Source organism: Ruegeria sp. AF1, assembly GCF_056542125.1.
The window spans coordinates 1-57671 of the sequence record NZ_JBQFZG010000008.1 but is presented as its reverse complement, the minus strand read 5'-3'; the positions used below and the strand labels follow the sequence as shown (position 1 = coordinate 57671).

The window sequence follows — 57671 nt, the reverse complement described above, 5'->3', positions numbered from 1 at the left end:
GCTTCGACCTGATCATGGGTTACGTAAATCATAGTCGCACCGATTTCCTGATGAAGGCGCGCAATCTCAACACGCATTTCCACGCGCAACTCGGCGTCCAGATTGGACAAGGGTTCGTCAAACAGGAAAACGTCGGGGCCCCGAACGATGGCACGGCCAATCGCAACCCGCTGCCGCTGACCACCCGAAAGGGCCTTGGGTTTGCGTTTGAGGTACTGGTCAAGTTTCAGAATGTTCGAGGCTTCCTGCACTTTTCTGGTGATCTCGGCCTTTGGGACACCGTTCATGCGCAGCCCAAAGCCCATATTTTCCGCCACGGTCATATGCGGATAAAGCGCATAAGTCTGGAAGACCATCGCCACACCGCGTTTGGCCGGGTCCATATGGGTTACGTCCCGCGCTCCTATGTGGATCTTGCCTTCCGACGTTTCTTCCAAACCTGCGATCATCCGTAGCAATGTGGATTTGCCACATCCCGAAGGGCCAACGAAAACACAGAACTCACCATCTTCGATCTGCAAGTCGATGCCGTGAATAACTTGCGTCTGGCCGTACCGCTTTATTGCTTGGTTCAGGGTTACACCTGTCATGTCGCTTGCATCCTGTCATTGCCGAGGTCTGGTCGCGTTTCAGGGAAACGCCATGCCTGTGCCTCGGTGCTGATTTGTTCAGCCACCCGCCGCACACGAGGCACCCATGCCTCGAGTTGTTCAAAATCCATTCGTTGAGTCGAGCCAGTTACTGAGATTGCGCCCAGGACACGGCCGTTTGTTGTAAGAACAGGGCAGGCGACGCAAATAATTCCGGGTTCATGTTCTTCGTCATCAACGGCAAAACCCTTGCTGCGAACTCGATCAAGATCCGTGCGCAGGTCATTGTCGGACGTCAGGGTCTTGTCGGTAAAGCGATGAAAACTCTGCTGCGAAATTGCCCGGTTAAGGTCACTTTCATTCAGAAAGGCAAGCATCGCCTTGCCGACACCCGTGCAGTAGGCCGGGCCCACCTTACCCGCCTGAGAATACATCTCAATCGGTTGCGCTGCGTTGCGTTTGTCTACGTATAGAACCTGACCAGCATCTAGCTGCGCCAAATGCACAGTCTCTCCAGTTTCCTGGCTTAGAATATCGAGGAACGGACGTGCGATAGGGGCCAGTGAGCTTTGGGTCCAAGCTGCATGCGCAAGCCGTACCAAACGCATACCCGGCGCGTAGGTTTGGCGCTCGGGGTCGTAACATAGCATTCCTTGATTGGTTAATGATTGCAAAAACCGATACAATGTTGCTTTCGGAAAATCGCTGCCGTCCAGCAACTCCGAAAATCGCACAGGGCGCTGAAATGCGGCGACCTGATCCAGCACGTCACATGCTTTGCCAATAGTTCCGTCACCTGACACGGGCGTCCGTTCTCCTCCGCTTGCCCATCGCAGTTCGCACGAGGGTCTTGACAAGACTAACCGAGTCGATGTGTAGTTTTCAATATATAAAACATAGTTTCATTATTTGGAACTTTTGTGGAAACAACAGGGAGGAAACCATGTATTCCACTTTCAAGCGCACAACCGCTGCGCTGGCACTTGGCGTTGCTATGGCGGCACCGGTGGCTGCTGACCTAACTGGAGAGCTTCGGATATTCCTGGACACGTCAAACCCGGCCCCGCGCGCAACGATGGAAGCGATGATCGAGCGGTTTGCAGCGCAGCACCCCGGCCTAGAGATCGAAACCACGGTTATCGACCGCGAAGCGTATAAGACCCAGATCCGCAACTTTCTGACGGCTGACACACCTGACGTGGCCACTTGGTACGCCGCCAACCGTATGAAACCATATGTCGAGGCCGGTCTGTTCGAAGACGTCTCGGATCTTTGGGCGGAACCTGAAATTGCTGAAAACCTGGCATCAACCAAAGGCGCGATGACCATCGATGGCAAACAATGGGGCGTCCCCTACACTTACTACCAGTGGGGCGTTTACTATCGTAAAGATATCTTTGACGAATTGGGCCTCAGCGAACCGACTACCTGGGAAGAAGAGCTGGCAAATTGCCAGAAGATCGTCGATTCAGGCCGTGCTTGCTATACCATCGGGACCAAGTTCCTGTGGACCGCTGGCGGTTGGTTTGACTACCTGAACATGCGCACCAACGGGTTCGACTTCCACAATCAACTGGCCAACGGCGAAATCAGCTGGGAAGATGACCGGGTCAAGCAGACCTTTGCAAACTGGAAGCAGTTGATCGACATGGGGGCTTTCATTGACAACCATCAGACCTATAGCTGGCAGGAGGCTTTGCCGTTCATGGTTAACGGAGAAGCCGCTGCGTATCTGATGGGAAATTTTGCAGTCGCGCCTTTGCGTGAAGCAGGGCTTACCGATGATCAGCTGGATTTCTACCAATTCGTTTCAATCAACCCTGATGTCGAATTGGCTGAAGACGCGCCGACCGATACGTTCCACATCCCGGCGAATGCATCGAACAAAGAAGCCGCACGAGAGTTCCTGCGCTTTGTTGTCTCGTCGGATGAACAGACCGAGATCAACAACGGATCGAACCTCGGTCAGTTGCCGGTGAACGCGCAATCCTCAGTAGACGATGACAAATTCCTGCAGCAGGGCTTTTCGATGCTCTCGACCAACAGCCCCGGCGGAGTGGCTCAGTTCTGGGACCGCGACGCACCGGCTGAAATGGCCAAAGTGTCAATGGAAGGTTTCCAGGAATTCATGGTTAAACCAGACAATGCTGACCGTATTCTGGCCAAGCTGGAACGCGCGCGAGAGCGTATCTACGACAACTAATCAGGCTTGGGCCGGGCTCGAGCCCGGCCTACCTCGCCACAGAATGTAAGGTGGTTTCAACCCGCCTTACCCAAACAAACCCAGGACACCCATGACCACTGCCGCCGACGCCCCTGATCAGGAGAACTGGTTCCACAGAAACCAACAACGCATCGCCCCGTGGCTATTCCTTGCTCCGGGCCTGCTGTTCTTCATGGTCTATGTGATCATTCCGGTCTTCCAGTCCTTCAACCTTTCACTGTACGAGTGGGATGGGTTGGGTGCCGCCGAATATGTCGGCATGCGCAATTATGAAGATTTGTATTGGGAATGGGTTGACCGGGACGCATTCTATATCTCGCTCAAGAACAACCTGATCTGGCTGATCCTGTATCTTCTGGCCATTCCGGCGGGCCTTTTCATTGCTTTGTTTCTGAACCAGACGGTCTGGGGTATCCGCCTTTACAAATCGCTGTTTTTCTTTCCATTTGTCATCTCTCAGGTTGTTGTTGGCCTTGTATTCACGTGGTTTTATGACCCGACATTTGGTCTTCTGAATGAGTTTCTCGGCTTTTTCGGAATGGGTCCATTGAACGTGCTGGGCGACGAGCGTTTGGTCACCTACGGCATCATCGTCGCAGGCCTTTGGCCACAAACCGCCTATTGCATGATCCTCTACCTCACCGGTCTGAATGCCGTCGACCCCGAACAGATCGAAGCCGGACGCCTGGACGGTGCCAAAGGCTTGAGAATGCTGTGGCACATCATTCTGCCACAGTTGCGCCCGGCCACTTTCATTGCATTCGTCGTGACAATCATCGGGGCGCTGCGCAGTTTCGACCTGATTTCGATCATGACACAGGGCGGGCCATTCGGATCTTCCCGAGTGCTGGCCTATTACATGTTCGAGGTCGCACTATCTGAGTACGGTTTCCGCATGGGGTATGGCGCGGCTATCGCTGTGGTGCTGTTCCTGATCATGCTCGGCTTCATCGCCTATTTCCTCTGGTCGATGTATCGCGAAGAACGGGGGCACTGAGATGTTTCCCAAACCCATCGAAAAACAATCTCGCGCCGCGCAGATCACCTATCAGGCGATGCTGCCACTTGCCTTGTTGCTGTGGCTGGGCCCCCTACTCGCGGTGGCTCTGTTTTCGGTCAAACCAGCGGCGGATTTCACCAACGCCAACTATTGGGGCCTGCCATCCAGTTTCGAGGGCGCGGTCAACTACGGGCTGGTATTCTTCAACTCTGACATGCCGCGATACTTGCTGAACTCTTTCATGATCACCATTCCTACGGTGATCGGTGCCGTTGCCCTCAGTTCCATGACCGGCTTTGCTTTGGGCATCTACAAATTCAAATCGAACCTGTGGATCTTCTTCATGTTCGTTGCCGGCAACTTCGTGCCATTCCAGATCCTGATGGTGCCTGTGCGCGACCTGACACTTGATATGGGCCTCTACAACACAAAAACCGGCCTCGTCTTGTTCCACATCGCCTTCCAGACCGGCTTTTGCACATTGTTCATGCGCAACTTTATCCGGGCCCTGCCCTTTGAATTAATCGAGGCCGCGCGGGTCGAGGGTATCAGCGAATGGCGCATCTTCTGGTATGTGGTCTTGCCGTTGATGAAACCCGCAATTGCCGCACTCAGCGTGCTGATCTTCACTTTCATCTGGAACGACTATTTCTGGGCGGTCGTCCTGACTCAGGGCGCGGAAAGCCAGCCTGTCACAGCAGGCATAACCAGTTTCAACGCCCAGTTCCGCGCCGCCTACCAACTGATGAGCGCGGGCTCGATCGTAGCAGCGCTGCCGCCGGTTGCCATGTTCTTCCTGATGCAAAAGCACTTTATCGCGGGCCTGACCCTCGGAGCTGTAAAATGACAAAGATAACTTTCATCGGAGCAGGTTCGACAATTTTCATGAAGAACATTGTGGGGGATGCTCTGCTGACCCCCGCTTTGGCGGACAGTCACTTTGCGCTGATGGATATCGACCCCGTACGCCTGACAGAAAGCGAAGCTGTAGCCCGCGCCATGATCCGTTCGGTCCGGTCAAACGCGACAATATCCACACATACAGACCGACGCGCCGCACTCGATGGTGCCGATTTCGTTATTACCGCCTTTCAGATTGGCGGGTACCAGCCCTGTACCGTCACAGATTTTGAAATCCCCAAGCAATACGGGCTGCGCCAGACCATCGCGGATACGCTGGGCGTCGGCGGCATCATGCGGGGGTTACGCACTGTGCCGGTCTTGTGGGACGTGGCGCATGACATGATGCAGCTATGCCCTGATGCGACATTGCTACAATACGTCAATCCGATGGCCATCAACACCTGGGCACTGGCCGAGAAATATCCATCATTGAAGCAGGTCGGCCTGTGCCACTCGGTTCAGAACACGGTGGCGGAACTGGCACATGATTTGGACCTGTCAAAAGACGACATTCGCTACAAGGTCGCGGGCGTCAATCACGTCGCCTTCTTCCTGCGGCTTGAGCATCAGGGCCATGATCTTTACCCCGCCCTTCGGCAAGGTTATGTCAGCGGCAGAATGCCCAAGGCCCCGCTGCTGATGCCGCGTTGCCCCAACAAGGTGCGCTACGAAGTGATGGACCACCTTGGCTATTTCTGCACCGAAAGTTCTGAGCATTTGGCAGAATACGTGCCATGGTTCATCAAAGACGGGCGGGCGGACCTGATCGAGAAGTTCTCAATCCCACTCGATGAATACCCGACCCGCTGTGTGGAACAGATGAGCAACTGGAAAGAGCAGGCCAAAACCCTGACCGACGGGCGCGACATTGCCGTCACTCGCAGCCATGAGTTTGCGGCAGACATAATGAACGCAATCATCTCTGACACCCCCTACGTGGCATATGGCAATCTGCCAAACACCGGCCAGATACCTCAGCTGCCGATGGGGGCTGCTGTCGAAACACCGTGTCTGGTTGATGCAAATGGCATTCAACCTTCTGTCATCGCAGACATCCCACCGCAGCTGATCGCCCTGATGCGTAGCCAGATCAACGTTCAGGAACTCACAGTCAGGGCATTGGTCGACCAGAACCCCGAGCATATCTTTCATGCAGCCATGATGGACCCGCACACCGCCGCCGAGCTGGACCTGCGCCAAATTCGAAATCTGGTGAACGACCTTCTGTCTGCCCATGCCGACTGGCTGCCAGATTGGTGCCGCCCATCTCGCGCTGCTTGAATTTCACCTTTTTACAAATACTCAAATCCACCCAGACCTAAAAAAGCATCACAGAACAATGTCAAAACGCCGCTCACAGCACTGGTACGGGAAACTCGACAAGGATGGGTTCATCCATCGATCCTGGATGAAAAATCAGGGTTTTCCTGATCACGCCTTCGATGGGCGGCCAATTATCGGAATTTGCAACACGTGGTCGGAGCTAACCCCTTGCAATTCCGGCCTCCGCGATCTGGCCGAAGGGGTAAAGCGCGGTGTGTGGGAGGCCGGGGGCTTTCCCGTCGAATTCCCGGTCATGTCGCTGGGCGAGACCCAGATGAAACCCACAGCCATGCTGTTTCGCAACCTTCTGGCCATGGATGTCGAAGAGTCGATCCGCGCATATGGCATTGACGGTGTGGTTCTGCTGGGCGGGTGCGACAAGACCACGCCGGGCCAACTCATGGGCGCGGCCTCGGTCGACCTGCCGTCGATCGTTGTCAGCTCCGGCCCTATGCTGAATGGAAAATATCGCGGTCAGGATATTGGCTCAGGAACCGATGTGTGGAAGTTCTCCGAGGCCGTGCGTGCCGGAGAGATGACCCTTCAGGATTTTATGAACGCGGAATCCGGGATGTCCCGCAGTGCCGGGGTTTGCATGACCATGGGGACGGCCAGCACCATGGCGTCTCTGGTCGAAGCGATGGGCATGAGCCTGCCCACCAATGCCGCCCTGCCCGCCGTTGACGCCCGCCGCATGGCCCTCGCCCATTTGACAGGCAAGCGGATTGTCGAAATGGTCGACGAAGACCTGAAACCATCCGACATTCTGACCAGAGAAGCCTTCGAGAATGCAATCCTCGCCAATGCGGCCGTTGGGGGATCGACCAATGCCGTTGTTCATCTACTGGCGCTCGCAGGTCGCGTGGGCGTTGACCTGACGCTCAAGGACTTTGAAATCGGATCAGAGATTCCCCTTCTGGTGAACTGCATGCCCTCAGGCAAATACCTGATGGAAGATTTCTGTTACGCGGGCGGTGTGCCGGCTGTGCTGAGCGAACTCAAACCTTTCCTGCGCCCGGCCAGAACGGTTCTGAACAAGGACATCTCGGCCCACTACGAAGGTGCTGAATGTTTCAACCGCGACGTCATTCGCCCTTTCAACGATCCGGTGAAGCCCGCTGCTGGCCTTCGTGTTTTACGCGGCAATCTTGCGCCCAACGGGGCCATCGTCAAACCTTCTGCCGCAACAGATGCCCTTCTTGAAACCGAGGGTGAGGCGTTTGTTTTCGAAAATATCGAAGACCTGAAAGCCAATATCGACCGGGTTGATCTGCCCGTCACATCCAAGAGCATTCTGGTGCTCAAGGGATGTGGACCCAAGGGTTATCCCGGGATGCCCGAGGTGGGAAACATGCCGATTCCGGCGAGATTGGTGAAGGAAGGCGTTCGCGACATGATCCGTATCTCGGATGCCCGCATGTCCGGTACAGCCTATGGCACCGTCATCCTGCATGTCAGCCCCGAGGCACAGGCGGGCGGCACACTGGCGCTGGTGAAAACCGGCGACCGCATCCGCGTCTCGGCCAGCGCTGGAAAGCTTGAGCTGTTGGTGGACGAAAAAGAACTGGACGCGCGCCGAGCCCAATGGAAACCAGATAAGCCACATTATTCCCGCGGGTATGCCAAACTTTATGTCGATCACGTGTTGCAGGCCGATCAGGGGGCCGACCTGGATTTCCTCGTCGGCAAAGACACCCGCCTTGTGACCAGAGAGAGCCACTGATGACCCAACCAGCGACATTTCATGACCTGAACGGGTCATCCGTCTATATTACCGGCGGAGGCTCGGGCGTGGGCGCAGCATTAACGGATGGGTTTTTGGCTCAGGGGGCCAATGTGGCTTTTATCGGCAGATCGGACGCCAGCGGTTTTGTCGAAGAGATGCGCGACAAACACGGCCGCGCACCTCTGTTCATGCAGGGCGATATGACCGACACTCAGCTTCTTCACACGACAATGGCCAAAGCCGCCGAAGCCCACGGCCCCCTAGACGTTTTGGTTAACAACGCGGCCAATGACCAGCGCCATACACTTGAGGAAACCACGACCGAGTTCTGGGACTGGATGATCGACGTAAACCTGAAAGCCTACTATTTCGCCTGTCAGGAAGCGGCCCGGCAAATGAAGGAAGGCGGCGTTATCATTAACTTCAGCTCGATCAGCTACATGATGGGCAATGCAGGCTATCCGATCTATACGACGTCAAATGCGGGCATTACAGGGATGACGCGGTCTTTGGCCCGCGAACTGGGGCCAAAGAACATACGTGTGAATGCGCTGGCTCCCGGTTGGGTTTTGACGCAAAAACAGCTGGATAAGTGGGCCACGCCCGAAGATTTGGCCGCGCATTTGGATCGACAATGCCTGAAAGAACATTTGACGCCCGAAGACATGGTTGCACCGACATTGTTCCTGGCATCCAACGCCAGCCGGGCGATGACCGGTCAGTGTATGGCGGTTGATGGCGGCGTCGTAGTTTCAGGGTGAAGCAATGAATACCGACTGGATCGCCGTTGATTGGGGCACATCTCACCTGCGGGTCTGGGCCATGCAGGGGGCAACGGTGCTGGACTGCGCGCAGTCCGACAAAGGTATGGCACGTATCGGAGCCGACGGGTTCCAGACCGCCCTGTTGGAACTTGTTGAAAACTGGCTGAAGGATGGCCCCATAGATGTGATCGCCTGCGGTATGGTCGGTGCACGCCAAGGCTGGGTCGAAGCACCTTATTCTACCGTTCCGTCGCAACCCTTGCCGCAAGTACCGGTCCGTGTTCCCAGCACAGACTCGCGCATCCGGGCCTTCGTCATACCCGGATTAAAGCAACTGAGCCCACCAGATGTGATGCGGGGCGAAGAAACACAGATCGCAGGGTTTTTGGGTGCTCGCCAGAACTGGGATGGTGTCCTCTGTCTTCCAGGAACCCATACGAAATGGGTTCAGGTCAGCGCAGGTGAAATCGTGAGCTTTCGGACGCTCATGACCGGAGAGCTTTTTGATTTGTTAAGTGCGCAATCTGTTCTGCGGCATTCTATAGGTGAAGGATGGGATGAAGATGCCTTTGCCGAGGCTGTGGCGGATACATTGTCCAAGCCCGAACAATTGGCTGCACGCCTGTTCGGCTTGCGGGCTGCGGACCTGCTGCACAATCAGGACACAGACATCGCGCGCGCGCGGCTGTCGGGACTGCTTATCGGTGCTGAATTGGCCGCCACCCGTCCATATTGGCTGGGTCAACAACTGGCTATCATTGGTGCAGATGCCGTATCGCGGGTCTATGCGGCAGCGCTAAGACAACAGGGCGCTTTCTTTGAGACTGCAAACGCCACCGAAGCAACGCTGGCCGGGCTGGCGCTGGCGCGCAATATGACAAGGCAAATCGCATGAGCCGCCCCATCATCGCCATTCTGCGCGGTCTGCAACCACAGGAAGCCGAGGCCGTTGGCAGAGTTATCATCGATGCAGGGATCGACCGGATCGAAGTTCCACTCAATTCGCCTGACCCGCTCGACAGCATTTCCATTCTGGCCGAAGCTTTCAAAGATCACGCCCTGATAGGCGCTGGTACTGTATTGACGGTTGATCAGGTGGACGCAGTTCGGAATGCCGGCGGCAGGCTGATTGTGTCACCCAACTATGATGCTGACGTGATCAAACGGTCTGTAGCGTTGGGGATGCAAAGCTGGCCGGGCGTTTACACGCCGACCGAAGCCTTTGCCGCTCTCGAAGCCGGGGCCACAGGATTAAAGCTGTTTCCTGGCGTCATGGCAGGCCCTGTTGGGCTCGCAGCACTTCGACCCGTTTTACCCAAGGAAACACGTATCTTCGCTGTCGGTGGTGCCGGGCCTGAAAACTTCGAGCAATGGATCAAAGCCGGTGCGGATGGATTCGGGATTGGATCAGCGCTGTACAAACCCGGCATGGACGCAGTCGAAATCGCAGCACGCGCGAAGCAGATCGTAACAGCCTTTGACAAGGCGGCAAGATGAGCACGATTTTTGACGACCGCCCCTGCGCGTTGGGCGAAGGTCCGCTTTGGCACCCTGCTCGGCAACAGCTATTCTGGTTCGACATTCTCAACAAACGACTGATGACGCGCGAAAGTGAAAATCAGATAAGCTGGGAATTCGATGAACATGTCTCCGCCGCAGGCTGGGTGGATCGCGACACACTGCTTTTGGCTTCGGAAACGGGTCTTTGGCAGTTTGAATTGACGTCCGGGCATCGAGCGCTGGTTACGCCGCTCGAGGCAGACAACCCAATCACCCGCTCGAATGACGGTCGCGCTGATCCTTGGGGTGGTTTCTGGATCGGTACGATGGGCAAACAGGCTGAAGCCGGGGCCGGATCAATCTATCGGTTCTGGAAAGGCACGCTCCGGTGTCTCGTGTCGGATGTGACGATTTCCAATGCAATCTGTTTTGCCCCGGATCGGTCCGTGGCCTATTTCTGTGACACGAAAACGAGGCAGGTCAGGCGCTGGAGCTTGAATGCAGAAAGCGGATGGCCCGAAGGGGAAAGCACGGTATTTCTGGACTTTCGTAAAGAAGGCCTGAACCCGGATGGTGCGGTGGTTGATGCTGACGGGAACATCTGGATCGCGCAATGGGGGATTGGACGTGTTGCGGCCTACACGCCCGAAGGTCATTTCCTGAAGGCCATTTCTTTCGAAGCGTCACATACGTCCTGCCCGGCCTTTGGTGGCGACAGCTTAGGCACGCTGTTCTGCACCTCAGCACGGCAGGGGTTGAGCAACGCAGATTTTGAATCCCAACCCACCAATGGCATGACATTTGCAATGCCAAACGCGGGACGAGGGCAGGCAGAACACAGGATCATTTTATGAAGCCGGAACTTGGTGTGTGTTACTACCCTGAACACTGGCCCGAAGCGACGTGGGCGGAAGACGCCGCGCGCATGGTGGACACCGGCATCTCGTGGGTACGCATTGGAGAGTTCGCGTGGAACCGGCTGGAGCCTTACCCCGGAACCCTGCAATTTGAATGGCTGGATCGCGCGGTTAAAACACTTGGCGAGGCGGGAGTGAAAGTCGTGCTTGGCACACCGACAGCAACGCCACCGCGTTGGATGCTGGACAAACATCCGGACATGCTGGCTGTGGATACGTATGGAAACACGCGCAAATTCGGATCACGGCGGCATTACTGCTTTAGCCACCAGGGCTATGTCGATGAATGTGGCCGCATCGCACGGGTCTTGGGAGAGCGCTATGGTCATAACCCGTATGTGGCGGCTTGGCAGATCGACAATGAGTATGGGTGTCACGACACAACAGTCAGCTACAGCACCCCGGCACTGAATGCATTCAGGCGCTGGCTGGCTGTTCGATACGGCTCAATTGAACAACTGAACAAGGCCTGGGGAAACGTGTTCTGGTCGATGGAGTACCGCAACTTCGATGAGATTGAACTACCCAATCAAACTGTGACCGAGCCAAACCCCGCTCATGTACTGGCATTCCGTCGGTTCAGCTCAGATCAGGTTGTGGCATTCAACAAAGCTCAGGTCGATGTATTGCGAGCTTTGACCGATGCGCCGCTGTTGCATAACTACATGGGTCGTATTCTGGATTTCGACCATTTCGAGGTTGGCGCAGATCTGGATATTGCGACTTGGGACAGTTATCCGATCGGATTTCTATCGGACCGATTGGAAGATGACGAAGCCCACAAGACCGCCTTTCTTCAGCAAGGCGATCCGGACATGCAGGCGTTTCACCATGATCTTTACCGGGCAGTGGGCCGTGGCCGATGGTGGGTGATGGAACAACAACCCGGTCCGGTGAATTGGGCACCCTATAACCCGGCACCCATGCCCGGAATGGTGCGGTTGTGGTCGCTTGAGGCTGTCGCCCACGGTGCTGAGGTTGTGAGCTATTTTCGATGGCGGCAAGCCCCCTTTGCGCAGGAACAGATGCACGCAGGTTTGCTGACACCGGACAATCGCCCCGCCCCTGCATTACACGAGGCCCGTCAGACAGCGGAAGAGCTATCCACATTGGGCGAGGTGCATCAGGTGCAATCCAAGGTTGCGATACTGTTTGATTACCCCTCGGACTGGGCCTGGACATCGCTACCGCAAGGAGCAGGCTTTGACTATTTCCGGTTGGTCTTCTCAGCTTATCGTGCATTGCGCCGCGTGGGGCTGTCGATTGATTTTGTTTCGCCCAATGACCTGTCCACGCACTATGCGCTGATCCTTGCCCCCGGACTGGCAACGATTGACCCGGATTTGGAGCGTAGGTTAGCGGACAACTCGGATCTTGCAATCCTCGGCCCACGCAGCGGCGCAATTACCCGTGATTTCCAGATCGCCGCCGCCGGTCGACCTGGCCTGAAAGGGTTGGACTGCAACGTCGATTTGGTCGAAACACTGCCCCCTGCTGTCAACCGGGCTGTCCGTGGCGGCGGCGCGGCACAGCATTGGATCGATCGCCTTTCAGGATCTGCTGAAGAAATTCTGAGTTTTGAAGATGGAGCGCCTGCGCTAATGGCAAGGGACGGGTTCTGGTATCTTGCCGGCTTCCCAAACGAAGCATTATGGGATCGCGTCATCGGCTTGGCTGCGGAAGAAAGCGGTTTGGGCCTGAAACCGATGCCGCCAGGACTTCGACTGCGTGAGACAGCCGACCACATGTTCCTGATCAACTATAACGCTGAACCGGTGGTCTGGAACGGATCGACCATCGGCGGCTGTGACGTGAAGATCCTGAAGCGCAATCTGCCCGGACAGACTTGAATCCTATCCGGGCAGATGCGTTGGTTGCCGCTTGGCACAGCGATTAGTCGCTTTTTAGGCTGTTGGGGTCAAACACCCCTCCGAAACCGCCGTTGTTGGATGGCTCACCCTCGGTTTGAGAAGCACCTTCGTTGCTTTCATTCTCGCTGCCATCCAGCGAGTTCGGAGCGAAGACATTACCAAAACCGCTGTTATTTGACGGCTTTGGCGCGGTTTGGGCATCACCCTGCCCGGCTTTTTCCGCTTCTTGCTGTTTGCGGCGCTCCTCACGCTGCTGACGCAGTTCCTGAATGCGTTGTTCCGCTTCCAACTGCTTTTGCTCGCGAACGTCGGCAATGCACTGCGCCGGACTGTAGGTCGCCGCTGTGCCTATAACGGTGATCGTTACAACCGCAAATGCGACCAGCAACACGGCGGCCATATTACCGGCAAAGAAACTCGGCAGCTTGATCTTGCCAGCCAGTTCCTCGACCGTTGCGTTTTTACGCGCCGCGGCTACCAGTTCCTGACGTTTCAGCTTGGCTTCGTTCAGCAGAGCGAAGAAAACCGTCAGCGCAACGATGATAAACGCCAGCGCCGAGATCGCGGGCGTGATGCCGTAGCGAACCTTCTGAGCCAGCTCAATCGTCAGCGTCGGGTATTCGCCAAAAGTGAAAGTGGTGGTGTTGTAGTTCTCGAAAGAAGCGAGGAATGCCAAAACCGCCGCCGAGGCAATCGCCGGGCGCATGAACGGCAGCAGGATTTTGCGGAAAGCCTGAGCGTGGCTGGCCCCAAGGTCCAGTGCCGCCTCAGTCAGGGCGACATCATAACGCTGCAACCGCGCCACCAGCACCAGCATACAGTAACTGGCAATAAAGGTGGACTGGCCGATCACTGTCAGGAAGATGCCGTTTGACAGGAAACTGTCGGCCCCCAGCCCCAGCATCCGGTTGATCCGGTCCCAGAAGACCAGCGTCGAGATACCAAGAACCACACCGGGGATCAGGATCGGTGCGATAATGACCGTATAGTAGGTCGCGCGAAGCTTCGGCCAGATCTGGGTCAGCATCAGCGCGCCTGCCAAACCCATCGCCACGGACAGGATGACCGTGCCGATTCCGATGATCAGCGAGTTCTTGATCCCGTTCAGGATACGCTGATCCTGAAACAGCTCGCCAAACCATTGGAATGTCAGACATTCCCATGGGCTCATTCGGGGGAACCCGGACGAGTTGAACGCGGTGACGGACATGATCACCAGCGGGCCCAGCAGATACAGGAAGAAGATCGCCAGATAGACCCAGATGCTTATGCGGAGGAAGGAATTGTTCATTTCCCTATATCCCCCATGTTCACTTTGAACAGGCGCATCATGGCCAGCACGAACAGAATACAAGTGACCAGCAGAACGATTGCGTAGGCGGCGCCCTGTGGCCAGTCGTTGTTGTCATTGAACTGCTGATAGATCAGTTGGGTGAACCACAGACTGGACGGCCCGCCCAGAATTTGCGGCGCAGCCAACGCACCGGCGGACAACATGAAGACCATAGTACAGCCCGAACTGATCCCCGGCTTGGCATAAGGAATGACCACTCGCCAATGTATCCGCCACCAAGGCGCCCCAAGGTCGCGTGCTGCTTCGATCTGGTTTTTGTCCAGACTTTCAATCACGTTATACATCGGGAAAATCATCAGCAGGATATAGGCGTATCCCAGACCCGCATAGAGCGCGATGTCATTGCGAATGAAGTCGAACGGTGTATCCCAGATGCCCAGACCCGTGAACAACGTGTTCAACACACCTGTTTCCCCAAAGATGATGCGCAGCGCAAAGGCGCGCAGGATCTCGTTGATCCAGTAAGGGATGATTAGCATGATCGCGAAGATACGAATATGGCTGCCCTCGGCCTGACCCAGGTAATAGGCAATCGGATAGCAGATGATCAGGTTGAAAACCGTCACAAAAACCGCGGCCACAAGAGTTCGGAAAAACACCCTCAGATCAACAGTGTTGTAGTCCTGACTGCCGCCTTCGGGGCCGTAGACCAGATATTTGTAGTTCTCGAGCGTATATATGTCTTTGGGTCCGCCAATCTCTGGCGGTGGCAGATTCGGACGGAACGAGAAGTCCAACATCGACAGCTGCGGAAGGATGATCAGGCCGATGGTCCAGAACAGAACCAGACCCAGGATCGCCACTCCCATGCCGGTGCCGTTGCGATTGAAGAAGTCTTTCAGAAACTGGGGCATGAGTTAATCCCCTTATTCTGCAGCCAGTTCACCCGCAGGAACGATGACGGCGTTATGCGTCTTGTATTCCAACGTGATGTTCTGTCCGGTGTGGTCCTCGAAGGATTGTCCATGGTTCGGGATCGACACTTTGATCTCTTTTCCACCTTCACCTTCGGTAAAGATGTTGAAGACGTTGCCTTCAAATTCTTCGTGGTTGACCCGCGCGGTAACAAAATGGTCACCCGAAGCCCCCTCGGGCGCAATGGCGAAGGCTTCGGGGCGAATGAACAACATTGCACTATCGCCTTCTTTCATTTTGCCTTGATTGGCGGTCGATATCCGTGCAACCAGATCGCCCGAGCGGTTGGTCGAGATCAGCGCCTCGTTGCCCATGACCTGTTTGATCTTGCCACGGAATACATTGTTTTCGCCGACAAATGAGGCCGCGAAAGCCGTGTTAGGATCATTGTAGATGGTTTTCCCATCGGCAATCTGGTCAATCACACCTGCACGCATGACGGCGATATTATCTGACATGGTCAGCGCCTCGCCCTGGTCATGGGTAATGTAGATAAAAGTAATGCCCACACGCTGTTGTATCTCTCGCAGTTCCGTTCGCATGTGCTGGCGCAGTTTGAGGTCAAGTGCTGACAGAGGCTCATCAAGAAGCAATACATCCGGCTCGGCGCAAAGGGCACGAGCGATGGCCACTCGCTGACGTTGGCCACCAGACAATTCGCTGGGAAGTTTGTCGCCTTGCTCCGGGAGCGCGATCATGTCCAAAAGCTCGTCAGCGCGCTTGCGGCGCTCGGCAGCACTGGCGCCTTTGATTTCCATCGAGAACGTGATGTTTTCCCAAACCTTCATCAAGGGAAACAACGCTAGGTTCTGAAAGATCAGAGCTGTGGGGCGTTTGTTGGGCCCAATCCCGCGCATGTTTTTGCCGCCGATCAGAACATTGCCTTCGCTGGGCTCGAGAAAGCCGGAAACAGCCCTTAAGATCGTTGTTTTGCCGCAACCCGAGGGTCCGAGGAATGAAAAGAAATCTCCCCCGTTAATTGTGACGTTTGCATCGCGCACGGCGACGAAGTCACCGAAACGGATCCACAGGTTTTCCAGATCGACTCCGACCCCTGCACTCATTTTTGGTATCTCCCTGAGGTGTGCACTGTCACCACACCACATAGCTTTCCGTTACGCCGGAGCGGCGCACAGATTGTGGCCCCTCGCAGAACGCGAGGGGCATGGTTTCAGATCGCTTATGCGCTCTTGAACTTGTTGACGAACTCGGTCCGCGTTTCAGCATACCATGGGGCTTCGGCCGGCCACGGATTGAGGTTGGCCAGCGAGTCGCCCGGATAGGCCTCGGCAAAGTTCTTCTTGTAGGTGTCGCCTGAATACTGATCCGCCCCCAGAACAGGAGAGTTGTACCCATGGCTGTCGATGGCAACACCGGCAGGTTTGGCCTGATAGGCGAAGTCGATGAAGGCATAGATCTGGTCGATATTTGCCGCGCCAGACGGAATCGACATTCCGTCAACCCATGCCATCGCCCCTTCGATGGGCGCTTGATAGTGCACTGGTTCACCAGCCGATTTCAGTGCCAGTGGCGGGCCGTCCCAGGTCTGACCGACAACAACACCTTCATTCAGAAGACCGTTCTTCTGTGTATCGGCATCGTTCCAGATCAGCTTGATGCGATTCTTACGTGCAATGCACCAGTCAGTGATCTGACCCCAGACCTTGCGCATGGTTTCTTCGTCACCATAAGCGGCCCAGACCGAACCCGGCTCCATCTCGCCGGAACGCTCCATGTAAAGACCAGCGCCAAGCATCATCGAATGCGCGCGGCCCATGGTTTTGCCTGCGTTTTCTTCCGACCAAACATCGCCATAGGATGGGGCGTCCCCAGCCGGCAGCCACAAGTCGGTGCGGTATGCAATGCCTTCGGTGCCCCAGATATGCGGCAACCAGTGAACCCCGGCGCCGCCAAAGTTCCAAGCATCCGTACCGATTTTGGCCATGGCAGGGTTCACCAGGTCGACCGGAACCTTGTTCATGTCAAAGGGCTGCAACAACTCCAGCGGCTCCCACTGCAACGAGCGGTTGTTGGTTGGCGAGACGATGTCAAAGCCCTGACCTTTGGTCGCCTTCATCTTGTTGATGATTTCTTCGTTTGAGCCGATCCCGGTGTAGTTCACCTTGATGCCAGTAAGGGTCTCAAACTCTTCGATAAAGCTGGGCGGCAGATAATCCGACCACATCAGTATGTTGATTTCACCCGACGAAGCCAGTGCGCTCTTGCTGTAAAGAGGCGCGGCAAGTGCTGCGGCACCCGCTCCTTTCAAAACAGTGCGTCTGGAAAGTGATGACTTGGTAACCATAGTGTTCTCCCGTTGTTGGACTCGTTTTTTGTTTTCTATTCATAGGACTTTCTGCGCCCATCCGTCAGTCCAAAAGTGACAGTTTGCGAAAATCTTATGTCCAGTTTCGCGATTTGACACGTCTAAGCTGATTTATGAGGCGCTGCATTCTCCTGCCAAACGGTGATGTCCCTTGGTTTGACCGGATCTGAACCAAGCAGAATTTGACGTGCACGACCAGCAGGCAAAGGCTTTGAAACGTCACTGAAGTTGAACGCGTAGTAGGTCGAGCCGCGTTGGGTTATGCGCATATCGGGGTCGCAAGGCGTTGCATTTATCCCAGCCCAGTTCAGTACCTCCCCGACAATCGCCTGCAAAAGCTCATTTCGCGGAACCATTGCCAGATAGGTCGTGCGGTCAGAACGGATGACCGCCGGACTGGCATCGCAATAAGCGCTCTTGAAGCGGGCTAAAACGCGCTCTTTGGTCTCGACAATTTCACGCCAACCCGTGAATTCAAATTGCTGCCCATCGGGAAGAACCACAGCCTCATGCGCAAGTGAAGGAAGTGATTCGACGCGCGTGACACGGATACCTGTTAACTTTGCCAGTTCGCCTGGAGCCAGATTGGACGGGGTGTTCATCCCGGATGTCTTGCTGCCGGAACGAGCACCTATCAGAATCTTGGCCCCCGAAGCGTCAAGCTTGTCTGCAAGGTCAGCGGTCACGATCATGCTTTGAGGTAATATGATGAGGGCGTAGCCGCTCAGTTCATCTTCAGGGCCAACAAAATCAAGATCGACCCCAAAACCACGAATTGCAGTGTACCACTCGCGAAAAATCTGGGCATTGGGGAAATCGTTGTCATGTGGCAGGATGTCCGCCGCCCAGATAGAGGTATAATCCAGTAGCATTGCAACCCGTGATTTTGCCCGTCTCTCGGGCGGCAAAATGGCGCGATCCTTCACGATCTCAGCCAATTCAACAGCGGCCTGATCCGGGCTGCCATCTGACCGCAAAATCGCAGTATGGTATTGCTCTTGCGCAGATTTTGCCTGTCGCCAGCGAAAAAACATCACGGCTTGCGCGCCATGTGCATAGGCCGCCCAGGTCCAAAGCCGAACCATCCCCTCTGCCGGCGACGGATTCTTGTCAGCCCAATCCACCGGGCCCGGCTGCTGTTCCAGCACCCACATCCGACCGCGCCCCTGACTGCGATACAAATCACAATGAAAGCCCTGATAATCCGGTGCGCCGGTGCGCAGATAGCGGCGCTTTTCCTCATCTGAAAGGGTAGAGCCCAATAAGTTCCCTAGCGGGTAGCTGTCGAACCCGACAATATCCAGATCAGCCGCTACGGCGTGGTGATCGAATTCGAAACTACCTGCCATGAAGTTATGGGTAATATCCCGGCCCGGCGCATATTTGCGCAGAACATCCACCTGCGTTTTGTTGAACAGACGAACTCGATCGGAAGAATAGCGCGCGAATTCCAGAGCATGGGCTGGATTGGGCGTGGCGACCAGCCCGTTGGGCAGTTCGATCTGACCAAACTGAGAGTAGAGCGACCCCCAGAAAACGGTTCCCCACGCGTCATTCAACGCATCGATTGCCCCGTATCGTTCCTCCAACCAGTTCTGAAAACCTGTTCGCGCGGCATCGGAATAGCTGAGAACTGTATCGTGGTCGTTGTACTCATTGTCGATCTGCCACGCTTGGACATACGAATTCTGACCATATCTGCGGGCATATTCAGTTGCGATCCTTTGCGCCTCGGCCAGATAAACCTCACTGGAAAAACAATAATGCCTGCGCGAACCGTACCCTCTGACCCGACCATCCGGCCCAACGGGCAGGATTTCGGGATACTCATCGATCAACCATTTGGGGGGGGCGGCTGTTGGGGTGGACATCATGACCCGCAGACCAGCCTGACCCAGTATCTCGATCACTTCATCCAGCCAGTCCCAGTGGAACTGACCGCGCGCGGGTTCGATCAGACCCCAGGTGAATTCAGCAATCCGCACCCAATCCAACCCCATGTCTGCCATTTGGGCGGCATCGTCTCGCCATTGCGAAGGGTCCCACTGTTCGGGGTAGTAACAAACCCCAAGTTCCAGCGCGCTCATCGTGTGTCCTTTGCTGTGCGTCGTTCGATCCACTTCAGGAAACTGGCACAGCCGAGTGTGAGAACGACATACAGGATTGCCGCCGTATTGAAGGGTGCAAAGGGCAGAAAGCTAGCCGCCTGAAATTCTCGCATCCTCTGGGTCATGTCGCGGACGGACAGGATAGACAGCAATGACGTGTCCTTGATCATCGCGATAAACTCATTGCCAAGCGGTGGAGTGACAATCCGCAGGGCCTGCGGCAGAACGATAAGCCGCGCCGTATGCCAGCGCGACAAACCCAGAGAGCTGCCCGCCTCCAATTGGCCTTTCGGTATCGCCTCGATCCCGGATCGGAAAATTTCGGCCATATAGGCGGAATAACCAACTGAGATCGCGATGATCCCGCGGGTCATATTGGTCATGTCGATACCGCCGCCGGTGGCGTCTTTGACTGCGCCCGCCAGTGGCAGTCCGATATAAAGAATGATCACCAGCATCGGAATGCCGCGTATCGTATCCACGAAAAACTCGGCCCCGACCGCCAGAGGATGCAGCTTATGCTGAGCCCCGCCAATGGTCAGTGTCAGCAACAAAAACCCGAACACGGCAAATGCCAGGGCCGGATTGCGGTATTTGTCGGGTAGAAATCTTGTTTGCCACAGGACCGGATAACCTTGTGTATGGGCATCGGCCGGGACAAAAGCGCCCGAGACACTGTCGACCGTTTCGATCTGTTCAAGCGCGGCAGTGGCATCGGTTGCGCTGCGGATGCGATATTGCTGACCGTCGGCCCCTTCGAACTCACCAAACCGGATAACGTCAGCCTGCGCCTGCGGCGTGCCGCGCACAACCGCGATACGCCCTTCGGTGCTGCCCACCAGAACAAAGCTGACCTGCGGCTGCATGAAGAAAAAGGCTGAGGCTGCAAGCAATGCCAAACTGATCGAACCATAGACGACCGTCGTACGCGCCTTTGGTTTAAACGATTGCAACCCGACCCAGACCAAACCAAGAATGGCCGCGAAGATATAGGCAAATATGGCCGCGCGGAATGTAATGGCCACCCCGGTCGCGAACTGCCAATGAGCCATGAACATGAGATAAAACAGAACCGCGCCTGTGAGACACTCCAAACCCAACAAGACGCGCCCGCGCCAGGGCGGCTGCAAACGTGCCGAAATTAGGCATAGTGCGACGACAGCCGCGTAAACCGCCAGGAAAACTTGTAATCCCGTCTGAACCTTGGCGATCACGCCCGGAAACAGTACCCAGGTCTGACTGGATCGATCGATAAGGGGTGATGTGTTTTCGCTGAGCGCATGGAAGAAGACCGACTCGGCAAATGGCATCAGAAGCAGCGGAGAAACAAAGCTGATGACCAAAAGCGCCGCAGAAGCTGGGAACGCGGCAAGCGCGCAGAATCGCAACCAGCCGGGGGAGTTTTGTGAAAACCGCACGTAGCGTGCGCAAAGATATCCAAGGATCGCAACGGTCGCAATCAGCAGAAATCCAACAAAGATGGGCCCCGCGTCGGTGCCGATCCCCAGAATTGCGACCAGAGACCGCAAGTATTTTGAGGATGTGGCGAACAGGTAGATAATAAAGGGCGCTGCTGCGAGCAACACCAGGTTACTCGGGCGGATCGTGCTGAGGCGCAACATGGAACTTCTCCGCTAAGACAAGGCCCGGCAGCGCTGGCCGCCGGACCGGAAGGGCGCTAATGGATCAATTGGTGCCCCAGTATTTGGCTGTCAGTTCGTCCAGCGTTCCATCCTCCTGAATGGCTTTCAGACCGGCGTTAATCGCATCCACCGTCGGATCGCCTTCTTGAAACACGATACCCAATGGATCGGATTGCAAGCCTGTGATGCCAACAGTCAACTCGCCCGCAAATTCCTGTTCATAGGCCGCTGCCGATGTGCCATCGATGATCACGCCCTGCACGTCCGCGTTCTGAAGCGCCAGAATGGCGGCCGAGAAGTTGTCGTAAAGGCTGACATTCTCGCGCCCAACAAGCTCTTCCGCCAATTGGGCGTTGGTCGTCGCAGTTTGCGCGGCCAGTTTCTGGCCACCGGCTTTGAAATCCTCAAGTGTCATGTCAGCATTATCGACCTGCAACAGAATGGCCTGGCTGACAACGATGTAAGGCTCGGAAAAGTCCATGGTTTCTTCGCGTTCCGGTGTGATCGACACGCCCGAGATAACCAGATCGAACTCACCCTGCTGAAGGGCCGCAAAGATACCATCCCAGGCGGTGTTTACGAAATTGGGGACGCAATTGACCTTCGCGCAGATTGCATTCATCACATCGACGTCAAAGCCCACGATCTCACCGGTTGTTTCATCCACGGTTTCCATCGGTGGGTATGTCGCATCGGTTCCGATTTTCAGAACACGACCTTCCAGGTCGGCAGCAAAGGCCGCTGGAGCCATCAGTGTTGTGAGTGTTGCAGCGGCAAGTAGGTTTTTAAACATTTTCAGGTACTCCTTTGTTGGATCAGGTGGTTTGCGCCGCATCGGGCGCCGGGGTGTCAGGTTGCCGCTCGATCAATGAGGCCCTGATCTTTTTCTGAATCTCGGACGGATCGACCCCGTCCAAAGCTTTCAACATGAACTCACCCAGCAGACGGCTTGTTTCAGCAATCGGCAAGTAATAAGTGCTGGGTGGCGGTACAAAATACTGGCTGAGCTTCAAGTCGTCGTTCGAGATGACCACAACGTCCCTTCCAACCTGCACTCCGGCTTTATCGGCAGCTGACAGCGCCCCAAGGGTTATGGCCTCATTAGCGCAGATGATGGCGCTCGGCGGTTTCGGCAACTCCATAAGCGTAGCAAATTTCTGCTGACCGGATTCCGCGGTGGTCGGGCCGGTGGGAACCAGTGTCGGGTCGAACTCCACACCGCATTCTGACAGCGCATCAGCATAACCCCTGCGGCGTTGCTGCGCATAGATCAGGTCATCCGGCGGGTTTATCAAAGCGATGCGGCGATGCCCCAGCCCAAGCAGCCTGGCGGTGGCATCATAAGCCGCTGCCTGACTGTCGAGATCCACATAAGGATGCGGTTGGGGGCTGTCGCTCATGCCGTATGTGACAAAAGGAAAGCCCTGCCCCTGCAGATACGCGACGCGTTCATCATGAACACGCGTGCCGGAAAAGATCACGCCATCAGCCTGCCCTTCCTGCACGATGGACTTCAACGTCTGCACCGCAGCCTCGCCATCACATGTGCTGAATACGCTCAACTGATAGCGCGTTCCTATTAGCGCATTGGATATTCCGGCCAGAATACGCGTAAACTCTACACCTTCCCACTCTTCCGCAGCATCGTTCGAAACACTGACCATGACCCCGATTCTATAGGATTTATTGGTGCGCAGCTTCAGGCCATCCAGATTCACCCGGTATCCCAGATCCGACGCAACTTTCTGAATCTCTTCCCGGGTTTCCCGTTTCACCGATACGGAATCCCGCAAAGCATTCGAGACTGTGCCAACGGAATACCCAGTACTTCTGGCAATCGATTTTATCGTCGCCCGCGCCATCACCCAAACCCTGCCAATTGTTCCGTCAAAAATGACCGACCCGTTTGCAGGGTGCGCACGTGATCATCGGTTTCGTCATGTTCGACAAACAGGTCCGTGCAGTTGGTCGAGGCAAGCGCACGCAGGGTTGCGTTCCAGTCAACTACGCCTTCGCCCAAATCGCGCCAGCGCGCGTCACCTGTTCCGCCTGCTGGGTCGATATCCTTTGCATGCACGGACAGGATTCGATTGGCGTGGCGGCGGATCGCGTCCGCCGGATCCAGACCAGCCGCAACCAGCCAACCGATATCTGGTTGCCAAAAGACATCTCCGCCGGCAAGGATCAGGTCAAGAGGTGTGTCACCAGCCTCACCGCTAAGATCAAAATCGTGATTGTGATACGCCAGGCTGATATCATGATCTGTCAGCTGATTTGCCCATTTGGACAACTGGCCCGACACCACCCTCCATCCCTCGGCAGTGTCGGGCCGCACCTGGGGCGCCAGCCAAGGCATGACAGCCACCCGGCATTCCATTAGGTTTAATACTTCGACGATATCCGAAAATCGCCCTTCGAACTCTTCCCAATCAAAATGTGCAGACCGAACATTAAGGCCTGACCCGTAAATAGTGCCCGCCATCTGAGCTGGGGTCAGGCCGTGCAAGCCAGTGGTTTCGACATCTGAAAAACCGCAGGCCGCAACCAATTGCAGCTGATCTGCAAGATCACCGCATTGCCGCACTGTGTAGAGTTGGGCAGAAACTCGCATCCCTCACCTTTGAAACGTTTCAAATATGGTGAATTACGAGCTGTATCCTTGTCAAGCGCCGTATTGATTCGATCCGTACGCCAGCTTTGAATAAGGCTCCGAGCCTTTGCCTAAAACCCAGATGGGGTGGGAAATCGAGCCATTTCCCGCAACCGATTTCTGATCCGAACAATGAAGGGCTATACGAGCGAGCCACCAATCTGTATCACCAAAAACGGTATGGCGCGCGCAGAACGTCTTCAGAATGATAATCGCATGGATTATCTCGACCGACACCTGGCTGCCGTAAGGGACGCTTTTGAAAAAAATGTTCCGGTAAAGGGCTGTTTTGTTTGGTCACTACTGCGACAAATGCGAATGGGCCTTCGAATGTGGAAAAAGGTTTGGACTGGTGAACGTGAATTTTGAAACGCTTGAGAGAACACCCAAAGCGTCTTTCATGGCGCTAAAGTCTGCCCATTCCGGGGGTCAGAACGTCTCTCAGCCGTTAGCGCAACCATTCGGTGCGGTGCATGAGCATTGGAATCTGGTTGCTGACATAGGGGGCACCAACACGCGGCTGGGCGTGGTTACGAACGGAGAGCTGACAGCCCTGCGCAAGCGCCCAACGGGGACACTGGAAGATCTGCTGGAAGCGTTTCACGCGCTTCGGGATGAAATCGGAACAAATCCACAGGCGGTCGTGGCGGCGGGTGCAGGCCCTGTCCGGAATGGCACGATTCGGCTGACAAATGCCAATCTGGACCTGTCCGAGGCCGAATTGGCAAAAGCCACCGGCGCCAGTCATACGTTTGTAATCAATGATTTCACCGCTGCCGCGTGGTCGGTGGCAGAAGTAACCCAGAAAGATGTTGCCGTCTTGCAAGGTCACGCGACACCGCCCGCAGGCACGCGATTGGTGGTGGGTCCTGGCACCGGGCTTGGCGTGGGAGCGTTGCTGTTTTCCGAGGGCCACTATCACACAGTCTCCGGAGAAGGTGGGCATGTGGGTCTGTATCCGCGTCACCGCGACGAAGTTGACATCTTTGAAGCAGCCCGCAGCATTGCGCCTGAGTGTTTTTTTGGTGACAGCCTCGCACTGGAAGCTGAGATGTTCCTGAGCGGTACGGGCTTGCCTATCCTATATCAGGCGATCGGGCTGGCGGCAGGCCATATACAGACACCAACGCGCTCGGCGAAAGACATTCTGCTCGATGCCCGCGACCGTTCTGACCCCATCGCGGTACAAGCCGCTCGGATGTTCAACACCCATCTGGGGGCTTTGATGGGCGACATGGCTGTCACACTGATGCCTTCGGGCGGAGTGTTTCTTGTTGGCGGCGTCGCGGAAAAGAATCGCTGGTTATTCGGCGAAGAGTTCCGGGAAGCGTTCAACGGCGGTGGCCGTTTCAGCGAGCTGCGCCGCTCGTTGAACCTGTATGTCTCCGAGCAAGCAGAGTTCGGCATCATCGGGGCGAACAATTTCTGCAAGAACGCTTTGATGCGATAACAAGTCTCCCTGACAAAATACTCTGAAAAGGACTACGAAATGATCCTGTGCTGTGGTGAAGCCCTGATCGACATGATTTCCGAGCCGACAGTGTCGGGCGAACAAGGATTTGTACCGCACACAGGTGGGGCGATATTGAACACGGCGGTCGCAGTCGGTCGTCTGGGTGTTTCCGTCGGAATGCTAACCGGCGTGTCGTCTGACATGTTTGGCCGACAAATTACAAAGGCGCTGAATTCAAGCCATGTTGACACGTCACATGTGATTGTCTCTGACCGCCCCACGACCCTTGCCTTCGTACAGCTAAAAGACGGTCACGCCACTTACAGCTTTGTCGATGAAAACACCGCCGGACGAATGCTGCAACCCGAGGACATGCCGGAGCAGCTAACAGCCGTGTCCGCCCTGTATCTTGGGGGTATCAGTCTGGCGTGTGAACCCTGCGCGGATGCCTATGCTTCACTTCTGAATCGCCACGGAGGGGATCGCGCAGTGATGTTGGACCCGAATATCCGACCGGGATTCATCAAGGACCAGACCCGGTATCGGACCCGTCTGAACCGCATGATTGCGCAGTCCGATATTGTGAAGGTTTCAGACGAAGATCTTGACTGGATCATCCCGGGAGCCGAGCCCGAGGCCGCCAAAGCGTCTCTTTTGTTGCAGACCGGTCCGTCAGCCCTCATCGTGACCAGGGGTGGCGACGGAGCGAATGGGTACCTGGCCGACGGTTCCAAGGTTTCGGTTCCTGTGAAACCTGTTCAGGTTGTCGACACAATCGGCGCGGGCGACACGTTTAACGCTGGTGTTCTGACTGAACTCAGCCGCGCCGGGAATTTGACAAAGCAGGGGCTGCGCAATCTGACCTCCGAAAGCTTGCGGGCGGCCATGGCGTTGGGTGCAACTGTTGCCGCAGTAACAGTATCACGCGCCGGGGCAGAACCTCCCTGGGCACATGAGATTTGATTGTCGGCAAAAACCCGAAAAATCGAACTGGTGACAATCGCATCAAGTCCGAGGGCCGTGGCTGCGGAGTTTGCGACCGCCTGGCAGGCTCACAAATTACGTTAGGCCACGGCAGAAAAGTATCTATCACTTCCGGGCAATGATCCACACGGGATGATATGTCAGCGAGACCCCGCGATCCGTGCCGAACTCCTTAGCGTATACGTTTTCGAACCGAGCCAGCGTGGACTTGGTCCATGTTCCTTGCGCCCTGCCGTTTACACCTGTTCTTCGCAAATACCTAAGAACCTCGCGAGGCGTATCGAAGTAGGTTCGCCTCAGGCTTTCACCAACGGCCAATTTCTGCATCGGGCCGTCGACAGCAGCGGCAAGAGCAGCCGGAGTAGTAAGACCCGGTGCACGCGCAGCTGATCCGATCGCGCTAAGCTCTCGATATTGCTGAGGGCCAAAACCCGAAACCGCCAACCATCCGCCGGGCTCCAGCGCGTCCATCGCTCTGTGAAGCAATTGCAACGGGCTTTCCATCCATTGGATCATCGAAGCCGAGACGATCAGATCAATCCGGGAGGGCCAGTGAACTTCACGCGCATCACCGGCAATGAACGTGGCCTTTTCCGCATCCGCTGTTGCCTGAGCCTGTGGTGCGATGTCGTTCAATATGAAGTTTGGCAGGTGAAAGCTTTGTCGCATCAGACGGGTCAGATGCCCTGTGCCACATCCCAGCTCGAAGACAGTTTCAAAGCGGTCCGGAGCTCCGGCACGACGCAGTTCAGACACCAGCTTGCCTGCGACCCAGGCTTGTTGACTTGCTGTGTCGTGGTAGGTTTGAAAGCTTCTGCTAAAGCTCCGCTGCACCCTGTCTGCCAGTTGCGCTGTCATGATACCCAACTCGCCCAACTTTGCTCCGGTAGGAATGGTACGTGCGGCGCCGCCACACGCTCGACGCGGGCCGAGGTTGAGGCCCATGCGGCTTCTTGGGCCGTAGTCGGAATGATCCGGTCGTTTGTGGGTATCCACACCCTGTCAAAACCCGGATCAGGGGCAGGCCCGCGCTGGATCACGGAAAAAAGCTCTTGCTTCGCCGCGACTATATCGAGTTCCGGGGGCTCACTTGGCAAACCTGCACGGCGGCAGAACTTGGCGAAGCTGCGCTCGGAAAGCTGAGCCGCTGTTGCCTTGATCATGTCGGGCGCAATACCACGTTCCGGGCACGCAGGGTGCAAAGTGCCGCTGATGGCGATCAATCGGTCGGGACGAAAGCCCGAGCACGCCAGCCAATGCGCAGCCGACGAGACACCGAAGGAAAAGGCCAGCATATCAATGTGATCGAAACGGGCGAGATCAGGCAGGGGATCATCGAGACTGATGTAGCCTTCCACCAACAGAGTATTTCCGCCCCCCGTAAGACCCCGGAACGGAGCATCGCCCAGTGCCCATCCACCAAACACAAGGGTCAGAGTACTGTCATCTGATTGCGCCAGCCAACGGCTTTTCATTTCTGCCCCCCAGCCAGAGCAAGCATCGCGGACGTTACCCTGCTCAGTTCGTCAGGTGAAATAACATAGGGAGGCATGCAATAAATATTGCGAGCAAACGGGCGCAACCACACACCGGTTTCCGTAGCCAACCCATGTGCGATGGAGGGGTCGACCCGCTCATCCATCTCGATGACGCCAATTGCGCCGAGCACGCGCACATCTGTAACACCGGGCAAATTGCGTGCGGGCGCGAGTTCGGCCTTCATCTGCTGCGAGATTGATGCAACTTCCTGCTTCCAGTTTCGCTGTTGCAACTGGTCGAGGCTCGCCACCCCTGCCGAACAAGCCAGAGGGTTGGCCATGTAGGTGGGACCGTGCATCAAAACTCCGGCCTCACTTTCACCGATCCCGCGAGCGACGGCCTCAGTCGCGATAGTGGCGGCCAAGGTGATATGCCCACCGGTCAGCGCCTTGCCAAGACACAGGATATCCGGAACCACCCCGGAGTGATCCATTGCAAACATCTCGCCACTGCGTCCGAATCCGGTCGCGATCTCATCGAAGATCAGCAAAACGTCATGCGCATCACACAAGCCACGCGCCCCACGTAACCAGGCGGGGTGATAGAAATACATCCCACCTGCGCCCTGCACCACCGGTTCAAGGATCAGTGCGGCTATTCTGTTCCCTTTGTCGTGCAGCAGCGCCTCCAGCGCCTCCAACCCGTTCTCGGAAGGATCGTCGAGCCACACATCGCCAAATTGAATGTGAGGGCGTGGCAGAAAGTGCTGGATCGACAACGCACCGCGAAACAGGCCATGCATCCCGTTGACGGGATCACAAACGCTCATCGCCTTCCATGTGTCGCCATGATAGCCACCACGGATCGTGGCAAATTCAGACCGTTCGCCCCGGTCTTTGGCAATCTGGTACTGGACTGCCATCTTCAACGCGACTTCGATCGCGACCGAGCCGCTGTCGCTGTAGAAAATGCGATCCAGGCCATCTGGCAGAAGGTCGACCAACCTGCGGCCAAGTTCCACGGCGGGTTCGTGGGTCAGACCGCCAAACATCACATGCGGCAGTGTATTCAGCTGCTTTTGCATCGCATCGATGATGGCCGGGTGCCTGTGCCCATGCACCGTACACCACCAGGACGACATTGCGTCGATCATTCTGACGCCATCAGCACGCGTCAGCCAGACACCTTCTGCCCCGGTAATCAGGTGCATCGGGCCAGGTTCAAGCACATGTGTATAAGGGTGCCACAGATGGCGCGCATCAAATTCCAACGGGGTCACAGGAACCTCCGAATGGTCGCCACATCAATTGCCGAAAATGCACTGTTCAGGCTCTGCGGTGTCAGGTCGCTCAGAAATGGCAGGCGTCCCAGATGATGCACTTTACACATCTCGACGATGGTTTGCTCCACGTCCGGCACGGGGTCACCCACGAATGCGACGCCGACTACCTCGCAGCCAACAGCCCGAAGCGCCATCAGAGACAATGTGGTGTGGTTGATCGTTCCCAAGGCGGTGCGCGCAACAAGAACAACCGGAGCCTGCCATCCGGCAATCAGGTCCAGAAAGAACGACTGGCGGTTCAGCGGCACCATAAGGCCCCCTGCGCCTTCGACAACAAGAGGCCCGTCCACTTTCGGAATTTCAAGACGCGAGAGGTCAATCTCAATACCCATGTCTTCGGCAGACAGATGCGGTGAAGCGGGCATGTTCAGCCGGTACGCTTCGGGCAGGACCTCGGCACCGCTCAGCGCGCTGACGGTTTCAGTGTCCGTAGCATCCTCAAGACCAGACTGAACAGGCTTCCAGTACCGGGCCTGCAAAGCTGCCGCCAGACCAGCCGAAAACACGGTTTTTCCAACACCTGTGTCGGTTCCGGTAACGATCAGCGCGCTCATGCGGCCTCCGACTGACAGATTGCGATGGTTGAAAACAGGGTCGAGATATCCTGAAGGGTGACATTTCCGGTAATCGAGACGCGCAAACGGGATGTGCCTTTTGGGACAGTGGGCGGGCGGATGCCCCGAACGTCAAAACCCTGCTGCTGCAAAGTGGCCGCCATCGCCATTGTGCGCTCGTCATCTCCCAGTACAACCGGGATGATCTGGCTGTTCAACGCGGCTGCGGGCAACCCCAGTTGCCGTGCGGCGTCATGGGCATGGCGCATACGTTCATGCGCGCCTTCAATCAGGCTGACATCCTCGGCCAGTTCCCGTAGCGCAGCACGAACCAGAGAAGCGTTCAAAGGCGACGGAGCGGTCGCAAAGATGAAGGGACGAGCGCGGTTGATCAGGGTATCAATCATCACGCGCGGACCGCAGATCAGCCCGCCTGAGACACCAAGCCCTTTACCGCAGGTATGCAATGTCAGCAGATCAGCGTTCAGGTCATGCGCGAGACCCCTGCCTCGCTCTCCGAAAACGCCGGTTGCGTGGGCCTCATCAACAACCAAAACCGCATCAGCTTCGCGCGCAAGTACGGACAGGTCTTCCAGCGGCGCCAGGTCACCTTCCATGGAATACACGCTTTCGACGGCAATCCAGACCTGACCCGAACCGCCTGTAGATTGCCAGTCGCGCAATACGTTGCGTGCATCCGCAACGTCATTGTGGCGGAAGGCACGCAGGTCTGCACGGCTGGACCGCATGCCTTCATGGGCGCTCGCGTGAACCAGGGCGTCGTATAGGACCAAATCCTCAGCCGCTGGCAACGTGGAGAAGATCGCCTGATTGGCCTGAAACCCGCCTCCCATGAACAGCGCGGCCTCAGCTCCAAAGAATGCGGCCGCTTCCCGCTCCAGCGCTTCATGTTCAGGGTGGTTGCCCCGCAACAGACGCGAACCTCCCGAACCTACAGGCACACCCCGCGACAACGCATCATGCGCCGCACGTTGTAACACTTGAGAACCGGCAAGACCCAGATAGTCATTCGACGCGAAATCCAGCCCTTGCGTCGGGATCAAGGCCCGGCGGCGGTGCCGGGCTTGAAGCGCATCAAGCATCGATTCCAGTCGGTTGACTGCTTTCATTCGGCAGCTTCCGTGCAGTTTCGCGTTTCGGCTTTTTCGGCCTGAAGACCAAGTTTCGCAAACAGGACCGCGTCGGTGTCTTCTTCGGGGTTTTCTGCTGTCAAAAGCGTTTCGCCAACAAAGATCGAGTTGGCACCGGCGAAAAAGCACATCGCCTGCATCTCGTCACTCATGTCGCTGCGCCCGGCAGAAAGCCGCACATAGGACTTGGGCATCAGAATGCGGGCCGTTGCAATGATCCGCACAAAGTCGATCGGGTCAATCGGCTCGGCGTCGGCAAGCGGGGTATCAGCCTGCGGCATCAACATATTGATCGGCACCGAGTCAGGTGGAGGCGTCATGTTGGCCAATGTCAGCAACATGTCGATACGGTCGCCAGTATGTTCACCCATCCCCAGAATGCCACCCGAGCAAACCTTGATCCCGGCTTCCTGTACCCGGTTCATCGTGTCAATCCGATCCGCAAAAGTACGGGTGGTGATGACTTCGGAGTAATAGCGTTCCGAGGTGTCAATGTTGTGATTGTAATAGTCCAAACCGGCGTCGCGCAGCTGAACCACCTGGGTGTCGTCGAGCATACCCAGCGTCATGCAGGTTTCCATGCCCAGTTCCTTGACGCCCTCGACCATCGCGACCAGCGCATCCATGTCACGCGCCTTTGGCTCGCGCCACGCCGCCCCCATGCAGAACCGGGTCGCGCCACCATCGCGGGCTTTCTTGGCCTCGGTCAGAACGCGCTGAACCTCGATCAGCTTCGATGCGGGCAAGGTTGATCCATTGCGGGCTGATTGCGAGCAATAGGCGCAATCCTCGGCGCAGCCACCAGTCTTGATCGACAATAGCTTCGAGGTCTGGATCTGGTTCGGATCAAAGTTTTCGCGATGCACGGTCTGCGCACGAAACAAAAGATCCATCAGCGGAAGATCGTGAATAGCTTGCGCAGTTTTACGGGTCCAGCCGGAGTGTGGGATGATCATTTTATCTATAAAACTCTTTGCAGCTTGCGTTGCTGTGGATTTATTATCGATAAAACTTTAATACGCAACTGTGTTGGCGCAAACGATCTTAAATCAAGCGGAAATGCCGCGCCTTCAGAAATCGAGCCCCAGATCGACGGTGCGGGCAGAATGCGTCAAGGCACCGGACGAGATGTAATCCACCCCTGTCGCCGCGATCGATGCGACCCGTTCCAAGGTCACGTTGCCGCTGGCTTCGGTCTTCAACCGCCCACCCACCATGGCAACCGCTTCGCGCAGCATGTCATTGTCCATGTTGTCCAGTAAAACAACCGAAGCCCCGCCAACGTCCAGCACTTCGGCAAGCTGGTCCAGTCGATCAACCTCAATCTCGACCGCCATCATGTGACTGACCTTTGCCTTAGCGGCTTCAAGAACCTTACGGATGCCGCCTGCCGCAGCAATGTGGTTGTCCTTGATCAGGATCGCATCTGACAAGGAATAGCGGTGGTTGAAACCGCCACCGTGCAGCACGGCCTGTTTTTCCACGATGCGCAGACCTGGCGTTGTCTTGCGTGTACAGGTCATACGGGCTGTTGTGCCGTTGGTCTGCTCCACAAATGCGGCTGTCATTGTGGCAATACCCGTCAGGCGACCGGCAAAGTTCAGAGCGACACGTTCGCCGGACAGGATCGATGCGGCAGAGCCCTTGATGGTCATCAGCGTATCACCGCGTGCGCAACGCGAACCATCCTTGAGCCGCACGTCAACCTCAAGCGACGGATCCACAAGCCGGAACGCGATTGCAGCAACTTGCATCCCCGACACGACAGCGTTTTCGCGTGCGTTCAGGCTGGCTGTATAGGTTGTTTCCTGTGAGATCACGGCGCGGGTTGTCACATCACCGTAGCTTCCCAGATCCTCCATCAGCGCAGCGCGGACCACGGGTTCCAGAATCAGATCCGGCAGGATTGCATATGTCATGACAGTTCCTCGCAGGCTTTGGCCCGAATGCTCATTGCTTCGGACAAATACATCCGGGACCGCTCTCCGGGCCCATCATTGGCTTTTGGAAAGTCGGATCGCTTGTGCGCACCGCGGCTTTCTTCGCGCTGCAAGGCTGCGGCAGCGATCAAGGTCGCGGTTGCACACATGTTGCGAAATGACGGGCAGGCATCGTGCTGCGCCTCCAACTGCGCTATAGTTTGCAGAGCACGGATTAGGCCCGCCCGGTCCCGGACAACGCCCACGTCGCGCGTCATGGTTTCGCGCAACTCCTGGATAGATTTTGTTGTGTCCGGGGACATTACCTGAACAAACTGCAATGCAACGGGGTCGGCATTTGACACCACCGGAACGGATGCCCCGATACTTTCGGCGCAGATGCGTGCAAAGACAAGCGCCTCAAGCAACCCGTTCGAGGCCAACCGGTTGGCACCGTGAAGGCCTGTCGAAGATGCCTCGCCGCAGACCCAAAGCCCGTCAAGTGTCGCGCGACCGTCAGTGTCGGTGGCAATACCGCCCATGTGATAATGCGCTGCCGGTGCGACCGGAATCGGTTCGTTGACCGGGTCGACGCCATTGCGCGCGCAGTATTCAGCAACTGCCGGGAACAGGTCCGTTATCTTCGAGCCCAATGCGGTGCGGGTGTCCAGCTTGGGTCGGTTACCTGCCTGCACTTCGGCAAAAATTGCACGCGCGACGACGTCTCGCGGGGCGAGTTCTGCGTCCGGATGAACGGATAACATGAACCGCTCACCCTTATTGTTGATCAGGGTTGCCCCTTCGCCGCGCAACGCTTCGGTTGCCAGCGGTGCCGGATCTTCGCCAACATCCATTGCCGTCGGATGAAACTGAACGAATTCGGCGTCAGCAATAAGTGCACCAGCACGCGCGGCCATCCCGATGACCTGCCCGCGAATGCGCGCCGGGTTGGTCGTCAAGGCATACAACCCGCCAGAGCCACCCCCGGCAAGCAACACAGCAGGCCCGCAGAGCGTAACGGGCTCGGACCCCGTTTCTGATGCGTCCTGAACCGTGACACCAGTCACCCGACCGTTGGATACGTCCAGCGCCGTGGCAAGGACACCTTCCAACACCTGAACCGAGGACGTTTCATGCACCCGTTCGATCAGGGCAGCCATGATTTCACTACCTGCCTGATCCCCTTTCACCCGTACGACACGCGCGAAGCTATGCGCCGCTTCGCGTGACAACACATAACTGCCATCCTTGGTGCGATCGAATGGCGTGCCCAATGTCGTCAGGTCGAGGATATATTGACGCGCCTCGCGCGTGACCAGATCGGCAACAGCCGGAACGACTATGCCAGCGCCAGCCATTACGGTGTCCAGGCTGTGGCTTTCCGGGCTGTCCGACAAATCCATTGCTGCGGCCACACCGCCTTGCGCCCATGAGGAACTTGCACCTTCACCCAAAGCATCCGGTGAGATTACAACCACTGGTCGCGGCGCGAGCTTCAATGCTGCATAAAGCGCACCGATGCCAGCCCCCACAATAATGACGCGATCCGTGGTGACTTTGGTCATTTCAGATCAAATGCCGAGCTTGCGGGACAGATCAATCATCGCCTGAACGGATTTGCGCGCCTTTTCAGCCACATCTTCGGCGACCTCGACCTGCCCTTCCATCGTGTGCAGGGCGAAGAGGATCTTTTCAAGCGTGATTTTCTTCATATACGGGCACATGTTGCATGGCCCTACAAATTCGACCTCGGGCAATTCATCGGCAATGTTGGATGCCATCGAACACTCGGTGATCAGCATCGCCTTTTTCGGCTTTTCATCATGCACGTATTTGATGATGCCGCTGGTCGAACCGGAATAGTCTGCCTCGGCCACCACATCCGGCGGGCATTCAGGATGCGCAATCAGCCGTGTTCCCGGGTTCCATTCGCGGAAGTCGCGCAGGTCCTGTGCCGTGTATTGTTCGTGCACGATGCAAGAGCCAGGCCAATACACCACGTTCTTGTGGCTTTGATTGGCAACATTTTGCGCCAGATACTGATCCGGTGTCATGATGACCGTATCACTTTCCATGGCGTTCACGATCTGAAGCGCGTTCGAAGAGGTGCAGCAGATATCCGAAGCTGCTTTGACCTCGGCAGTGGTGTTTACATAGGACACAACCGGCGCGCCGGGGTACTTGGCGCGCATTTCATCGATTCCCTCAGCGGTGATCGATTCTGCCAACGAACAACCGGCATCCATGTCGGGCATCAGAACAGTCTTCTGAGGGCTGAGGATCTTTGATGTCTCGGCCATGAAATGAACACCGGCCTGAACGATCACATCTTCTTCGACCTCACTGGCCTTGATCGCAAGCTGCAAACTGTCCCCAACGAAATCGGACACACCGTGAAAAATCTCGGGCGTCATGTAATTGTGCCCAAGGATCACGGCGTTACGTTCTTTCTTGAGCGTATTGATGGCCCGCACGTAAGGCGCGTAGATCGCCCAATCTGGTGGGCTGACCACGCGATCCATGCGGGCAAACGTGTCTTTCATCTCATTGGCCAGAGAGGCCGATGGGGCAAGGTCATAAACGTCCGAAATCACCGAGCGGACATGTGCAATATCGAGCAACGGGTAGCCACCTTTGTCAGTTGCCTTCAACCCCTCGGGGCTGCTGAACGGCTTAGCCCTAGCCGAAACAGTACCGGTTCGAAACCGGAAAATGTGACGTTAGCGCTAAGGCAAACCGACAAAACAAAGGTTGGCGTGGTAGTCAGCCCAAAATGCCCGGCAATCGCAGCCCATGTTCACGCGCGCAGGCTTTCGCGTCCTCGTACCCTGCGTCCGCGTGACGCCAGACACCTGACGCGGGATCATTCCAGAGCACCCGTTCCAATCGCTTTGCCGCGGCATCTGTTCCGTCTGCACAGATGACGACGCCCGCATGCTGGCTGAAGCCCATACCAACCCCGCCACCATGATGCAGCGAAACCCAGGTCGCACCCGACGCCGTATTGACAAGCGCGTTCAGCAGCGGCCAGTCCGAAACAGCATCCGAACCGTCCTTCATCGCCTCGGTCTCGCGGTTGGGTGAGGCAACAGAGCCACTGTCGAGATGGTCTCGGCCGATGACGACCGGAGCTTTCAATTCGCCGTTTCTAACCATCTCGTTGAACGCCAGCCCAGCCTTGTGGCGATCTCCCAGCCCGATCCAGCAGATCCGCGCTGGCAAGCCCTGAAACGCAATACGCTCCTGCGCCATGTCCAACCAGTTGTGCAGATGGGTATTGTCGGGGAACAGTTCCTTCATCTTGGCGTCGGTCTTGTAGATATCTTCAGGGGCACCGGACAACGCACACCAGCGGAAGGGTCCGATACCCCGACAAAACAGCGGGCGAATATAGGCGGGCACGAAGCCGGGGAAGGCAAAGGCGTTCTCCAACCCTTCATCCTGCGCAACCTGTCGGATGTTGTTACCGTAATCCAACGTCGGCACGCCCGCGTTCCAGAAGTCCACCATTGCAGCGACGTGCTGCTTCATCGAAGCACGTGCAGCCTTTTCGACCGCCTTCGGGTCACTTTCGCGCTTGTCTTTCCATTGCGCCATGGTCCAACCAAGCGGCAGGTAGCCATTTACCGGATCGTGGGCACTGGTCTGATCCGTGACAATATCGGGGCGCATCCCGCCAGCTTGCATCCGAGCGTAAATTTCCGGGAAGATTTCAGCGGCATTTCCCAACAGACCAACAGATTTCGCTTCGCCCGCCTTAGTCCAGCGATCAATCAATGCCAGCGCTTCATCCAGCGTCTCGGCTTTCTCGTCCAGATATTTAGTGCGCAAGCGAAAGTCGATGCTGTCCGGGTTGCATTCCACGGCCAGACAACAAGCCCCTGCAAAGACAGCGGCCAGAGGCTGCGCGCCGCCCATTCCACCCAGCCCCCCGGTCAGGATCCACTTACCTGTCAGGTCACCGCCATAATGCTGACGCCCGGCCTCGGCAAAGGTTTCATAAGTGCCCTGCACGATGCCCTGTGTACCAATATAGATCCACGAGCCAGCGGTCATCTGGCCGTACATCATCAGACCTTTCTTATCGAGCTCGTTGAAGTGGTCCCAATTGGCCCAGTGCGGCACAAGGTTCGAGTTTGCAATCAATACGCGGGGTGCATCGCTATGGGTGCGAACAATGGCAACCGGCTTGCCGGACTGGACGACCAGAGTTTCATCCTCTTCCAGATCTTTCAGGCTGGCAACGATGGTGTCAAAATCCTTCCACGTCCGTGCCGCGCGGCCAATCCCGCCATAGACCACCAGCTCATGCGGGTTTTCGGCCACGTCAGGATGCAGGTTATTCATCATCATCCGCAACGGCGCTTCGGTCATCCAGCTTTTGGCGTTCAGTTCAGGTCCGGTGGGTGGAAAGATGTCACGGGTGTTTTTGCGAGGATCGGTCATCGGGCAAGCTCCAATGCTGTGTCATTGAGGACGTCTAGAATGTCTTTCAACCAACGCCGGAGACGGGTGGCTTTGGCGGTGTCAAAAGTCCAGGGTGGCGTTTCTGATGTCAGGTAGGTCGACTGCGCCAACTCCATCTGGATCGCGTGAATACCGTTATCCGGGCGTCCGTAGTGCCGTGTCGTCCACCCGCCTTTGAAGCGCCCGTTCAAAACGGTGCTGAAAGGGGATGAAGAGGCGAATTCATGTGCAATTGTTTCGATTTCCGGTGCACAGGTCATCCCGTTATTTGTTCCAATGTTCATGTCGGGCAAAACGCCGTCGAACAGAAAAGGAATGTGACTGCGGATTGAGTGGCAATCATACAGCACAGCGATTCCGTGGATCGCCTTCACCCTCTCCAGTTCGGCCAGCAAAGCGGCATGATATGGCGCATGAAATGCGTCACGTCGTTCAATGGTATCTTTTTCAGTTGGAAGGATGTCCCAGATATCCTGCCCGTCGAAATCCGTAAGCGGCACCAAGGTCGTCGTGTTTTGGCCAGGGTAAAGAGAAGTACCGCCTGGGTCACGATTGGCATCGATCACATAGCGATGAAAGGTGGCCCGCACCGTGGTAGCACCGGGCAAAAGCCCGTCGTAGAGCATGTGGATGTGCCAATCCGTATCTGTCAGCGCCCGACCCCGAGCATTCAGTTTGGCATCAATCGCCGCAGGCACATAAGTGCCCGTGTGAGGCAGGCCCAAAACAATTGGACTACCACCCCGAACTACCTCGACCGGATCAGTCATGCGCCAAGCTCCGGCATGGCGACACCGGTGCTTTCGGCAATCTCACCGCTTGCAATAAGGGCCGAGGCTGCTTCTATGTCATTTGCCATGTATCTGTCATCTTCTAACGCCGGTACAACCGAACGCAGGCGCGCCATGACACCTTGAAGGCTTTCACTGGTTGGCAGCGGCGCGCGATATTCAACCCCTTGCGTTGCACACAGCAACTCGACCCCAAGGATACGCTCCAGATTGGTCACCATTTGCCCCAGCCGCCGCGCACCATGGGCGGCCATTGACACGTGATCCTCCTGATTGGCCGAAGTTGGTGTTGAATCTGTGACGCAAGGATTGGCCAGATGCTTGTTTTCGCTCATCAGCGCGGCTGTCGTGACTTCGGCAATCATCAGGCCAGAATTCAATCCGGGGTTGGGTGTCAAAAAGGGAGGCAAATCAAAGCTGAGTACCGGATCGACGATCAGCGCGATACGCCGCTGCGCAATCGCCCCGATCTCGGCCACTGCCAGAGCAATCATGTCGGCGGCAAATCCGACCGGTTCTGCATGAAAGTTTCCGCCTGATACGATCAACCCGGCCTCGGCCAGAACCAGAGGGTTATCGGTGGCGGCGTTGGCCTCGGTTTCCAGGGTTACTGAAGCCTGACGCAGCACATCCATCGCGGCGCCAACAACCTGCGGTTGGCAGCGGATGCAGTACGGGTCCTGAACCCGCGTATCACCGTCCCGGTGGCTCTCGCGAATGACCGACCCAGCCAGTAGCGCGCGCATGGTTGCGCCCGCTTCGATCTGGCCTCGGTGACCACGCAAGGCGTGAATTTCGGGTTGCAAAGGCGCGGTAGACCCCATGATCGCATCCGTTGTCAGGGCTGAAGTGACCAAAGCGCTTTGCGCCGCCCGCCACGCGCCGAAAAGCCCCGCCAGCGCAAACGCCGTGGAAAACTGAGTGCCGTTGATCAGTGCCAACCCTTCCTTGGGGCCAAGTTCGACCGGGGTCAAACCTGCCGCTGCCAGTGCGTCGCCGCCAGGCATGGCTGTACCGCCAAACTCAGCTTCACCCTCGCCCATCATGACGGCTGCCATGTGCGACAGTGGTGCCAGATCGCCCGAAGCACCAACAGACCCCTGTGCCGGGATCACCGGTGTCACGCCTGCGACAAGCATCGCTTCCAGCAGGTCAATCAGCTCCAACCGCACACCCGACGCGCCACGTCCGAGGCTGAGCAGTTTGAGCGCCATCATGAGCCGCGCAACAGCACGCGGGATCGCTGGTCCAACGCCACAGCAATGGGACAAGATCAGGTTGCGTTGCAGCGTCGCGGTATCCTCGGCCGCGATCTTGACGCTTGCCAGTTTTCCAAAACCCGTATTAACCCCGTAAACGGCGGCTTGGCCAGTCGCCGCCTCAATAATGCGAGCGTGCGCCGAGGCTATGGCAGGCCTGCAAACCGGGTCCAGCCGAACGGCGCATTCCTGGCGGAATACCTGTTCCAGCTGCGCCAGAGATACAGCACCGGGAGTTAACGTCAGAGTGGTCAAAATGCGCCTCCGAATATGCGGGCGTGAAGGGGATTAAAACCGATGCGGTAGGCTAGCTCGGCCGGGTGGGTGACATTCCAGACGGCCAGATCCGCCCGCAGGCCCTGAAAGATCCTGCCGCAGTCTCTCAGGCCCAGTGCACGCGCGGCATTCACAGTGACACCTTTCAAAGCTTCCTCAGGTGTCATTCGAAACAAGGTGCACCCCATGTTCATTGCAAGCAAAAGCGATGTCATCGGAGCCGAACCCGGGTTGCAGTCGGTCGCAAGGGCCATTGGCACTTCGTACATGCGCAACAGGTCAACAGGCGGTTGTTGCGTCTCGCGCAGGGTGTAGAAAGCCCCAGGCAGGATCACGGCCACCGTTCCTGCCGCTTCTATGGCTTTAACACCGCTTTCGTCCAAATACTCGATATGGTCGGCAGAAAGCGCGCCATAGCTTGCAGCAAGTTTCGCGCCACCCAGGTTGGACAGTTGTTCGGCATGCAACTTGACCGGCAGTCCTAGTTCCTTGGCAACGTCAAACAGTGGCACCAGTTGGTCGGGCAGGAAGGCAATCCCTTCGCAAAATGCGTCAACTGCGTCTACCAAACCCTCGGCATGAGCCGCGCGAAGCGTCGGAATGCAAATCTCAGCAATGTACGCCTCGGGCCGGTCTTTATACTCGGCGGGTACAGCATGAGCGCCCAGAAAGCTGGTCGCTATGCGCACCGGGCGGCTTTCCTGCAGGGCCCGCGCGGCGCGCAGCATGGTCAACTCAGTTTCTTGATCCAGCCCATAGCCCGATTTGACTTCGATCACCGAGACCCCTTCGGCGATCATCGCGTCCACGCGCGGCAGAGCCTGCGCGATCAAATCCTCTTTACTGGCCGCACGTGTGGCTTTCACGGTCGAAATGATCCCTCCGCCTGCGCGGGCCACCTCTTCATAGCTGGCACCGTTAAGGCGCATCTCGAACTCAGCCGCGCGGTCGCCGCCATGCACCACATGGGTATGGCAATCGATCAGAGCCGGCGTCACCAGCCGCCCGTCCAGCGAGGTTTGAGAGAACGTCGCGTATTCTTCCGGTAACTGCGTCTTCGGACCTACCCATGAAATCCGGTCGCCACGCACGACAATCGCCGCGTCTTCGATCAATCCGTATGCATCCGCACCAACCATTGTAGCGGCGTGCAGATCTGTGAACAGATGATCGTGGGTTTGCATTCGAATCCCTCTTCGGTGCAATTCTCTCTTTTCTGGTACAGGTCTTTATGGCATATGTCTATTCATAAAACCGGAGGTAGGAATGACGGTCATATTCGCAAAACGGGCCTTTCTGGCAGCCGGCTGGGCAGAAAACCTGCGAGTCGAGATCAAGAATGGTCGTATCGCGCATCTGACAACCGACGCGGTCGCGCAAAACGGCGACACCTGCGTTGACACTCTCCTGCCCGCTTTGGGCAACCTTCACAGCCATGCCTTTCAGCGCGCCATGGCGGGAATGACCGAATATCGGTTGGCTGGCCGTGACAGTTTCTGGACTTGGCGCGATCTGATGTATCGTTTCACAGCCCACCTGAGCCCTGACCAAATTCAGGCCATCGCCGCGCAAGTCTATGTTGAGATGCAGGAGGCCGGGTACGCGTCGGTCGGGGAATTCCATTATCTGCACCACCAACCGGACGGGCAGCCCTATGACAGGCTTTGCGAACTCAGCGACCGGATCATGGCCGCCGCCGCCGAGACCGGAATTGGCCTGACCCATCTGCCCGTTCTGTACAGCTATGCAGGAGTTGGAGAAAAACCGCTGGAGGCCGGGCAGCGACGCTTTGGCAATGATGTGGGCCGTTTTTGCGAACTTGTCGCTCAGGCGCGGGAAGCGCTCGGCAATCTTCCCGACGACTGTCGCGTCGGCATCGCGCCACATTCCCTGCGCGCCACGTGTCCGCGCGATATAGCGCAGGTGGTGGCATCACAAAATTCCGGTCCGATCCATATCCACATTGCTGAACAACCCAGAGAGGTTGAGGAAGTGCAGGCTGGCCTTGGCGCGCGTCCGGTCGAATGGCTGCTGGATAATGCCCCGGTTGATTCCAACTGGTGCCTGATCCACGCAACCCATATGACCGACGAAGAGACTCGCGCCATGGCCCACAGCAATGCCGTTGCCGGTCTGTGCCCGGTGACAGAAGCCAACCTGGGCGATGGGCCTTTCAATGGCCCTGTCTATTTGAATGCAGGCGGCGCTTTTGGCGTGGGATCAGACTCCAACGTGTTGATTTCCATGACCGAAGAGCTCCGCACACTCGAATATTCGCAACGACTGCGCGACCTGTCACGTAACGTGCTGGTGGTTGGTGAAGGTTCTGTCGGACAAACCCTTTACCGCGGCGCAGCTATTGGCGGCGCGCAGGCGCTAGGCCGCAATGCGGGGCAAATTGCCGAAGGAATGCTGGCTGATCTTGTCGCCATTGACAGCCAAGCCCCTGCCCTTTGCGCATTACAGCCCCACCAACTGCTGGATGGTCTAGTCTTTGCCGCCAAAGATAGTGTCGTAACTGATCTTTGGTCCGCAGGCCGACACCAGGTTCAAAACGGGCGTCACTTCCTGCGGGACAAGGTCGCGCGTAACTACAAACGGGCAACAGGTGAACTTCTGGCTGCGCTTTAGCTGGGGGTCTTATTGAAACTCACGCGAAGGATCTTAGAGCCCACAGCCGGACTGACCGTAACGGCGGCGTTCAGCGTCATTGCGTCTCCGGCCACCAGAGGCGTTTTGTCTGACATATGGGCCATTCCCGAGGCGACAAAGATAAACTCGCCCGCCGCCCCCTCGAATTCCTGATCATTTGCAAAAACGTTCACTACCACAACGACGTCCTTTGGATCGTAGATCACATTGAACGCACGACACGGCCCGTCCAACAGCCGCGCATTCAGCGCGAGCGCCCCGTCGAACGAAAGCGGCAGCAAAGGGCGTGCCGTTAAAACGCCGCTATCGCCGAGCAAATCAAGCCCTGCCCCTTCGATGATCGTGTGTACGCGCGACATCCCTGGAAATCGGGAAAATGGCCCATCCCGATCGATCCGGGCCACACTAATACGCCAGGCGACGTGCTCGCCGACCCGCTTCGCGGCAAGTTCGGTAGTTACACCGCCACCATTGGCCCATGGCGTAACCGCGCAATCCTGCAATCTGATAAGGTTCTGGGTCAAATTCTTTGCATCTCACCGTTAACCTAGACATAATACTAATAAGTTCAAAAAATATAGTGAGCACAATGTGAACGAGCAGAAAAACGTCGGCTTCCAGGATGTCCGCGATGAAGTTTTGAATCGCATCCAGACCAGAATCTGGCCGCAAGGCAGCTTGCTGCCTACCGAACTGGAGCTTGCCGCCGAGTTCGGTTGTGCTCGTGCAACTGTCAATCGCGCTCTGCGTGAACTTGCTGATCAGGGTATTGTCACACGGAAACGCAAAGGCGGCACGCGTGTGGTCACAACACCGGTCAAACAAGCCCGACTGCCTATTGCGGTAGTCCGGCAAACCATTGAAGATATGAATGCCGAATACCGATATGCGTTGGTCAACCGTACGCTGATAGATTGTCCGGCATGGCTGCAAGCCAAACTCGGACTGCCCGAGGGTACGCAAATTCTGCATTTGCGCTGTATGCACCATGCCGACAACCGCCCCTTCCAGTACGAGGAACGATGGATCAATACCGCCGCAGTACCGCACGTCATGGATGAAGACTTTCTGACCACCGGTCCTAACGAATGGTTGCTGGCCGAGGTTCCTTTTTCGAACGCGGAAATTGCATTCTCAGCTGTTCCGGCAACCGGTCCGCTTCAGGATTTTCTTTCCGTTCCGCCCGGCACCCCTTTGTTCCAGTTGGAGCGGACAACGTGGTTTCGAAAAACCCCGGTCACCTTTGTGCGCATGACCTTTCATCAGGGTTATCAAATGCGGACTACGTACTGAGGCCGTATTCGTTATTGGTGATCCCGCCGAATGCCAAAATCTCGATCCGCTACCCCCGCTTGTTTCAAGTACGCACTACATCAAGTGCATGTGCATTCGGGTGGCCAGACTGCCCAGAACCCAGATGGTGCCAAGGATCATGATCATCAGAACCAATGTCGAAAACAGCACCAGGTGCAGATCTTCGCGGCTGCTGCGCCGACGGTCGATATGTAGGAAGTAGACAAGCTGCAACACAAGCTGTGCCAATCCAAGCAACCCGATGGTCAGGTAAACACCAACCGTTTCAATCCCATAAACCTGCGCCACGCCAAACATCGCCAAGGTCAGCAACAGCGAGCCACCATACCCGATCACATAGCGCCGACGCTCGCGACGATGCATTTCAGAGCGCTTATCCATAGGTCAGACCTCCGAAATACACGATGGTAATGATCCCAATCCAGATCAGATCGAGAAAATGCCAGAACAACGCCAGTCGCACCACGCGCGAGATAACCACATCCGTCATACCCTTGACGCGCAGCTGGATACCCAAAACGATCAACCAAAGGCATCCAGTCGCAACGTGCAGACCATGCAGTGGGACCAACCCGAAAAAAGCCGACAGAAAACCGCTGCGCTGCGGAATGCCGCCTTTATCCGCCATAGCCATGAAGTCACGCACTTCAAGCACCAGAAAACCAAGCCCAAGCGCAAGAGTGACGCCAAACCATAAGACAATGCGACCGCGCGGCAGATTGTACTTCAACGCCAGCATGGCAAGACCCACTGTCAGGCTGCTGGTCAGCAGTATCATGGTCTGCGCAAAGACACTTTTCAGATCAAACAACTCGTGCGGGCCGGGGCCACCTGCCTGCGCATCGATCATCGTTATGTAAATCGCAAACATCAGGCCAAAATAGACCAGATCGCTCATCAAGAAGACCCAGAACCCAAAGGTGACAACCTCGGTTGCCTTGTGGGCACTGGCGTGATGTTCCCCTAGATTGATACCGGGATAGCTGTGAGTGGGCGCGCGCTTCATGTCGCCACCTCCAGATCCGGGCGGGCAAGGCCGCGGTTTTCCGGAGAAGTTTCATAATCGCGATCAACCGCCGCTTCGCTGTGGACCAATGCCAGCCAGGCTTCGTGGTCCCTTCGCATCTCTTCCGCTGGGATGGTGAGTTCTGTACTGTCATCGAATGTCCAGATGATCACCACAAGGATCATCAAAACCGTCATTAACGCCGCAAGCCACCAGATCCACCAGACCAGCGCAAACATCCATATGCCACTGAGAACGCACAGAACAAAGCCAATTCCCGTGTTTCGGGGCAGTTCGATATCTTCATAAGCGTCTGGTGTTGGATAGGCCGTTCCTTTTGCCTTCTGTGCCGTGAACTCATCCCGATCCGAAACCTTGGGGATGATCGCAAAGTTATAAGCGGGAGGCGGTGAAGGGATAGACCATTCCAATGTGCGACCATCCCAGGGATCCCCAACCGGAACACGGGTTTGGTCGCGGTCACGAATGCTGACCCATAGCTGGATCAGGATCGAGAACAATCCACAAGTAATAACAATCGCTCCGATGATGGCCACGATCATGAAAGGGTGGAAAGACGGATCGCTATAGCTGAAAGATCGGCGCGGCATGCCCAACAGCCCGACGAAGTAGAGAGGCATGAATGTCAGCAAAAACCCCCCGGTCCAGCAATAAACAGAAACCCGGCCCCAGAATTCGTTCAGTCGGAATCCAAAGGCCTTGGGGAACCAGTAATTGTATGCCGCCAACAATCCGAACAACACGCCAGGCAATAACGCGTTGTGGAAATGAGCTACCAAAAACAGCGTATTGTGAACCTGGTAGTCTACGGTTGGATTTGCCAGGATCACGCCGCTCAGCCCGCCGATGGCAAACAGCATCAAAAATGACGACCCATAAAGCATCGGCACCGAGAACCGAATGCGTCCCCGCCACAACGTCGCCATCCAGTCATAGACTTTCACGCCGGTTGGGATGGCAATCAGCATGGTCGCGATACCAAACACCGCGTTGATCAGCGCGCTTTGACCCATGGTGAAAAAGTGGTGCAGCCAGACTGTGAACGACAACACGGCGATCGACATGGTCGCGATGACAAGCGAGTTGTAGCCATAAAGCCGTTTGGCCGAGAAGGTCGCAAACACCTCGGAATAGATGCCATAAGCAGGCAAAACCAGCAGGTAAACCTCGGGGTGGCCGAACAGCCAAAACAGATTGGCATAGTTCATCATGTTGCCACCGAGGTCGTTTGTGAAAAAGTGGAAATCAAGATAGCGATCAGCGGCAAGCATCAGCGCGGCGACACTCAAAGGCGGCATAGCAAAGACGATCAAGATCGAACTGCAAATGATTGTCCAGCAATACATCGGCAGCCGCATGAACGTCATGCCCGGCGCGCGCAACTTGTAGATCGTTACAGCAAAATTGATACCGGTCAGTGAGGTGCCAATGCCCGAAACAACGATTGCCCAGATCCAGTAATCCGGTCCAACACCGGGATTGAACGCCGCGCCGGTATACGGTGGATAGGCTGTCCAGCCGCCGGTCGAAAACTCTCCAATCACCAGCGACACCATCAGCATCATGCCTGACGAAACCGTAAGGCCCAGACTAATCTGGTTTAGTCGCGGGAATGCCACATCGCGCGCGCCGATCATCAGCGGGACAATGTAATTCGCAACACCAAAGACAAAGGGAACGGCAACAAAGAAGACCATGATTGTGCCGTGAGTGCTGAAAAGCTCGGCAAAATGTTCGGCTTCGAGGAAACCGTCGCCGGGCCCGGAAGCCTGCTGCGCGCGCATGACAACGCCTTCAAGCACACCGCGTGCCAGCATCACGATGGCAAAGACGATATACATGACACCGATCTTCTTGTGATCGACGCTGGTCAGCCAATCGCGCCACAGGGGTGTCCACAGACGAAACCAGCTCAGCAATCCTACGACAACAACAACGCCAATAATCACAACAGCTGCGGCTGTATTGGCCACGATCTCATTAGTATTTGGGTTCTGGATCAACCCGGCAATCGGAAAAGCGTCCCAACTCAGACGCCCGAAGAAACCTGTCTCGGTCGGCGTCATTTTTGCGCCTCCTGCCCAAATGATGCAGTTCCAGGCTGTAGCTCGATCGGTAAAGGCTGACCGCTGTGGTAGCGGCTCAGGATACTCCGGAACAGGTCGTCTTCTATTGAGAAGTAGAGCGCATCATCCGGCATCCGAGATGTTCCCAAAGCGGCCTGTACTTCATCCCTGTCAGTCCGCATGGCCAGTTTCCGATACGTTTCCTTGTCTAGTTGAATGCTGTTGTTACGCACTTCTTCGACCCAAGTGGCGAAATCCTCACCACTCATTGCGATGGTGCGGAACTTCTGCTTGGTAAAGCCCCGTCCGTTGTACTGAGTGTTTTCACCTTGCATCACTTCCGGCGCATCCGCGACAAGATGTAACTGGGTGGTCATGCCCGGCATCGCATAAATTTGCCCAGCCAGCGCGGGTATCATAAAAGACTGCATTACGGTATCGGTCGTCAGCGTCAATGCAATTTGCCGCTTTGTCGGAATTCCAAACTCTCCCACTGTGGCGATCCCGAGATCTGGGTACAGAAACAGCCATTTCCAATCCAGACCGACAACCTGAACCCGCAGCGCCGGATCCTCACCAAACGGTGCCGAATACGGGTCAAGCCGATGCGTCGCCTTCCAAAGATAAAAGGACAGCAGGGCCACGATTATTACAGGTAAGCCCCACATGACAAATTCCAGCTTGGCCGAGAAATCCCAATCCGGTGCGTAAGGCGCAATGCGGTTGCTTCGGCGGCGATACCGAAACGCTATTATCGGGACCAGCACCAATACCGGGATAACGGCCAGCAGGATCAATACGGTCGCGCGAAGCAAATGCGTCTTCTGAACTGCCGCTATTGGGCCTTGCGGGTCCATAAAGCTGTCGCTGGCCAAAGCTGGTTGCGCCGAAGCGATCAACAGGAACACAGCGGCAAGTCTGAGCAAGGATGGATTGGACGAAACGACTTGTGCCACAGCTGACTGTCCTCTCCTCATCTCGATCCCATCCAACTATCGGCAAGTGGGTGAAATTTCTCAAGAGTTTTCCGAACCACAAATTGCCATCCTCAGCTTTCTTTCAACTTTGGGTATAAACAGCGACGGGTCGCGCGGCATCTTCCCGTTGACTTGCAAGGCCAGTCGGGACAGAAAAATCGTCAATGCGTACTTTGCTTGTCACTCTAGGATTGATCCTTCTGTCCCAGACCGCACTGGCACAGGATCGTGCAGCAATTGAACGCCAGTTTCAGTCGTGGCTGTTGGAGACGATCTGGCCCAAGGCGCAGGCCAAAGGTGTTTCACGCAACACACTGCAACAGGCGTTTTCCGGTGTTACTCTGAACTGGGACCTGCCGGATCTGGTTCCGCCCGGACATAAACGCAAAACGCCCAAGGCGCAAAAACAAGCCGAATTTGGCTCGCCCAGCCGGTATTTCAATACGGGGTCAATTCAGGGTGCAACGTCTGTCGGGCGCAGGATGGCAAAGCAACACTCTGCGATTCTTGCCAAAGTCGAAAGCAATACTGGCGTTCCTGCTCGTATCATTCTGGCAATCTGGGGCAGAGAAAGCGGCTATGGACAGGTGCCAATCCGCCATGATGCGTTCAGGGTTCTGTCGACCAAGGCATTCATGAGCACACGCGCGGAATACTTCACGGCCGAGCTTATCGCAGCTCTGCAAATCGCAGAAGCGGGGCCCCTGCCAGCCCGGCAAATGAAAAGCAGTTGGGCAGGCGCGTTAGGGCAACCCCAGTTCATGCCATCAAGCTATTTGGATTACGCCGCAGATGGCAACGGCGATGGACAGGTCGATATCTGGGGGTCATCCGATGATACAATCACTTCGATTGGCAACTACCTGAAAAAGCACGGCTGGATCGCCGGGCGTGACTGGGGTTTCGAAGTGTCTGTGCCGGCAACCGTTTCATGTACATTGGAAGGACCCGACCAGGGGCAGTCAATTCAGCAGTGGGAAGCGATGGGCATAAACCGGGTCTCTGGCAAACCTTTTCCAGCCCACGAGATGAAGGGGGTAGGTTACCTGATGATGCCAGCAGGACGATTTGGTCCTGCTTTTCTTGTCACTCCGAATTTTTACGTTCTGAAGGAATACAACAAAAGTGATCTGTATGCTTTGTTCGTCGGCCATGTCGGTGACAGAATCCAATTTGGAAGCGACGATTTTGCAGGGCGGTGGGGCAAGGTCGGCGGTTTGTACCGTTCTGACATCGCAAAGATGCAGGGCGCGCTGGAAAGCTTGGGGTACGATGTCGGAGGCGTTGACGGCTTGCCAGGTTTCAAAACCCGCCGATCAATAGGCAGATGGCAGGAAACGATGGGTGTTGCACCTACCTGCTTTCCTGAAGCCTCGATGACAACGAAACTGGCCCGATAAGGCACCAAGCATGCGTTGAACGGTCGCTCTCGACTTGCTTAAGCATCTTATCGCCGGTCGCAACAGACCGCATTTATCATCAATCTTAATGATTTCGACCATATTGTTGCTCTTTCAAAAACGGACTTGATGCGTCAGATCATGTATTTCCAAGAAGCTCGGATGTTTGCCGACGGGTTACTTGTGCCCTTAAGACACGTTACTTGACGCAACTTGCGACTAAGTGAGCCGTGTTAATTCCAGTTAAGCAATCCCTTCCATCTGAGTTCTTTTTGACCGCGCAGTCCAAAACTACTTGTCATAACAAGGCGATATGCCCATCCAAAGAAAGGCACGCGGAACTCCGTTCGGGGGCTTTTCAAGGCAAGTGATGCTGCTCCAAAATATCAACTTTCCGTGATCGACAAATCGTCGCCAGATTTTTGGCACAGAGTTGTAAGGGAAGGGTCGCTGGGAACTGTCGTTCGGGCCTTGTATACAGGAAACAACGGAGTCGGCTTTTGACTCGTCTGGACCAAGGTGGCACGATTTGGTCAATAACAGCCGGCACACTGGGCATGATTGATTGACACGGTTTTGAAGACTAAGAGGACATTCCGGATGTTTTCTGTTTTACCGGCCAAGTTTTGATTTGAGAGGCACCATGACACGCAAAGTCACCAAAGCAGTTTTTCCAGTGGCGGGAATGGGAACCCGGTTTTTGCCGGCAACCAAGTCCGTTCCGAAAGAGATAATGACGTTGGTGGACCGCCCCCTGGTGCAATATGCAATCGATGAAGCCCGCGCCGCTGGGATCAAAGAGTTCATCTTTGTGACGTCTCGCGGGAAATCCGCGCTTGAAGATTACTTTGACCATAACCTCGTCCTCGAACAGGAACTAATGGCCAAAGGGAAAAACAAGCTTCTCGATATCCTGAACAAGACCAATATGGAAAGCGGCGCGATCGCCTATATCCGCCAACACAAAGCCTTGGGTCTGGGCCACGCCGTTTGGTGCGCGCGCCGCTTGATAGGCGATGAACCTTTTGCCGTTATGTTGCCTGACGATGTGATTGCTGCAGACAAACCATGTCTGCAACAAATGGTCGAAGCCTATGAGGAAACGGGCGGCAACATGGTGGCAACGATGGAGGTTCCGCCAGAAAAGACAAGTTCGTATGGCGTGCTGGATGTTGTCGACAGTATCGGCCCGATCATTCCGGCCAAGAGCATGGTTGAAAAGCCTGAACCATCGAAAGCGCCATCCAATTTGGCCGTTATCGGGCGCTATATTCTTCGACCTTCCGTGTTGAACAACCTGAACGCAATGAAAACCGGAAGCGGCGGTGAAATCCAACTGACTGATGCAATCGCCGAAGATATCGCATCCGGCGTGCCCGTTTTTGGCTACAAGTTCGACGGGCAGCGTTTCGACTGCGGCTCAAAATCCGGTTTTCTGCAAGCAACCGTTTCCTTTGCCCTTGCCCGTGACGACCTGCGTGATGACCTGAGCCAGTATCTGAATGACATCGTTGCAACTGGAAAAGCGGCCCAGTAGCCAAGGGATCACTCATTCCACAAAAAGAACTGAAAAATATCGTTGGTCATCAGCAATTCAGGGGCACGCGTATGAACAGAACGGTCTATCCAGTCATCCTGTGTGGTGGTTCAGGAACGCGTTTGTGGCCCCTGTCGCGCAAAAGCTATCCCAAGCAATTCGTCCCACTTGTCGGCAAAACCAGTCTTTTACAAGATTGTGCCGACCGGATGCTTGGGCCCTCGCATGCGCCCTATGCCAAACCACTGGTTCTAACCAACGATGCCTTTCGGTTTATTGTCCCTGAACAGTTGACAGCTGTGGGGATCGCCCCCGGCCCGATCCTGATTGAGCCTGAAGGGCGCAACACGGCCCCTGCCGTACTGGCGGCTGCGTTGTACCTTGCCTTACGTGATCCGGATGCCATCATGCTGGTTGCACCTTCAGATCATGTGCTTCCAAACAAGGCGGCTTTTCATCAGGCAGTCGACATAGGCGTGCGCGCAATTGCCGAACGAGGCGATCTGGTGACATTTGGCATCACGCCCACTCGGCCCGAAACCGGGTATGGCTACTTAAAGCTGAACGACGCCCCAGACGCGTCCGAGGGTGCAGTTCGCCTGGATCGGTTCGTGGAGAAACCGGATCTGGAAGCGGCGCAGGCGATGGTGAAAGATGGCAGTTACCTGTGGAACTCCGGCATCTTCCTGTTTGCGGCACGTGACATCGTTGCCGCATATGAAAAGTACGCTAGCACCCTTATTGCACCTGTCCAAAAGGCCGTCGACAGCGCAAAGACAGATTTGGGGTTCCTGAGATTGGATCCTTCAGCTTGGGCTGACGTCGATGACATATCGATCGACTATGCGGTCATGGAAAAAGCTCCCAACCTCAGCGTGGTTCCCTATTCCGCAGGTTGGTCTGATGTTGGCAGTTGGACGGCTGTTCAAGAATTGTCAGATCCTGATGAAAATGACATAGCGACACATGGGGAAGTAACCACAATCGACTGCCGCAACGTTCTGATACGATCAGAATCGCCAGCGCAGGAAGTGGTGGCAATGGGGCTTGAGAACGTTATCGCAGTTGCGATGCCAGATGCTGTGCTGGTTGCCAGCATGGATAAAGCCCAGGACGTCAAGCAGGCTGTTGCTGCCTTAAAGGCAAAAGGGGCCAAACAGGCAGATACGCTTCCGGTCGATCACCGCCCCTGGGGCTGGTTTGAGAGCCTCGTGATCGGTGACAGATTTCAGGTCAAGCGAATCCATGTGCATCCGGGCGCAGCGCTCAGCCTGCAGTCCCATCACCACCGGTCCGAGCATTGGATTGTGGTAGAGGGCACCGCCAAGGTCACAATCGATGATCAGGAACGGTTGGTCAGTGAAAACCAGTCAGTCTATATCCCGCTGGGTGCTGTGCACCGGATGGAGAACCCTGGCAAGGTGCCCATGGTATTGATCGAAGTGCAGACCGGCACCTATTTAGGCGAAGATGACATCATTCGATATGAAGACATTTATGCCCGGGATTAAGCGGCGACATAGTTCTCCACAGGCCATACTCGGGTCGGCTTATCCCCGGAGATACTCAGGTTAACAGATCATTTCCTGTGCGGTCGGCCAGGTCAGACGAGATTGACGCGCCTTACGGCAGGGTGGCGCGCAACCGATTTTCGGACCGACAGCCACAGGAGGCCCCCCCGTGTCACAGATCTCACCCAGACTGCACCTGCCTTTTCTGCAACCTTCGCAGGCCCAAAAACACGTCATCCACAATGAAGCACTGCGACAGCTTGATCTGGTCGTTCAACTTTCAGTACAGACGACCAATGCCAGCACCCCGCCCGTAGTCCCCGAGCAGGGCGATATCTATGCTCTGGGCGCCACCCCCACCGGGGACTGGGCCGGACATGCAAGAGAGCTTGCCGCATGGCTGGACAACGCCTGGCATTTCTTGACCCCGTATGCGGGCTGGCGTGCCTGGGACGAAGCCACTGGTGAACTGAAGTTCTGGAATGGGTCTGACTGGCTGCCCTTGCCCGTCAATACTCAGAACCTGGATGGTATCGGGGTGGCGACAAGTTCGGACGTTACGAATCGCTTGTCTGTCCGAAGCCCGGCCACGCTTCTGAGCCACGAGGGCGGCGGGCATCAGCTGAAGATCAACAAGGCGGGTGCCAGCGATACGGCATCGCTGGTGTTTCAGTCGAACTGGACCGGCCACGCTGAAATGGGGTTATCCGGAAGTACGGGGTTCTCAATTAAAGTGTCCCCTGACGGAGGTACCTGGACGGAAGCTCTGACTTTTGACCCTACGACCGGAACAGCGGCTGGTGCAGCTATTCAGGGTAATATGACGGATACCACTCCGGGTCGCCTGATGCGTGCCGACTACGGCTATGGGCCGGGCAACCTTCTGGGGGCGGTATCAGAAGTTGGCGGCACACCAACCGGTGCTGTCATAGAGCGCGGAAGTAATGCCAGTGGCGATTTCACGCGTTTTGCTGATGGAACCATGATTTGCACCGCCGTGTTGCTTCCTGTCGCATGTACGACCGCTGAAGGCGCATTATTCGCAAGCGCTGCAATGACGTGGGACTACCCAGCGCCATTTTCCTCTGCGCCAAGCGTTAGTGGCAGCGCTGGAGCTAATAATCGCTTCATCGGGTTTGATGTGCCCGGAAACACTCAAGTTACCTGCAAAGCCCTCTCCTCAACTTCGGATGCAGTCGCTTTTTCACCAAGTGTCATCGCCATAGGGCGCTGGTTCTGAGTACAGCTGCTGCCTGAACTGTGGTTCAGGCGGTTTTTTTGTGTAGTCGACCCATTTCTTTAGCAATCACCGATTTCATTGGACCCGCCACAGACGCCTTGCTCCGGGCGAAAAGCGAGCGACGCAACACCACACGCCTGGTGGCTGTTTATTACTGATCCATGCCCAGAATTGTATCTTCTCAGCTGACAATGGCCGTGATTCAACAGTTTCTGCGCTGCACGACGGACTTTAGAAACTCCTTTCCAGCACATATTGCCTCAAAAACAACAAGAAAACGTGGGAACTCAACAGCCATACCTGTAAATCATTGAAACCGGCCCTGGATTCTTCGATTGTGCCCGCGCCGTTGATAGTAATTGGTAAAAAAGGATTTGGCAGATGCGCATTGCAATGATCGGCACAGGTTATGTGGGCCTTGTGTCCGGTGTGTGTTTCTCGGACTTCGGACATGATGTGATTTGCGTTGATAAGGCTGAGCAGAAGATCGATATGCTCAAAGCCGGACAGGTGCCTATTTATGAACCGGGTCTGGACGTGCTGATGGCACGAAACGTCGTGGCTGGCCGTCTGAGCTTTACAACCGATCTTGCAGCCGCAGTGGACGGCGCGGATGCTATCTTTATTGCAGTTGGAACGCCGACCCGGCGTGGAGACGGCCATGCGGATCTGACCTATGTGATGGCAGCGGCGGAAGAAATCGCTCAGGCTGTCACCGGGTATACCGTTATCGTCACAAAATCGACTGTGCCCGTCGGAACAAACAGAAAAGTGCAGGAAACAGTCAAGGCCGCCAACCCCCAGGCCGAATTTGACGTGGCTTCGAACCCTGAATTTCTTCGCGAAGGCGCGGCAATCGACGATTTCATGCGCCCGGACCGCGTCGTGGTCGGCGTGGAAAACGACCGCGCTGCCGAAGTGATGGCAGAAATATATCGCCCTCTGTATCTGCGCGACTTCCCGATCCTGACCACCGATCTGGAAAGTGCCGAGATGATTAAATACGCCGCCAACGCGTTTTTGGCGACCAAGATCACCTTCATCAATGAAATCGCAGGACTGTGCGAAAAAGTTGGCGCGGATGTTAAAGAAGTTGCGCGCGGCATCGGCCTTGACGGGCGGATCGGCAACAAATTTCTGCATGCAGGACCCGGCTACGGTGGTTCATGTTTTCCAAAAGACACGGCCGCATTGGCGCGGATCGGGCAGGACCACGCGCATCCAATGCAGATCACCGAGACCGTCATCCGCGTTAATGACGAAATCAAGAAGCGGATGATCGAGAAAATTCGTGACGCATGTGACGATCATTTCAACGGCAAGACCGTGGCAGTTCTGGGTGTTACGTTCAAACCCAACACAGACGATATGCGCGACGCACCATCACTGTCCATCGTCCCCGCCCTAATAGGCGGAGGCGCAAAGGTGCGTGTTGTTGACCCACAGGGAAAATCTGAAGGGGAGGCGCTCTTGCCGGGCGTCGAATGGTGCGACGATCCGTATATCGCCGCGCGGGGCGCGGATGTTGTTGTGCTGCTGACAGAATGGAATGAATTCCGCGCGCTGAACCTTTCCGAAATTGCGGCGTCAATGAAATCAGCCAGGATGGTTGACCTGCGCAACATCTACTCGAAAACTACGGCGCTGAAGTCAGGATTTGACACCTATGTCGGCGTTGGGCGCTGAAAGCGTGCTTCCCGCCGCACGCATCTTCAAGTGGTTGACGGATCATAGTGCGGCAGTCCAGACCCGGTAACGGCCTTGGCCGGTGACTTCACGCACCAGACCTCTCCGGGTGAACAGGTCAAAATTCCGCTGAACCGCCGCGCGCGAAGAAATGGTAAGTTCTTCCGCAAGCGGGGCCGAGACCATGGGCCACGCCGCCAGAGCATCAATCAGACGCGGGGGGGTGCGACCGCTCAAATCATGCGTTGCGTCGCGCGCCTTGCCCTCCCAGGCACTGATCCGGTCGAGGTGCAGCAAGGCCGCAAGAACGGCTTGCCCGGCGCCCTGTATCCAAGACCCTAACTTTTCCGTCGGCCCACCCGTTCCGCGCAACGCACCCGGACCAGACAGCGCCAGTGGCATGAACGTTGCGCCGCCGCGCCCCATCGAAGCCGCGTGCCGCGCTGCGATGATTGCCGCCTCGGTGTCGTGTCCGACGCCCTGCGATATAGCTCGCCAAGCATGAAACGCGATCGCCGATTGTGTTACTGGGTGCAACCTTTCAGCATTCTGCATGACTTCGGCCAGATCAACGATCGCTTCGGGCGTCGCACCAGAGCCCTGAGCCAGACGGTCGAGAAACGCTGTCAACCCGCTTTCCCACCCGCCTGTAGCCGGGCCTGCGCCTGAGCTCAGACGGCGCACGGCCCAACCTGCCCGAAACAGCGCCTGCACGTCATCGTGGGTCGCGCCGATCCTCAGACCCGTCCACAAAGCCAGGCGGTCTACGCTGACCCGATCCCCTGTCCACCACCCCAGATCGGACGTTTCCATAAGTGCCAAACGGTGCGTCCACCCCTCAGGCCCCGAACGCAGCCGCTCATCCAGAGCGCCAAAGGTCAGGGCAAGATCAGCAAGCTCTGCCGACAATTCTGATTGTGCCGAATGCCAATCGCGCGGATCGAACAACGGGCGCTGATCTGATCGGGGACTAGGCAGAAAGAAATCTTCCTCCACGTCCTGGTCCGGGGGCAAAAACCAAGGGTCGTCCTCTTCTGCCGGATCGCCGTCATAGATACTGGCTGGGCCAAGATCATCGACCTCGTCTTCTGGAAGGAGCATGGTTTTCTTCGACGTCATACCCGGCATTCTTCGGGCATTTGCAACTGTTCACAAGGGTTTTCCATCAGCCCGAGAATGTACGGGTCAACACTTCCAGTTCAGCGCTTAAATCCGTATGCGGGGAACTGCCCAACAGCATATATCCATAACCGCCTTGCTCCCACTTTGCAGTTGCCAAACCGCTCAAGACCGATAGTTGGACGTCGGTACTTGGGGCATTCGGTCCTTGGCGAATAACACAGAAGGCAAGTGGTCGACCCTGATCATCAGCAAAAACCACTTGGATCAAGGGCTTGCCTTTGAATGAAAGAACCTGCGCACGCTTCAGCTCCAACCCTGGCAGTGCTTCCAGTATGTCCTGATTCAGCGATCGTCCTAACTCAGCTTCGGCCATTGCAAATTGCTTGGCCAGCGACGCGTCCGAACTGTCCAGCGATGCAATCGTTTCCGGCACGTAAAGTGATTGATAGATCGCGGCCTGCTGGGCCCAGCTTAAACCTGCTGGCCGGGTGGCCCAGAATGTTACGGCGACGGCTGCAAACGCCGCGCTGGCAGCCACCGCAACAAGACGCAGAAACCCGTTAATGCCGGGCCGCGTCGTTTTTTCCGGCAGGGCCACCTTCGGCGCTTCAGCGGGCAGGTTCTCAAAAACGCCCCGAACAACTAGCGCAAACGGATCCAGCGCCATCAGACGATGTTCCAACGTAGCGTCATCTTCAACCGCAGCCTCAATAGCGCGGGTCTGAGCCTCGTCCAGGCTGCCTTCCAGATACGCTAGAAGCGTCTCGTCGGAAAACGTCATTTGCCACTCCGTCGCGCGGTGTCCGCTGCATCAATCTGCATCACGGTTTTAAGTTTCTGCCGGGCATTCGAAAGCCGGCTCATGATCGTGCCAATTGGAACCTCCAACAAGGCAGCTGCTTCGCGATAACTGTACCCCTCAACGAAGACGAGCATTACCGCTTCGCGCTGTGCCTCAGGCAACTGCATCACTTGATTAAACACTTCAGCCGCGAAAATATTCGTTTCTGTGTCTGGTCCCGTTGCAACCAGATCCGCTTCGGGGGTCACCGACAGCGCCTGCGCGTTCCGAACCGACCGCGAACGCAGCTCATTCAGCCAGATCGACCGGCAGATTGTCATCAACCAGCTGTCCAGACGGTTATGCGACGTCACCTGATGATGTCGTTCAAGCGCGCGCAAACATGTGGCCTGCAACAAATCGTCCGCTACATCCGAGGCACCCGATAATGCCAGCGCAAACCGCCAGACACGCTTCGAATGCGTCTGAACCGCATCGCGGACGGCTTGTTCAGAAGTCATCTCAGCTCTCATCGAATGATCGCGACCTGCTTGTGTTTCTCAATCGCGGATCGGACCCGCAAGGGCAGAATTGCCATATTTAGCAGTGAAATGAAACGAAACTCCTGCTCCAAGCAGTCACGTTTGCGTCTGTAATTGTTGCAGCGCCTGTTTCTGCAACCAACTGGGTGTTGGATACTGGCCATTTGCGGCAGTTGTATTGGTTTCGACCAAAGGCATGGTGTTCCAAAGCACATAAGCCGTTCGATTGCGGTTATGGATTGCTTGAGTATTTGGTATTGGTTGCGGGTTTGGTGGTTAGGTCTTATTTAGCGTGTTTGGATGTTGGGATGGGTTGGTCTGCCGCAG

The 57671-nt window shown here is 56.2% G+C and carries 52 protein-coding genes (1 of these 52 running past the window's edge); 20 read left to right on the top strand and 32 right to left on the bottom strand.

Annotated features, from left to right (window positions below; translation table 11 throughout):
* Together ACR0BK_RS12635 and ACR0BK_RS12630 are read right to left on the bottom strand one after the other, a co-directional pair.
* Positions 1–590, bottom strand: the 5' portion of a protein-coding gene (locus ACR0BK_RS12635) for an ABC transporter ATP-binding protein (RefSeq protein ID WP_480519838.1). It extends 469 nt beyond the left edge of the window; the window shows 590 of its 1059 coding nt (coding positions 1–590); the start codon lies at positions 588–590; its stop codon lies off the left edge, out of view.
* Positions 587–1393, bottom strand: coding sequence for an IclR family transcriptional regulator (locus ACR0BK_RS12630; RefSeq protein ID WP_480554894.1), 807 nt, complete (start codon positions 1391–1393; stop codon positions 587–589). The genes ACR0BK_RS12635 and ACR0BK_RS12630 overlap by 4 nt, the downstream gene beginning before the upstream one ends.
* 140 nt (positions 1394–1533) lie before the next feature.
* Here ACR0BK_RS12630 and ACR0BK_RS12625 point away from each other — a divergent pair, with 140 nt between their 5' ends.
* The 10 genes from ACR0BK_RS12625 (at position 1534) to ACR0BK_RS12580 (ending at position 12797) form a co-directional block, all read left to right on the top strand.
* Positions 1534–2793: an ABC transporter substrate-binding protein gene (locus ACR0BK_RS12625; RefSeq protein WP_480554892.1), complete on the top strand. Its 1260-nt coding sequence runs from the start codon at positions 1534–1536 to the stop codon at positions 2791–2793.
* Positions 2794–2884: 91 nt separating this feature from the next.
* On the top strand, positions 2885–3811 hold the full coding sequence (locus tag ACR0BK_RS12620; RefSeq protein ID WP_480477110.1) for a carbohydrate ABC transporter permease: 927 nt from the start codon (positions 2885–2887) through the stop codon (positions 3809–3811).
* 1 nt (position 3812) lies between these two features.
* Positions 3813–4661, top strand: coding sequence for a carbohydrate ABC transporter permease (locus ACR0BK_RS12615; protein WP_480477108.1), 849 nt, complete (start codon positions 3813–3815; stop codon positions 4659–4661).
* Positions 4658–5998, top strand: a complete 1341-nt coding sequence (gene melA / locus ACR0BK_RS12610) for an alpha-galactosidase (protein WP_480554891.1) — start codon at positions 4658–4660, stop codon at positions 5996–5998. The genes ACR0BK_RS12615 and melA overlap by 4 nt, the downstream gene beginning before the upstream one ends.
* A gap of 58 nt (positions 5999–6056) precedes the next feature.
* The gene (locus ACR0BK_RS12605; RefSeq protein WP_480519826.1) at positions 6057–7763 is read left to right on the top strand and encodes an IlvD/Edd family dehydratase; all 1707 of its coding nucleotides are present in this window, start codon (positions 6057–6059) and stop codon (positions 7761–7763) included.
* A complete protein-coding gene (locus tag ACR0BK_RS12600) occupies positions 7763–8527 on the top strand; it encodes an SDR family NAD(P)-dependent oxidoreductase (RefSeq protein WP_480519824.1) in 765 nt (254 codons plus the stop codon). The genes ACR0BK_RS12605 and ACR0BK_RS12600 overlap by 1 nt, the downstream gene beginning before the upstream one ends.
* Before the next feature lie 4 nt (positions 8528–8531).
* Positions 8532–9425 (top strand): 2-dehydro-3-deoxygalactonokinase, encoded by an 894-nt coding sequence (locus tag ACR0BK_RS12595; RefSeq protein WP_480554889.1) that lies wholly within the window; start codon positions 8532–8534, stop codon positions 9423–9425.
* Entirely contained in the window at positions 9422–10027 is a 606-nt protein-coding gene (locus ACR0BK_RS12590) for a 2-dehydro-3-deoxy-6-phosphogalactonate aldolase (RefSeq protein ID WP_480477098.1), read from the top strand. Before ACR0BK_RS12595 ends, ACR0BK_RS12590 begins: the two co-directional genes overlap by 4 nt.
* Positions 10024–10884, top strand: a complete 861-nt coding sequence (locus ACR0BK_RS12585) for an SMP-30/gluconolactonase/LRE family protein (protein WP_480554887.1) — start codon at positions 10024–10026, stop codon at positions 10882–10884. Before ACR0BK_RS12590 ends, ACR0BK_RS12585 begins: the two co-directional genes overlap by 4 nt.
* Positions 10881–12797 (top strand): beta-galactosidase, encoded by a 1917-nt coding sequence (locus tag ACR0BK_RS12580; RefSeq protein ID WP_480554885.1) that lies wholly within the window; start codon positions 10881–10883, stop codon positions 12795–12797. Before ACR0BK_RS12585 ends, ACR0BK_RS12580 begins: the two co-directional genes overlap by 4 nt.
* 43 nt (positions 12798–12840) lie before the next feature.
* On the opposite strand, the gene ACR0BK_RS12575 is transcribed toward ACR0BK_RS12580, so the two are convergent.
* From ACR0BK_RS12575 to ACR0BK_RS12535, 9 genes are all read right to left on the bottom strand, one after another.
* Positions 12841–14109, bottom strand: coding sequence for an ABC transporter permease (locus ACR0BK_RS12575; protein WP_480519814.1), 1269 nt, complete (start codon positions 14107–14109; stop codon positions 12841–12843).
* Positions 14106–15026, bottom strand: coding sequence for an ABC transporter permease (locus ACR0BK_RS12570; protein ID WP_480554884.1), 921 nt, complete (start codon positions 15024–15026; stop codon positions 14106–14108). The genes ACR0BK_RS12575 and ACR0BK_RS12570 overlap by 4 nt, the downstream gene beginning before the upstream one ends.
* A gap of 12 nt (positions 15027–15038) precedes the next feature.
* Positions 15039–16151 carry an ABC transporter ATP-binding protein gene (locus ACR0BK_RS12565; protein ID WP_480477087.1) on the bottom strand — a complete coding sequence of 371 codons (1113 nt, stop codon included), beginning with the start codon at positions 16149–16151 and terminating at the stop codon, positions 15039–15041.
* Between the two features lie 116 nt (positions 16152–16267).
* Positions 16268–17392 (bottom strand): extracellular solute-binding protein, encoded by a 1125-nt coding sequence (locus ACR0BK_RS12560; protein ID WP_480477085.1) that lies wholly within the window; start codon positions 17390–17392, stop codon positions 16268–16270.
* A gap of 122 nt (positions 17393–17514) precedes the next feature.
* Complete coding sequence (locus tag ACR0BK_RS12555) at positions 17515–19500, bottom strand: beta-galactosidase (protein ID WP_480477083.1); 1986 nt, start codon at positions 19498–19500, stop codon at positions 17515–17517.
* Positions 19497–21143 carry an amino acid ABC transporter permease gene (locus ACR0BK_RS12550; protein WP_480494225.1) on the bottom strand — a complete coding sequence of 549 codons (1647 nt, stop codon included), beginning with the start codon at positions 21141–21143 and terminating at the stop codon, positions 19497–19499. The genes ACR0BK_RS12555 and ACR0BK_RS12550 overlap by 4 nt, the downstream gene beginning before the upstream one ends.
* Before the next feature lie 64 nt (positions 21144–21207).
* On the bottom strand, positions 21208–21957 hold the full coding sequence (locus tag ACR0BK_RS12545) for a basic amino acid ABC transporter substrate-binding protein (protein ID WP_480483651.1): 750 nt from the start codon (positions 21955–21957) through the stop codon (positions 21208–21210).
* A gap of 22 nt (positions 21958–21979) precedes the next feature.
* Complete coding sequence (locus ACR0BK_RS12540) at positions 21980–23026, bottom strand: LacI family transcriptional regulator (protein WP_480494227.1); 1047 nt, start codon at positions 23024–23026, stop codon at positions 21980–21982.
* Positions 23026–23775, bottom strand: coding sequence for a sugar phosphate isomerase/epimerase family protein (locus ACR0BK_RS12535; protein ID WP_480519808.1), 750 nt, complete (start codon positions 23773–23775; stop codon positions 23026–23028). Before ACR0BK_RS12535 ends, ACR0BK_RS12540 begins: the two co-directional genes overlap by 1 nt.
* A gap of 171 nt (positions 23776–23946) precedes the next feature.
* Here ACR0BK_RS12535 and ACR0BK_RS12530 point away from each other — a divergent pair, with 171 nt between their 5' ends.
* The 3 genes from ACR0BK_RS12530 to ACR0BK_RS12520 are packed head-to-tail and all read left to right on the top strand — an operon-like array spanning position 23947 to position 26230.
* Entirely contained in the window at positions 23947–24183 is a 237-nt protein-coding gene (locus ACR0BK_RS12530) for a family 1 glycosylhydrolase (RefSeq protein WP_480554882.1), read from the top strand.
* A 31-nt stretch (positions 24184–24214) separates the two neighbouring features.
* Positions 24215–25264, top strand: a complete 1050-nt coding sequence (locus ACR0BK_RS12525) for a glucokinase (RefSeq protein ID WP_480492861.1) — start codon at positions 24215–24217, stop codon at positions 25262–25264.
* A 39-nt stretch (positions 25265–25303) separates the two neighbouring features.
* Positions 25304–26230, top strand: coding sequence for a carbohydrate kinase family protein (locus ACR0BK_RS12520; RefSeq protein WP_480554880.1), 927 nt, complete (start codon positions 25304–25306; stop codon positions 26228–26230).
* 126 nt (positions 26231–26356) lie between these two features.
* On the opposite strand, the gene ACR0BK_RS12515 is transcribed toward ACR0BK_RS12520, so the two are convergent.
* The 13 genes from ACR0BK_RS12515 to hutI all read right to left on the bottom strand — a co-directional run bounded on the left by ACR0BK_RS12515 (position 26357) and on the right by hutI (position 40673).
* The gene (locus tag ACR0BK_RS12515; protein ID WP_480554878.1) at positions 26357–27109 is read right to left on the bottom strand and encodes a methyltransferase domain-containing protein; all 753 of its coding nucleotides are present in this window, start codon (positions 27107–27109) and stop codon (positions 26357–26359) included.
* Positions 27106–27726, bottom strand: a complete 621-nt coding sequence (locus ACR0BK_RS12510; protein ID WP_480554877.1) for a pimeloyl-ACP methyl esterase BioG family protein — start codon at positions 27724–27726, stop codon at positions 27106–27108. Before ACR0BK_RS12510 ends, ACR0BK_RS12515 begins: the two co-directional genes overlap by 4 nt.
* On the bottom strand, positions 27723–29009 hold the full coding sequence (gene bioA / locus ACR0BK_RS12505; RefSeq protein WP_480554876.1) for an adenosylmethionine--8-amino-7-oxononanoate transaminase: 1287 nt from the start codon (positions 29007–29009) through the stop codon (positions 27723–27725). Before bioA ends, ACR0BK_RS12510 begins: the two co-directional genes overlap by 4 nt.
* Positions 29006–29626, bottom strand: a complete 621-nt coding sequence (bioD, locus tag ACR0BK_RS12500; protein WP_480519794.1) for a dethiobiotin synthase — start codon at positions 29624–29626, stop codon at positions 29006–29008. The genes bioA and bioD overlap by 4 nt, the downstream gene beginning before the upstream one ends.
* Positions 29623–30756, bottom strand: coding sequence for an 8-amino-7-oxononanoate synthase (locus tag ACR0BK_RS12495; RefSeq protein ID WP_480519792.1), 1134 nt, complete (start codon positions 30754–30756; stop codon positions 29623–29625). Before ACR0BK_RS12495 ends, bioD begins: the two co-directional genes overlap by 4 nt.
* The gene (gene bioB / locus ACR0BK_RS12490) at positions 30753–31733 is read right to left on the bottom strand and encodes a biotin synthase BioB (protein WP_209507670.1); all 981 of its coding nucleotides are present in this window, start codon (positions 31731–31733) and stop codon (positions 30753–30755) included. Before bioB ends, ACR0BK_RS12495 begins: the two co-directional genes overlap by 4 nt.
* Positions 31734–31847: 114 nt before the next feature.
* Positions 31848–32696: a carboxylating nicotinate-nucleotide diphosphorylase gene (nadC, locus tag ACR0BK_RS12485; protein ID WP_480554874.1), complete on the bottom strand. Its 849-nt coding sequence runs from the start codon at positions 32694–32696 to the stop codon at positions 31848–31850.
* On the bottom strand, positions 32693–34261 hold the full coding sequence (locus ACR0BK_RS12480; RefSeq protein WP_480554873.1) for an L-aspartate oxidase: 1569 nt from the start codon (positions 34259–34261) through the stop codon (positions 32693–32695). The genes nadC and ACR0BK_RS12480 overlap by 4 nt, the downstream gene beginning before the upstream one ends.
* 6 nt (positions 34262–34267) lie before the next feature.
* Complete coding sequence (gene nadA, locus ACR0BK_RS12475; RefSeq protein WP_480554871.1) at positions 34268–35317, bottom strand: quinolinate synthase NadA; 1050 nt, start codon at positions 35315–35317, stop codon at positions 34268–34270.
* A 142-nt stretch (positions 35318–35459) separates the two neighbouring features.
* Positions 35460–37142, bottom strand: coding sequence for a urocanate hydratase (gene hutU / locus ACR0BK_RS12470; protein ID WP_480554870.1), 1683 nt, complete (start codon positions 37140–37142; stop codon positions 35460–35462).
* Positions 37139–37933, bottom strand: a complete 795-nt coding sequence (gene hutG, locus ACR0BK_RS12465; RefSeq protein WP_480554869.1) for an N-formylglutamate deformylase — start codon at positions 37931–37933, stop codon at positions 37139–37141. Before hutG ends, hutU begins: the two co-directional genes overlap by 4 nt.
* Complete coding sequence (hutH, locus tag ACR0BK_RS12460; protein ID WP_480554868.1) at positions 37930–39468, bottom strand: histidine ammonia-lyase; 1539 nt, start codon at positions 39466–39468, stop codon at positions 37930–37932. The genes hutG and hutH overlap by 4 nt, the downstream gene beginning before the upstream one ends.
* On the bottom strand, positions 39465–40673 hold the full coding sequence (gene hutI / locus ACR0BK_RS12455) for an imidazolonepropionase (protein WP_480554867.1): 1209 nt from the start codon (positions 40671–40673) through the stop codon (positions 39465–39467). The genes hutH and hutI overlap by 4 nt, the downstream gene beginning before the upstream one ends.
* A gap of 82 nt (positions 40674–40755) precedes the next feature.
* Here hutI and ACR0BK_RS12450 point away from each other — a divergent pair, with 82 nt between their 5' ends.
* Entirely contained in the window at positions 40756–42120 is a 1365-nt protein-coding gene (locus ACR0BK_RS12450) for a formimidoylglutamate deiminase (RefSeq protein WP_480554866.1), read from the top strand.
* On the opposite strand, the gene ACR0BK_RS12445 is transcribed toward ACR0BK_RS12450, so the two are convergent.
* The gene (locus ACR0BK_RS12445; RefSeq protein ID WP_480554865.1) at positions 42117–42665 is read right to left on the bottom strand and encodes a HutD/Ves family protein; all 549 of its coding nucleotides are present in this window, start codon (positions 42663–42665) and stop codon (positions 42117–42119) included. The two genes, ACR0BK_RS12450 and ACR0BK_RS12445, sit on opposite strands and share 4 nt — an antisense overlap.
* A 67-nt stretch (positions 42666–42732) precedes the next feature.
* On the opposite strand from ACR0BK_RS12445, the gene ACR0BK_RS12440 reads away from it, so the two are divergent.
* Complete coding sequence (locus ACR0BK_RS12440) at positions 42733–43434, top strand: GntR family transcriptional regulator (protein ID WP_480519774.1); 702 nt, start codon at positions 42733–42735, stop codon at positions 43432–43434.
* 75 nt (positions 43435–43509) lie between these two features.
* Here the strand turns inward: ACR0BK_RS12440 and ACR0BK_RS12435 are convergent, their stop codons facing one another.
* The 4 genes from ACR0BK_RS12435 to ACR0BK_RS12420 are packed head-to-tail and all read right to left on the bottom strand — an operon-like array spanning position 43510 to position 47504.
* Positions 43510–43836: a cytochrome o ubiquinol oxidase subunit IV gene (locus ACR0BK_RS12435; RefSeq protein WP_480554864.1), complete on the bottom strand. Its 327-nt coding sequence runs from the start codon at positions 43834–43836 to the stop codon at positions 43510–43512.
* Positions 43829–44461 carry a cytochrome c oxidase subunit 3 gene (locus ACR0BK_RS12430; protein WP_480554863.1) on the bottom strand — a complete coding sequence of 211 codons (633 nt, stop codon included), beginning with the start codon at positions 44459–44461 and terminating at the stop codon, positions 43829–43831. Before ACR0BK_RS12430 ends, ACR0BK_RS12435 begins: the two co-directional genes overlap by 8 nt.
* Complete coding sequence (locus ACR0BK_RS12425; RefSeq protein WP_480554861.1) at positions 44458–46548, bottom strand: cbb3-type cytochrome c oxidase subunit I; 2091 nt, start codon at positions 46546–46548, stop codon at positions 44458–44460. Before ACR0BK_RS12425 ends, ACR0BK_RS12430 begins: the two co-directional genes overlap by 4 nt.
* Entirely contained in the window at positions 46545–47504 is a 960-nt protein-coding gene (locus ACR0BK_RS12420; RefSeq protein ID WP_480554860.1) for a cytochrome ubiquinol oxidase subunit II family protein, read from the bottom strand. The genes ACR0BK_RS12425 and ACR0BK_RS12420 overlap by 4 nt, the downstream gene beginning before the upstream one ends.
* A 185-nt stretch (positions 47505–47689) precedes the next feature.
* On the opposite strand from ACR0BK_RS12420, the gene ACR0BK_RS12415 reads away from it, so the two are divergent.
* From ACR0BK_RS12415 to ACR0BK_RS12395, 5 genes are all read left to right on the top strand, one after another.
* Positions 47690–48925: a lytic murein transglycosylase gene (locus tag ACR0BK_RS12415; RefSeq protein WP_480477029.1), complete on the top strand. Its 1236-nt coding sequence runs from the start codon at positions 47690–47692 to the stop codon at positions 48923–48925.
* A 643-nt stretch (positions 48926–49568) separates the two neighbouring features.
* Positions 49569–50462, top strand: a complete 894-nt coding sequence (gene galU / locus ACR0BK_RS12410; RefSeq protein WP_480554858.1) for a UTP--glucose-1-phosphate uridylyltransferase GalU — start codon at positions 49569–49571, stop codon at positions 50460–50462.
* Positions 50463–50533: 71 nt separating this feature from the next.
* Positions 50534–51973, top strand: coding sequence for a mannose-1-phosphate guanylyltransferase/mannose-6-phosphate isomerase (locus ACR0BK_RS12405; protein WP_480554857.1), 1440 nt, complete (start codon positions 50534–50536; stop codon positions 51971–51973).
* Between the two features lie 169 nt (positions 51974–52142).
* On the top strand, positions 52143–53213 hold the full coding sequence (locus ACR0BK_RS12400; RefSeq protein WP_480554856.1) for a DUF2793 domain-containing protein: 1071 nt from the start codon (positions 52143–52145) through the stop codon (positions 53211–53213).
* 381 nt (positions 53214–53594) lie between these two features.
* Entirely contained in the window at positions 53595–54899 is a 1305-nt protein-coding gene (locus ACR0BK_RS12395) for a UDP-glucose dehydrogenase family protein (RefSeq protein ID WP_480554855.1), read from the top strand.
* A 42-nt stretch (positions 54900–54941) separates the two neighbouring features.
* Here the strand turns inward: ACR0BK_RS12395 and ACR0BK_RS12390 are convergent, their stop codons facing one another.
* From ACR0BK_RS12390 to ACR0BK_RS12380, 3 genes are all read right to left on the bottom strand, one after another.
* Positions 54942–56000: a helix-turn-helix domain-containing protein gene (locus ACR0BK_RS12390; protein ID WP_480554853.1), complete on the bottom strand. Its 1059-nt coding sequence runs from the start codon at positions 55998–56000 to the stop codon at positions 54942–54944.
* Positions 56001–56064: 64 nt separating this feature from the next.
* Positions 56065–56802: an anti-sigma factor gene (locus ACR0BK_RS12385; RefSeq protein WP_480554852.1), complete on the bottom strand. Its 738-nt coding sequence runs from the start codon at positions 56800–56802 to the stop codon at positions 56065–56067.
* Positions 56799–57323: an RNA polymerase sigma factor gene (locus ACR0BK_RS12380; RefSeq protein ID WP_480554851.1), complete on the bottom strand. Its 525-nt coding sequence runs from the start codon at positions 57321–57323 to the stop codon at positions 56799–56801. Before ACR0BK_RS12380 ends, ACR0BK_RS12385 begins: the two co-directional genes overlap by 4 nt.
* Positions 57324–57671: the final 348 nt, after the last annotated feature.

Coding starts and splice junctions, on each gene's coding strand:
- ACR0BK_RS12625 (WP_480554892.1), top strand. CDS start 1,534: ATGTATTCCACTTTCAAGCGCACAACCGCTGCGCTGGCACTTGGCGTT.
- ACR0BK_RS12620 (WP_480477110.1), top strand. CDS start 2,885: ATGACCACTGCCGCCGACGCCCCTGATCAGGAGAACTGGTTCCACAGA.
- ACR0BK_RS12615 (WP_480477108.1), top strand. CDS start 3,813: ATGTTTCCCAAACCCATCGAAAAACAATCTCGCGCCGCGCAGATCACC.
- melA (WP_480554891.1), top strand. CDS start 4,658: ATGACAAAGATAACTTTCATCGGAGCAGGTTCGACAATTTTCATGAAG.
- ACR0BK_RS12605 (WP_480519826.1), top strand. CDS start 6,057: ATGTCAAAACGCCGCTCACAGCACTGGTACGGGAAACTCGACAAGGAT.
- ACR0BK_RS12600 (WP_480519824.1), top strand. CDS start 7,763: ATGACCCAACCAGCGACATTTCATGACCTGAACGGGTCATCCGTCTAT.
- ACR0BK_RS12595 (WP_480554889.1), top strand. CDS start 8,532: ATGAATACCGACTGGATCGCCGTTGATTGGGGCACATCTCACCTGCGG.
- ACR0BK_RS12590 (WP_480477098.1), top strand. CDS start 9,422: ATGAGCCGCCCCATCATCGCCATTCTGCGCGGTCTGCAACCACAGGAA.
- ACR0BK_RS12585 (WP_480554887.1), top strand. CDS start 10,024: ATGAGCACGATTTTTGACGACCGCCCCTGCGCGTTGGGCGAAGGTCCG.
- ACR0BK_RS12580 (WP_480554885.1), top strand. CDS start 10,881: ATGAAGCCGGAACTTGGTGTGTGTTACTACCCTGAACACTGGCCCGAA.
- ACR0BK_RS12575 (WP_480519814.1), bottom strand. CDS start 14,109: ATGAACAATTCCTTCCTCCGCATAAGCATCTGGGTCTATCTGGCGATC.
- ACR0BK_RS12570 (WP_480554884.1), bottom strand. CDS start 15,026: ATGCCCCAGTTTCTGAAAGACTTCTTCAATCGCAACGGCACCGGCATG.
- ACR0BK_RS12565 (WP_480477087.1), bottom strand. CDS start 16,151: ATGAGTGCAGGGGTCGGAGTCGATCTGGAAAACCTGTGGATCCGTTTC.
- ACR0BK_RS12560 (WP_480477085.1), bottom strand. CDS start 17,392: ATGGTTACCAAGTCATCACTTTCCAGACGCACTGTTTTGAAAGGAGCG.
- ACR0BK_RS12555 (WP_480477083.1), bottom strand. CDS start 19,500: ATGAGCGCGCTGGAACTTGGGGTTTGTTACTACCCCGAACAGTGGGAC.
- ACR0BK_RS12550 (WP_480494225.1), bottom strand. CDS start 21,143: ATGTTGCGCCTCAGCACGATCCGCCCGAGTAACCTGGTGTTGCTCGCA.
- ACR0BK_RS12545 (WP_480483651.1), bottom strand. CDS start 21,957: ATGTTTAAAAACCTACTTGCCGCTGCAACACTCACAACACTGATGGCT.
- ACR0BK_RS12540 (WP_480494227.1), bottom strand. CDS start 23,026: ATGGCGCGGGCGACGATAAAATCGATTGCCAGAAGTACTGGGTATTCC.
- ACR0BK_RS12535 (WP_480519808.1), bottom strand. CDS start 23,775: ATGCGAGTTTCTGCCCAACTCTACACAGTGCGGCAATGCGGTGATCTT.
- ACR0BK_RS12530 (WP_480554882.1), top strand. CDS start 23,947: ATGAAGGGCTATACGAGCGAGCCACCAATCTGTATCACCAAAAACGGT.
- ACR0BK_RS12525 (WP_480492861.1), top strand. CDS start 24,215: ATGGCGCTAAAGTCTGCCCATTCCGGGGGTCAGAACGTCTCTCAGCCG.
- ACR0BK_RS12520 (WP_480554880.1), top strand. CDS start 25,304: ATGATCCTGTGCTGTGGTGAAGCCCTGATCGACATGATTTCCGAGCCG.
- ACR0BK_RS12515 (WP_480554878.1), bottom strand. CDS start 27,109: ATGACAGCGCAACTGGCAGACAGGGTGCAGCGGAGCTTTAGCAGAAGC.
- ACR0BK_RS12510 (WP_480554877.1), bottom strand. CDS start 27,726: ATGAAAAGCCGTTGGCTGGCGCAATCAGATGACAGTACTCTGACCCTT.
- bioD (WP_480519794.1), bottom strand. CDS start 29,626: ATGAGCGCGCTGATCGTTACCGGAACCGACACAGGTGTTGGAAAAACC.
- ACR0BK_RS12495 (WP_480519792.1), bottom strand. CDS start 30,756: ATGAAAGCAGTCAACCGACTGGAATCGATGCTTGATGCGCTTCAAGCC.
- bioB (WP_209507670.1), bottom strand. CDS start 31,733: ATGATCATCCCACACTCCGGCTGGACCCGTAAAACTGCGCAAGCTATT.
- nadC (WP_480554874.1), bottom strand. CDS start 32,696: ATGACATATGCAATCCTGCCGGATCTGATTCTGGAACCCGTGGTCCGC.
- ACR0BK_RS12480 (WP_480554873.1), bottom strand. CDS start 34,261: ATGACCAAAGTCACCACGGATCGCGTCATTATTGTGGGGGCTGGCATC.
- hutU (WP_480554870.1), bottom strand. CDS start 37,142: ATGACCGATCCTCGCAAAAACACCCGTGACATCTTTCCACCCACCGGA.
- hutG (WP_480554869.1), bottom strand. CDS start 37,933: ATGACTGATCCGGTCGAGGTAGTTCGGGGTGGTAGTCCAATTGTTTTG.
- hutI (WP_480554867.1), bottom strand. CDS start 40,673: ATGCAAACCCACGATCATCTGTTCACAGATCTGCACGCCGCTACAATG.
- ACR0BK_RS12450 (WP_480554866.1), top strand. CDS start 40,756: ATGACGGTCATATTCGCAAAACGGGCCTTTCTGGCAGCCGGCTGGGCA.
- ACR0BK_RS12435 (WP_480554864.1), bottom strand. CDS start 43,836: ATGGATAAGCGCTCTGAAATGCATCGTCGCGAGCGTCGGCGCTATGTG.
- ACR0BK_RS12430 (WP_480554863.1), bottom strand. CDS start 44,461: ATGAAGCGCGCGCCCACTCACAGCTATCCCGGTATCAATCTAGGGGAA.
- ACR0BK_RS12425 (WP_480554861.1), bottom strand. CDS start 46,548: ATGACGCCGACCGAGACAGGTTTCTTCGGGCGTCTGAGTTGGGACGCT.
- ACR0BK_RS12415 (WP_480477029.1), top strand. CDS start 47,690: ATGCGTACTTTGCTTGTCACTCTAGGATTGATCCTTCTGTCCCAGACC.
- galU (WP_480554858.1), top strand. CDS start 49,569: ATGACACGCAAAGTCACCAAAGCAGTTTTTCCAGTGGCGGGAATGGGA.
- ACR0BK_RS12405 (WP_480554857.1), top strand. CDS start 50,534: ATGAACAGAACGGTCTATCCAGTCATCCTGTGTGGTGGTTCAGGAACG.
- ACR0BK_RS12395 (WP_480554855.1), top strand. CDS start 53,595: ATGCGCATTGCAATGATCGGCACAGGTTATGTGGGCCTTGTGTCCGGT.
- ACR0BK_RS12390 (WP_480554853.1), bottom strand. CDS start 56,000: ATGCTCCTTCCAGAAGACGAGGTCGATGATCTTGGCCCAGCCAGTATC.
- ACR0BK_RS12385 (WP_480554852.1), bottom strand. CDS start 56,802: ATGACGTTTTCCGACGAGACGCTTCTAGCGTATCTGGAAGGCAGCCTG.
- ACR0BK_RS12380 (WP_480554851.1), bottom strand. CDS start 57,323: ATGACTTCTGAACAAGCCGTCCGCGATGCGGTTCAGACGCATTCGAAG.